Genomic DNA, 57170 nt, shown 5'->3' on the forward strand with positions numbered 1-57170 from the left:
ACCCCCCCCCCCCCCCCCCCGCCCCCCCCCTCCCCCCCCCCCCCCCCCCCCCCCCCCCCCCCCCCCCCCCCCCCCCCCCCCCCCCCCCCCCCCCCGCTGCTACGCGCTATGTGGTTATCTCATCACGACCAGCGCCGGTCAGCGCTCGTCGTTGGGGGCAACAGTTGGGGTTTCGCTGAGGCGAGCCGACTCGTCCAGGATGTCGGCGCCCTTTTCGCGCAGCGCTGCGATGTGCTGACGCCCATGATGGGCGCAGAACAGCAGCTCCCCACCCACAGGCAGGGTCGCGCGAATGTAGGCCTGGGCACCGCAGCGGTCGCAGCGGTCGAGGGCCGTCAGCGGCTTAACGGGGGCGAGAGCTCCAGTCACGTATCGCCTTTCGGGTCACCCCCGCCGAAGCGAGGATCTGGCGTCAGTCACTTGGAACAACATCTAACCGGACGTGGACGTTCCCAACCGCCCCCTCTCTACGCCCAGAGCAGAATGTGTCCGGAAGTAATGATGATCAGGCGCTTGGTAACAGGAAACGCGGCTCCATGGCAAGCTTGTACGCGCGCGTGTGGGAAGAACGGTAAGCTACGCACACGTGTTCGATGCCTAGACCCAGGGGAGCTGGAGTGACGCTAGTGGAGGCGGGTTACACGGCTCGTCACCTGTCGGTGCTTGAGGGCCTCGAGGCCGTTCGCAAGCGGCCCGGCATGTATATCGGGTCCACCGACAGCCGCGGGCTCATGCACTGCCTCTGGGAGATCGTGGACAACGGGGTCGACGAGGCGCTCGCGGGCCACTGCGACCGCATCGAGGTCGAGCTCCACGCCGACGGCTCCATCGAGGTGCGCGACAACGGCCGCGGCATCCCGGTGGACGTCGAGCCCAAGAGCGGCCTGGCCGGAGTTGAGCTGGTCTATACCAAGCTGCACGCGGGCGGCAAGTTCGGCGGCGGCGCCTACGCCGCGTCCGGCGGTCTGCACGGCGTCGGCGCCTCCGTGGTCAACGCCCTGTCCTCGCGGCTCGACGTGGAGGTCGACCTCCACGGCCGGGTGCACGAGATCAGCTTCCGCCGCGGCGTCACCGGCATCTTCGACGGTGAGGGGCCGACGGCCAAGTTCAAGAAGAAGTCCGGGCTGCGCGTCGGCGACAAGCTGCCGAAGAACGTCACCGGCACGCGCGTGCGCTTCTGGGCCGACAAGCAGATCTTCCTGCCCGACGCCGAGGTCTCGCTCGACGAGATCCACGTGCGGCTGCGCCAGACCGCGTTCCTGGTGCCGGGGCTGACCCTGGCGGTCTATGACAGCAGGCACGAGGAGCGCATCGAGGAGGAGTTCCGCTTCGACGGCGGCATCTCCGAGTTCACCGAGTTCCTGGCCCGCGACGAGGCCGTCTGCGACGTGCTGCGCCTGCAGGGCGCCGGCCACTTCCACGAGACCGTGCCGGTCCTCGACGACCAGGGCCACATGACGCCCACGCAGATGGAGCGCGAGCTCCTCGTCGACGTGGCGGTCCGCTGGGGCAAGGGCTACGAGTCGACCGTGCGCTCGTTCGTCAACGTCATCGCCACGCCCAAGGGCGGCACCCACCTGACCGGTTTCGAGCGCGGGCTGGTGCGCACCGTCAACGAGGTGCTGCGCGAGACCCGCCTGCTGAAAAACGGCGACGATCCGGTGACCAAGGACGACATCTCCGAGGGCCTGACCGGCGTGGTCACCGTGCGCGTCCCCGAGCCCCAGTTCGAGGGCCAGACCAAGGAGGTGCTCGGCACCTCCGCGGCCACCCGCATCGTCTCCCACGTGGTCTCCCGCGAGCTCAAAGAGCTGTTCGCCAACCCGCCGCGCGGCTACAAGCAGCCTCTCAGGGCCGTCCTGGAGAAGATCGTCGCGGCGGCCAAGGCCCGCATCGCGGCCCGCGAGCACCGCGACAACCAGCGGCGCAAGAGCGCGCTGGAAAGCTCCGCGCTCCCGGCGAAGCTGGTCGACTGCCGCAGCGACGACGTCGACCGCAGCGAGTTGTTCATCGTCGAGGGCGACTCGGCGCTGGGCACGGCCAAGCTGGCCCGCGACTCGGAGTTCCAGGCGCTGCTGCCGATCAGGGGCAAGATCCTCAACGTGCAGAAGGCGTCCGTGAGCGACATGCTCAAGAACGCGGAGTGCGCCGCCATCATCCAGGTGGTCGGGGCCGGCTCGGGGCGCTCGTTCGACATCGAGGCGGCCCGCTACGGCAAGGTCATCCTCATGGCCGACGCCGACGTCGACGGCGCCCACATCCGTTGCCTGCTGCTGACCCTCTTCCACCGCTACATGCGGCCCATGGTGGAGGCGGGGCGCGTGTTCGCCGCGGTGCCGCCGCTGCACCGCATCGAGCTGACCAACCCCGGCCGGGGCAAGGAGAAATACATCTACTGCTACTCCGACGGAGAGTTGCAGAAGGTGCTGCGCGATCTGGAGCGGCGCGGCAAGCGCTGGAAGGATCCGGTGCAGCGTTACAAGGGCCTGGGCGAGATGGACGCCGACCAACTGGCCGAGACGACGATGGACCCCCGCCACCGCATCCTGCGGCGGGTCCGCATCGAGGACGCCGAGGGCGCCGATGGCATCTTCAGCCTGCTGATGGGCAGCGACGTGGCGCCGCGCCGCGAGTTCATCGTCAACAGCGCCGCCGAGGTCGATCGCGACCACATCGACGCCTGACGCTCTCTGGCCCCGCCTACCGCCGGAGCACCTCCGCGGCGACGCACAGGGCTCAGCCTTCTGAGTCTTCCAGGCATGCCCGGGAGATGCCTGGCCCTGCGGTGTGCGGCGCTGGAGCGGCCCCTGAAGGGCGAAACGATCCCCCTCTGGGCCCCAAGGTCGTTTCGACGGTGGCGTGGCGACAGGGGCCGTTGGGGCTGCAGAGAGGCGTGCGCGGGCGATGAGGGCCGGCTCAAGGCTCCTGCGGGCCCGCGTACCCGAGCGCCTGGCCCAAGCAGGTGCCGATGCCGCGCTGACATTGCAGCACAACCAGCAGCGTGCCGATGAAGTGGTCGAGCAGATCAAGCTGGCGGGGACGGAGGGCGATCGCCGTGCGGGCGGACAGCGCCGACCCGGCGGCGGCGGGGCGCCGCAGGCTACGGGCGGCGTCAGGCCACGTTCGCCCTCTTCACGATCCGGTGTTGGCGAGGGTCGCCGGTGTCGCGGTCGCGCCGGGCGATGCAGCGGCGTTTCGCCTCCGCCCTCTGGCCCACCCGCTTGTCCCTGCCTGGCGGTAGGCCCTGGCGGTCCTCCAGCACGCCGACTCCTCCGCGGCATGTGTCCGCGACGCCGCTCCTCCGGGCGGCGGATCCGCCGGAGGAGGTCTCGGCGGTCGGTCGAGCGTGCGGTTCGGCGGCCGGTGCGTGCGTTCACCGCGCAGACCCGGGAGCCGGGCAGGTCGTCTCCGACGGGACGTCAGGCCGCGTCGGACACCTGTCTCGGGGCCGGGGTCAGCCGGCCGGTGTGGACATCGTAGATGGCGCCCGTCACCGGCAGGTCCTTCGGCAGGAACGGGGTGCTGCGGATCCGCATGAGGTCGTGACGCAGCGCCTCGTCCTGGTCGGGCACGGTGTGAAACTCGAGGCTGCGGGTGTCGACTCCCTGCCCGCTGGTGAGCGCGTGCACGTCGGAGTCCGTCACCTTGGACATGCCGCAGTCCGTGTGCGGCATCACCAGCACCCGATCGACGCCCAGCAGGTAGACGGCCAGCACCAGGGTCCGCAGTACGTCGTCCGTCACCCGGGCGCCCGCGTTGCGGAGGATCTTGGCGTCGCCCGGTTTGAGACCCAGCAGCCCGAGCGGGTCGATGCGGGAGTCCATGCAGGTCACCACGGCCAGCCCGCGGGCCGCCCGGCCGGTGAGGGTGGAGTTCTCGAACTCCTTGGCGAACGTCGCGTTGGCGGCGTACAGGTCGTCGAACGCTGTCATGACCACAAATATCCCTCACCCGCCGAATTTCATGCTCTCCGGGGGTCACGAATGGCCCGACTTGGCAAACCTCCCACGAATACCCATCGCTCTGCGTGATGATGTCGTAGCCGTATGTACGGGATCGAAGAAGGTTGCTCGTGAGTAGGTCCGAATCCCTTGCCGCGTTTCTCCGCGTTCAAGCCTGGCGTCGCCTCGACCGCGTGGAGTCGAACGACGGTGGCCGTAACGCCAGGAGCGCGCTGGCGCTCCTCGACACCGCCGCCTACGCGGCCGGTCTCCCCGACGACGATCCGCTGATCATCATGTTGGATGAGGCGGGTTGCTACGGGCCGCTGGGCTGCGAGGGCTTCGACCCGGGGGAGGCGGGCACCCGGCTGATCCGGCGCTGGGAGGGCGGCGAACCGCACGAACTGCTGCTCGCGATCCCGTCCGCCATCGCGGCCTCCGGTTGAGGGGACACGCGGGCGATCAGGCGGGTGCGTTGCCCGGCTTCCACTTGATGCCGCACCCGAGTGACGGGTGTTGTTCTTCCGGCACCGGGTCGCCCGCCAGCACGGCGTCGATGGCCGCCCGCAGGGACGCGCCGGTCACCGGTTCCGCGTTGCCCGGCCGCGAGCCGTCAAACTCTCCCCGGTAGGCGAGCCGCATCTGAGCGTCGTACAGGAAGAAGTCGGGCGTGCACGCCGCCCGGTAGGCCTTGGCCACCTCCTGCGTCTCGTCCAGCAGGTACGGGAACGTGAATCCGGCTCGCTCGGCCTGCTCCGCCAGGTGTGCCGGTTCGTCATCCGGGTAGTTCACGCTGTCGTTGCTGGAGATGGCGACGACCGACAGTCTCGCGCCGTAGCCGGCGGCCAGGGCTCCGATGCCGTCCTCGATATGCCGAACGTAGGGGCAGTGGTTGGACAGGAAGATCACCAGTGTGGCGGGAGAGCCTCTGAGGTCCTCCAGCGAGACGCTCCCGCCGTCGATGGCGGTCAGGTCGAAGTCCGGCGCGGGAGTGCCGAGCGGGACCATGAACGAGTTGGCAGCCATGGCAACATTCTTGTCTCCGATCGGCCAGGTAAAACAGGCCGGGAAGGTGAATCGATGAGCGGCATCGCGAGGTTCCGGAGCATCGTGTTGGACTGCCCCGACCCCGAAGGACTCGCGGAGTTCTACTCGCACCTCCTCGGGTGGCCGGTCACGTCCGTCGAGGAGGACTGGGCGGTGGTCTCCGACGGAGGGTCGTCCGGACGGCTGGCCTTCCAGCTCGCCCCCGACCACCGGCCGCCGGCCTGGCCCGACCCGCAGCACCCCCAGCAACTCCACCTCGATCTCACCGTGGACGACCTGGACGAGGCCGAGGCGCAGGCGGTCAAGATCGGGGCGCGCAAACACGAGCACCAGCCGAGCGAGGACGGCGCATTCCGGGTGTTCCTCGACCCGGCCGGGCACCCGTTCTGCCTCTGCGCCGGCTGAACGCGGGCTCCCGGTCCAGCGACCCCGGCCCGGGCCCTGGGGACTGCTCCCCGGACCGGACCGGGCCGCCGGGACCGGGTTGGGGACTGACCCCGCCCACACCGGGGCCAGTCCCCATCACCGCCGGGCGATGCGCCTGGAGACGACGTTCATGCTCACCGCGTCAGCGGATCGACCGGGCCAGCAGGTCCACCGCCTTCCTGTACGCGCCCGCCGCCAGTTCGTGGTCGGCCGCGGCGTGCAGGTCTGGCCGCTTGCCGGCGCGCTGCGCGACGTCCCTGGCGACCGAGACGAGCGTGTCCGCCGTGGCGTACGGGACGCTCCGCGAACGTTCGAGCAGCGCCGCGGCCGCTTCGAGCGTGCCCAGGACCACGCGTGTGTCACGGACGGAGCCGTCGGCGTGCCAGTGGCGGCCCGACAGGGCGGGCGCCAGCAGCAGGGCCGCCGTCTTGGACCGGCTGTCGCCGTGGGCGAGTTCGTGTCGTACGCCCTTGAGCCGCTCGCGGGCGCGGTCGGTGCGCAACCCCCACCCGTACGGGAACAGCGGATCGTAGGCGGCGTCGCCCACGTTGATCGGCAGTTGCTCCACCGAGCGGAACCAGGTGAAGGGCAGCCGCCCCGTGTACGGCACCGCACCGAACAGGGTGTCGGCCACGCCGTCGCCCTCGGTCCCCGGCAGCCACGAGGCGACCACGGATTCGACGCCCGACAGGTCGCCGAGCAGCATCGGACGCCCGGAGACCACCAGGACGGCGCACTTCATCGCCCCGCACACCCGGTCGACGGCGGCCCGGTCGGCGGGGGAGAGACCGAGCGTGCGGCCCGCGCGGCCCACGTCGCCCTGGCCCTCGGCGTACGGGGTCTCGCCCACCACCACGACGCCCACGTCGTGCCCCGCCAGGCCGGCTGAGGCGTCCCGCGAGTACGTCACGGATCCGGCACGCGACCGGACGGCCTGCAGGATCGTGGTGCCGGTGGTGATCGGACCGGACGAACCCTGCCAGCTGATCGTCCAGCCGCCCGACTGGTTGCCGATGTCGTCGGCGTTCGAGCCGGCCACGTACACCTTGACGCCGCGCCGCAGCGGCAGCAGGCCGCCCTCGTTCTTCAGCAGCACCTGCGATCTGGCCGCGGCCGTGCGGGCGACCGCGCGGTGCGCCGCCGAGCCGACGTCGCCGAGGCGGGAGCGGTCGGCGTACGGGCGTTCGAACAGCCCCAGCCGGAACTTCTGGGTCAGGATCCTGGCGACCGCGTCGTCCACTCGCGCGATCGGCACCCGACCGGCCTCGACCTCGGCCTTGAGCGCTGCGGTGAACTCGGGATAGGCGTACGGGACCATGATCATGTCGAGCCCCGCGTTGACCGACGTGCGCACGTCGCTCGGGTAGTCGCCGGGGATCTGGTCGATGGCCTGCCAGTCGCTGATCACGAAACCCTTGAACCCGAGCTCGCCCTTGAGCGTGCCGTTGATCAGCTCGTCGTGGGCGTGCATCTTGAGCGGCCCGTCGCCGAAGTCCACGCTGGAGAACGACGGCATCACGGTGGCGACGCCGCGCTTGACCGCCTCCTGGAACGGCGCCAGATGGATCGCCGCCAGTTCCTCGCGACTCGTCAGGGTGACGCCCTGGTCGATGGTGTAGTCGCCGGTGGAGGACGAGCCGTACGCGGTGCCGCCGTCGCCGGCGTAGTGCTTGGCGGTGGCCAGCACCCCGTTGTCCTGCAGCCCGTCGATGACGGTGGCCATCCGCGTCACCAGCGCGGGGTCCTCGCCGAACGACTCGTACGTCCGGCCCCACCGGTCGTCGCGCGCGACGCACAGGCACGGGGCGAAGTTCCACGGGATGCCGGTGGCCCTGACCTCCCTGGCAGTGATCTTGCTCACCTGCTCGGCGAGGTCGGCGTCGCGGGCGGCGCCCAGGCCGATGTTGTGGGGGAAGATCGTCGCGCCGACCACGTTGTTGTGCCCGTGCACCGCGTCGACGCCGTAGATCAGCGGCACCTGCAGGCGGGTCTGCCGGGCCTGGAGCTGGAAGGCGTCGATCATGTCGGCCCACCCCTCCGGCGTGTTCCTGGCGGGCGCCGACCCGCCGCCGGACAGGAGCGAGCCGAGCCGGTACGTGGCGATGTCGCTCTGCTTGGCCAGCGCGCCGCGCTCGGCCTGCGTCATCTGGCCGACCTTCTCCTCCAGCGTCATCCTGCCCAGCAGGTCGGAGACGCGGTCCTTGACGGGTTCGCGGGCGTTCAGGTACGGCAGGTCGTGCGCGTTGATGACGATGACCGGCGGCTCGGCCGGAGGCCGCGTGCCCGTGCCCGACAGCTCGATCGGGATGGTCTCCGCGACCTCGCTCTGCCGGTCCTTCCTGATCTCGACGGTGAACGTGCGCGCCGAACCGGAGGCGGTGCCCGCGGGGAACGCCAGCGTGCCCTCGGCCGGCGTGTAGTCGTCGCCGGGGGTCGCGGTGCCCGTACCTGTCCGGTAGTCCACGGCCAGGTCGGAGGGGAGCGGCTCTCCGGTGGCCGTGGTGACCGTGACGCTGACCCGTACCTTGTCCTTCTCGTCCACCGGGTAGACGGGCCGGTCCGTGGACAGCCGCACCGGGCGCGGGGGAGCGGTCCCGTACACCTGCACCTCGTCCCACCGCAGGGTGCCCTGCGCGGTGGGCAGGCGCATCCCGTAACCCCACATGGCGACCAGGTCCAGCTCGCCGTCGGTCGGGGCTCCGCCGGGCTGGTAGTCGGCGCGGCGGGTGAAGCTCTCGAACGGCACCCTCACCTGCCGCCAGCCCGCCGTGTCATCGGTGAACGACGACTCGAACAGCTCGGAGTTGCCAGGACCGCCGCCGCCGTCCTTGAGCTCGAAGAAGATCTTCTGGCCCGAGCCGGTGCCGTCCACCCAGAAGGAGAACCCCTCGTACGCTGACCAGTCCTGGGTGGCGGGCAGGTCGTGGGACCAGCCGCCCCATTGGCTCACGTCGTAGACCGAGGTGAGCGCCCGGTTCGTGGAGGGCGCCTCCGGCCGGGTGGTGTCGGGCCCGACGGTGAGCGCCGGGGTCGAGGCCGCGTCGTTGCCCCAGGCGTACACGCCGGCGGGCACGCCGTCCGACTCGAAGTCGGTGACCGTGAGCGGTTCGGCGGCGGCCGCGGCGTGTGGGGCGACGATCAGGGAGCCGGTCAGGGTCAGGGCCGCCGCCCATAAGGGTGGTCTGGATGGGAACACGGTACCTCCAGTCGAGGGGAGAGAGCGCTCTCCCAGACCATCGGAGGTAAGGCGCGTTTCATAACATCAGCCCGCCCAGCCCATGAGGACGCGGCCCACCGGGGCCGGGCGCTGCACGCGACCGGACCCGGCGACGCCGTCACACGCGCCGACCAGCCCCGCGCCACCGGCACGTGGGTGATCGCCGGGACCTCAAGGTGCGGAGTCGCCGGTGCCGGGACACTTTCCACCGCAGGCGGAGCCGGTGAACGTGCGCCCCGGTCACTCCTCCAGGGGTGTTTCGCCGTCGGCGGAGGACAGGGCGGCGGGATCGGCGGCGATGGCGCCGCCGATGGCGCCGATCGTGTGCGTGAGGCGGACGCCCGAGCCGTCGCGCCGGCCGAGCTCCTCCGGCAGCGGCACCGGCTTGCCCACCGTGGAGACCGCCTTGGCCGGAGCGGGGCCGGCCCAGGCCAGCAGGAGCTCGTCCTCGCCCTTCAGGAACCGCTGAGCCCGGACGCCGCCCGTGGCCCGGCCCTTCGCCGGGAACTCCGCGTAGTCGGACACCTTGCCGCCGCCCACCTGCGTGCCGGGCAGCGCCGTGGAGGAGCCGGCGATCGTGACCACGTGGCCGGGCCGCTCGGGGTCGACTGCGCCGAACCAGATCGCCCGCGCGTCACCGTCGAGGCGGATGCCCGCCACGCCCCCCGCGGGACGCCCCTGCGGGCGCACCAGCGTGGCGGAGTAGCGCAGGAGCTGGGCGTCGGAGGAGATGAACACCAGGTCGTGGCTCTCCGACACCAGCTCGACGGCGCCCACCACGCGGTCGCCCTCTTTCAGGGTGATGACCTCGAAGTCGTCGCGGTTGGCGGGGTAGTCGGGCACCACCCGTTTGACCACGCCCTGCGCCGTGCCCAGGGCCAGGCCGGGGCTGTCGGGGTCGAGGGAGCCGAGGCCGACGACCTTCTCGTCGGGCTCGAGCGAGACGTATTCGGAGACGGGATGGCCGCCCGACAACGACGGCGGGTTGGCCGACGGCGGCAGTGTCGGCAGGTCGACGACCTGGACGCGGATCAGCCGGCCGTGCGACGTGACCACGCCCACCTCACCGCGTACGGAGGTGCGGACGACGGAGACGAGCACGTCGTGCGCGGTGCGGTCGCCCTCGCCCGCCAGCGGCGAGGCGTCGGAGGTGCGGGCCAGCAGGCCGGTCGAGGACAGCAGCGCCAGGCACGGGTCGTCGGCCACCTGGAGCGACTGGATGGGGGTGCGGGCGACGCCCGGCGCCTCCAGCAGGACGGTCCGGCGCGGCGTGCCGTAGCGCTTGGCCACGTCGGCCAGCTCGCCCGAGACCACCTGGCGGAGCTTGGCCGGGGAGGAGAGGATCTCGGTCAGCGCGGCGATCTCGTCGCTGAGGGTCTGCTTCTCGCGGTCGAGCTCCAGCTTGTCGTATCTGGTCAGCCGGCGCAGGGGCGTGTCGAGGATGTAGGCGGCCTGGACCTCGGACAGCTCGAAGACGTCCATCAGGCGGGTGCGCGCCTGGGCGGAGTCGTCGGAGGAACGGATGACCTGGATGACCTCGTCGATGTTGAGCAGCGCGATGACGAGGCCGTCGACCAGGTGCAGGCGCTCCTCGCGCTTACGGCGCCGGAACTCCGACCTGCGGCGCACGACCTCGAGCCGGTGGTCGACATAGACCTGGAGCATCTCGCGCAGCCCGAGCGTGCGGGGCTCGCCGTCGACGAGGGCGACGTTGTTGATGCCGAAGGTCTCCTCCATCGGCGTCAGCCGGTAGAGCTCCTCCAGCACGGCCTCGGGGATGAACCCGTTTTTGATCTCGATGACCAGGCGCAGGCCCTTGTGCCGGTCGGTGAGGTCTTTGAGGTCGGCGATGCCCTGCAGCTTCTTACTGGTCACCAGCTCTTTGATCTTGGTGACCACGCGTTCGGGGCCGACGTTGTAGGGGAGCTCGGTGACGATGATGCCCTTGCGGCGCGGGGTGATCTGCTCGACCGTGCACGTGGCGCGCATGCGGAACGTGCCACGCCCCGTCTCGTACGCGTCGCGCACCCCCTGCAGCCCGATGATCGAGCCGCCGGTCGGCAGGTCGGGCCCCGGCACGAACTTCATCAGCTCGTCGAGCGTCGCCTCCGGCTTCTTGATCAGGTGGCGGGCGGCGGCCACGACCTCGGTGAGGTTGTGCGGCGCCATGTTGGTGGCCATGCCGACCGCGATGCCGCTCGTGCCGTTGACCAGCAGGTTGGGGAAAGCCGACGGCATGACCGTGGGCTCGGTCTCCTGGCCGTCGTAGTTGGGCTTGAAGTCGACGGTGTCCTCGTCGAGCGACTCGACCATGAGCATCGCCGCCGGGGCCAGCCTGGCCTCGGTGTACCGCATGGCGGCGGGTGAGTCGTCGGGGGAGCCGAAGTTGCCGTGGCCGTCGACGAGCGGCAGGCGCATGGAGAACGGCTGCGCCAGCCGGACGAGCGCGTCGTAGATGGCGCTGTCGCCGTGGGGATGCAGCTTGCCCATGACGTCGCCGACGACGCGCGAGGACTTGACGTGGCCGCGCTCGGGGCGCAGGCCCATCTCGCTCATCGAGTAGAGGATGCGCCGCTGCACCGGCTTGAGGCCGTCACGGGCGTCGGGCAGGGCGCGCTGGTAGATCACCGAGTAGGCGTATTCGAGGTAGCTCGTGCGCATCTCGGAGGAGACGTCGATGTCGACGATCCGCTCCTCGAAGTCCTCAGGTGGGGGTGCAGTCGTGCGTCGGGCCATCTTGTGCTGCGCGGCTGCCTCGGTCGTCGCGCCGAGGGGAAGCGCATCCTCCTTCTGTCCTTGTGCGGTAACCGTAACCGTCAGCCCGGCAGAGCGGCGTCAGGTCGGCGGGTGGGGCGTCGACGTAAGCTCTCCCGGTCGCGGCGCGACGGCGGCCGAAGGCGCGCGCGGGCACGAGACCGGTGCGGGTGTGACGTTTTCTCCCCTGGAGATGATGGCACGAGCCAGGCGCGCTGTGACGTATCCATGGCGTTGCTCATGCCTTCGCCGGCCGCACGCGGGGCCGCGCGGGCGAGGGCCGCTGCCGTCAAGACGCCTCCTCGGTGATGATCCGGTTGCCGGGGAGTGTGCGGTGTGCGCGTCGCCGGCGTCAAGATGATACGCGATCCCCCGCCACTTCTCGTAAACATGTTCGATGTCCTGCCATTCTTGACCAAGCAATTGCTTGGGTGTTACGTTCCGGACACGAGGGTCCCGTCGTCTCCGGAGGCGTCATGATCGAGTTTCATCCCGTGACGAAGCACATCGGCGCCGAGGTCACCGGGGTCGATCTGCGCAAGCCGCTCTCCCCGGAAGAGGTCACGACCCTGCGCGAGGGCTGGCTCAAGCATCTCGTCCTGTTCTTCCGCGACCAGAACATCGACGACGAGCAGCACCTGCAGTTCGCCCTCAACTTCGGCACGCTCAACCATCCCGCCTTCAAGAAGGACGCCGGCAGCCCCATCCACGTGCTCGACCAGACCTCGCCCAAGGGCGAAGGCGGCGACGAGTGGCACAGCGACAACACCTTCGAACCCACTCCGCCGATGGGCTCGCTGCTGCGCTGCGTCCAGTTGCCCAGCGTGGGCGGCGACACGTGCTGGGCCAACACGTACCTGGCCTACGAGACGCTCTCGCCGTCGCTGCAGCGGTTGTGCGACGAGCTGACCGCCGTGCACGACATCACGATGTCGATGAAGAAGGCCATCTCGAAGGGGCACCCGTTCGACCTGGCCGAGATCCAGGCGAAGTGGCCGCCGATCGAACGCCCGGTCGTCCGCGTGCACGCCGAGACCGGCCGCAAGGCCCTCTTCGTCAACCGCGCGTCGACGACCCGCCTGGTGGGGCTGAGCGACCGGGAGAACGAGGCGCTCCTGCCCTTCCTGATCGACCACATCCGCTCGCCCGAGTTCCAGCTCCGGCTGCGGTGGCGGCCCGGGACGCTGGCCTTCTGGGACAACCGCCCCACCCAGCACTACGCGGTCGCCGACTACACCGAACGCCGCCGGATGCACCGCGTCACCATCAACGCCTTCCCGGAGCACGCCGACGCGTAGCCCTCACGGCACCTGCCCGCGCATGCCGTAAAAGATGCTGGTTTTGCGGGCCTCGCTCACCACGGCGCCCGGGAGAGCTGGTAACAAGGGAGGCATGATTGACGCCCCCGATGTCGGGATGCTACGGGAAGAGGCCGAGACGCGGCTGCGGGCGCTGGCGGGCGAGCACGCCGTGCTCCGCGACGACCAGTGGGCCGCCATAGAGGCGCTCGTGATCGACCGCCGCAGGGTGCTCGTCGTGCAGCGCACCGGCTGGGGCAAGTCGGCCGTCTATTTCGTGGCCACCGCGCTCCTGCGCGAGCTCGGCGAGGGCCCCACCGTCATCGTCTCCCCGCTGCTGGCCCTCATGCGCAACCAGATCGCCGCCGCCGAGCGGGCCGGCATCAGGGCCGTCACGATCAACTCCGCGAACCCCGAGGCGTGGGAGGAGATCTACGGTCAGGTCGCCGACGGCATGGTCGACGTGCTGCTGGTCAGCCCCGAGCGGCTCAACAACCCCGACTTCCGCGACAACGTCCTGCCCGAGCTGGCCGAGAGCGCCGGGCTGGTCGTGGTCGACGAGGCCCACTGCATCTCCGACTGGGGCCACGACTTCAGGCCCGACTACCGCAGGCTGGCCACATTGTTCGGGGACCTGCCGCCGGGCATCCCCGTGCTCGCCACCACGGCCACCGCCAACGCCCGCGTCACCCGCGACGTGGCCGAGCAGTTGAGCCTTCCTCCCGAGCTCCGGCCCGAGGGCGGCGACGACACGCTCGTCCTGCGCGGGCCGCTCGAACGCGAGAGCCTGCACCTGAGCGTCGTCCGCCTGCCCTCCGCCGAGCAGCGGCTGGCCTGGCTGGCCCAGACGCTGCGCGAGCTGCCCGGCTCCGGCATCGTCTACACCCTCACCGTGGCCGCCGCCCACGAGATCGCCGGATACCTGCGCGAGCAGGGGCTCGAGGTGGCCGCCTACTCCGGCCAGACCGAACCGGCCGAGCGGCTGGCGGCCGAGGAGGCGCTGCTCCGCAACCAGATCAAGGCGCTGGTGGCGACGAGCGCGCTCGGGATGGGGTTCGACAAACCCGATCTCGGGTTCGTGGTGCACGTGGGGGCTCCGCAGTCGCCCGTCGCCTACTACCAGCAGGTCGGCCGGGCCGGGCGCGGCGTCGAACGAGCCGAGGTGATCCTGCTGCCCGGCACGGAAGACCGCGACATCTGGGCCTATTTCGCCTCGCTGGCCTTCCCGCCCGAGCCCGTCGTACGCACCACGCTCCAGACCCTCGAGGAGCGCGGCGTCATGTCCACCCCCGCGCTCGAAACGGCCGTCGACCTGAGCCGGGGCCGGCTGGAGATGATGCTCAAGGTCCTCGACGTCGACGGCGCCGTCCGCCGGGTCAAGGGCGGCTGGGAGGCCACCGGGCAGCCGTGGGCCTACGACACCGAGCGGTACGCCCGCATCGCCGCGGAACGCAAGGCCGAGCAGGACGCCATGCTCAGCTACCTGACCACCTCGGAGTGCCGGGAGCGGTTCCTGCGCGGGCACCTCGACGACGAGACCGCCACGCCGTGCGGCCGCTGCGACAACTGCACCGGCACGCACCGCTCGACGGAGATCGGCGCGCAGGCCGTCGAGGGCGCCCGCGAGCGCCTGAGCAGGCCCGGTGTCGAGATCGATGCCCGCAGGCAGTGGCCCACCGGGCTGCCCGACCTGTCTGGCCGGATCAAGCCCGAACTGGGCGCCGAGCCCGGCAGGGCGCTGGGGCGGCTGACCGACATCGGGTGGGGCAACCGGCTGCGCGAGATGTTCAGCGCCGGCGACGGGCCGATGGCCGACGACATGTTCGCGGCCGTGGTGAAGGTGTTGTCCGCGTGGGACTGGCGCGAGCGCCCGGTGGCCGTGGTCAGCGTGCCGTCCGCGACGCGGCCCAAGCTGGTGCGCACGTTCGCCGAACGGCTGGCCCAGGTCGGGCGGCTGTCCTACCTGGGGGAGCTGGGCTACCGCGCGGGCTCGCCCGGGCAGCAGTTCAACAGCGCCAAACGGGTGCAGGCGATCAGGGGCACGCTCGCCATGCCGAAGGACGTGGGCGCCGCGATCGCGCAGTGCGGCGGCCCGGTCCTGCTCATCGACGACCGTGTCGACACGGGGTGGACGATGACGCTGGGCGCGGCCATGGTGCGCCACGCCGGGGCGCCCGCCGTGCTCCCGCTCGCCCTGGCCACCACGTCCTGACCACCACGTCCTGACCGGCGCGTCCTGACCGGCGCGTCCTGACCGGCGCGTCCTGACCGGCGCGTCCTGACCGGCGCGTCCTGACCGGCGCGTCCTGACCGGCGCGTCCGGTCAGGTGAGACCCGCCGTGACCGGTTCGTAGTCGCCCATGGACCGGGCTGAGCGCTCAGGCCGGCGCGGCGTCAGGCAACCCTGTGATCAGCGCGTGCCAGGAGGTGCGTCCACCTCGGCGTCGAGCCGGTGGTCCGCCCAGACGTAGCTGTCGGGAAGCAGATCGGCGATGGAGACCGTACGGAGTCCGTCGCGTGCGCCGACGATGACCTTGAGGGCGGGGAAGTAGTCGAGCAGGACCTGGCGGCAACGGCCGCACGGCGGCACGACGCCCCGGTCGCGGTCGCCCACCGCGACGATGGTGTCCAGCTCGTAGACGCCCTGCGCGGCGGCCGCGCCGATGAGGACCAGCTCCGCGCAGGGGCCGCCGGTGAAGTGGTAGGCGTTCACCGCCGTGACGATCCGGCCGTCGTGGTCGCGGGCCGCGGCCGCCATGGTGTGGTTGTCGCCCCGGCAGCGGGTGGCAGCGACCTGTGCCGCGGCCCGGATCAGTTCACGGTCGACGTGGTCGAGCTCTGCGGTCGTCATCTCTGCCTTCATACGCTCGACGGGGCGAGAACGGCAGGCCGTGTCCTGTCGGCTTCGATTGCCCGATCCGCCGGCCCGCCCGTGTTCGTCCTGGGCGTCCGGCGTCGCGTGAACGTGCTGGTCGGGCACTAGAACGGGGGACGCGCACCCAGGTGCATGATGGCCTTGGCCGCCAGGCGGCACCCCGACGCCAGCGCCTCCGCAGGCGGCTTGCCCTCAAGCCACGGCGGCAGGAACCCGGCGGAGAACGCGTCACCCGCACCGGTGCCGTCGACGATCTTGTCGACCGGCTCGGCGGCGACCCTGACCGGATCGGGGCGGCCGTTGGTATACCACAGCGCGCCCTCGGCGCTCATCTTGATCACGACCTGCGGGAACCACGCGGTCAGCACCTTGGCGGCGGCCTCGGGCTCGTCGCGGCCTGTCAGGACCTTGGCCTGGTCGATGTTGGCGAACAGCAGCTTGGCGCCGTTGGTCCACTCGAGGAACGGCTCGGCGCCCGTGCGCTCCAGCGGCGCGGACGAGGCGCAGTCGACCGAGATCGACATGCCGGTGCGCCTGGCCATGTCGAGCGCCGCGAGACCGGCGTCGCGCGAACCCTCGTTGATCAACGTGTAGCCGGACAGATGCAGATGGGTGCCCTGGCCGAACAGATCGCGCGGCAGGTCTTCCGGCGACAGCGCCGCGTTGGCGCCAGGGTCGGACAACATGGTGCGCTCGCCCTTGTGCGTCACGAGCACCACGCAGGTGCCGGTGGGCCGCTCAGGGTCCATGACGAGCCGGGCGTCGACGCCGTAGCCCATCAGCTCCATGTCGCGGTTGCGCCCCGTGATGTCGGCGCCCCTGCGGCCGATGTAGGCCACCTCGGCGCCCTCGACGGCCAGCCACGAGGCGATGTTCGCCCCCGAGCCCCCGCCGTGCATCGTCACGATCGCCGGGGTGTCGCTCGCCCTGGCGAGCGCATAACGGGCGCGCGCGACCGCGTCGGTCATGAGATCGCCCACCACGACGACCCGCGTCATGATGTCACCACCTTGCTGCCTTCGGAACGAGCCTGGCCACGGCAAAACTAACAGCTTCCGGGCTGCTCGTGGGACGGACCCATCACACAGGGCAGCAGTCGATGCACAAGCGTTGCCCAACTGGGGCCCCGGGTCTTGGCATGTGGGACGCGGGTTTACGCTCAGGACTGTGGAGGAACAGTATCCGGCTCACTGGGAGGCGGATGTCGTCCTGGCCGACGGCGGCACCGCACACGTCAGGCCGATCAGGCCCGCCGACGCCGATCGTCTCCGTTCCTTCTACTCCCGTCTGTCCGACGAGTCGATCTATTTTCGCTTCTTCGGGCCCCGGCCGCGGCTGTCCGACAAGGAAGTCGCCCGCTTCACGAACGTCGACTACGTCACCAGGGTCGCGCTGATCGCCACCATCGGCGACGAGATGGTCGCCGTGATCCGCTACGACCGCACCGGTCCCGGCGAAGCCGAGGTCGCCTTCCTCGTCGAGGACGCGCACCAGGGCAGGGGAGTGGCCTCCGTGCTCCTGGAGCACCTGGCGGCCACGGCCCGCGAGCGCGGCATCGAGCGCTTCGTCGCCGACGTCCTGCCCGCCAACATGCGGATGACGGGCCTGCTGCGGCAGGCGGGCTACACGGCCCAGAGCCAGTTCGCCGACGGCGTCGTACGCATGACGCTCGACCTCACCCCCACCGACACCTCAGCCGAGGTGAGGGCCGCCCGCGAGCACCGCGCCGAGGCCAGGTCCATCGCCCGGCTGCTCACCCCCGGCTCCGTCGCGGTCATCGGAGCCTCGCGCGAGCCCGGAGGCGTCGGTCAGAGCGTCCTGCGCAACCTCCTGGCCGCCGGCTTCACCGGCCCCGTCTACCCCGTGCACCGCGAGGTGCGTGCCGTGCACGGCGTACGCGCCTATCCGAGCGTGACGGCGATCGACGACGAGGTCGACCTGGCCGTGGTGGCCGTGCCTGCCGAGAGCGTGCTCGACGTGGTCAAGGAGTGCGCGGAGAAGGGCGTGCACGGGCTGGTCGTGGTCTCGTCGGGGTTCGGCGAGACGGGCGCGCGGGGCCGGGCCAGGCAGGACGAGCTCGCCAGGATCGCCCGTTCCTACGGCCTGCGCGTCGTCGGCCCCAACTGCCTCGGCATCGCCAACACCGACCCGGCCGTCAAGCTCAACGCCACCCTCGCCCCCACCGTGCCCGGCCGGGGCAAGGTGGGGTTCTTCAGCCAGTCGGGCGCGCTCGGCACCGCGCTGCTCCAGCGGGTGGCGCAGCGTGGCATGGGCATCTCGTCGTTCGTCTCCGCGGGCAACCGGGCTGACGTGTCCGGCAACGACCTGCTGCAGTATTGGGAGGAAGACGACTCCACCGATGTGATCCTGCTCTACCTGGAGTCGCTCGGCAATCCGCGCAAGTTCACCCGGCTGGCCCGGCGCATCGCCCGCCGCAAGCCCATCGTGGTGGTCAAGAGCGGCGGCACCCCCGCGGGGCACTCGGCGGAAGAGCTCGGGCTGCCCGACTCGGCGATCAGCTCCCTGTTCGAGCAGGCGGGCCTCATCAGGGTGGACGATCTCATCCAGCTGTTCGACGTGGGGCAGGTGCTGGCGTACCAGCCGCTGCCCGCCGGGCCCAAAGTCGCGCTCGTGACCAACTCCGACGCGCTCGGCCTGCTCGCCGCCGACGCCTGCCTCGCCGCGGGCCTCGAGCCCCGCCCGCCGGTCAACCTCGGTCCCGGCGCGGGCCCCTCGGAGTTCGGCACGGCGCTGGCCGGCGAGTTGTCCTCCACCGACGTCGACGCCGCCGTCGTGATCCACATGCCGCCCATCCCCGGCGCGTCCGACGAGGTGGCCGCCGAGCTGCTGCGCGTCTCCAAGGACGTCGCCAAGCCGGTGGTGACCACGTTCCACGGTCATCTGGGCATGCATCCGGCGCTGCGTGTCGGGACCGGCTCCGCGACGCCCGGGAGGTGCTCCATCCCCTCTTACGCGGCGCCCGAGGAGGCAGTGAGGGCGCTGGCGCACGTGGTGCGGTACGCGAGGTGGCGGGCGCATCCGGCGGTGCCGCCACCGGAACTCGACGGCATCGACACCACCCGCGCCCGATCCCTGGCCCGAACCGCCCTGGCCGCCGCCCTCGCCGGAGAGGCGACCACATCGCGAGACACGGCCCCCACCGCGGCAGCGGACGAGAGGACCACTGGTGCCTCGCGGGGAGAGGCGGTCGCCGCCTCGCCCGACGGATCGCCAGGTACGGCGACCACCGGGCCGTCCGGTGGCTCGTCCGGTGAGGCCGCCGTCACGTCGCCCGGTGAGCCGCCGGGTGAGATGGCCGCCACGTCGGCCGCCACGTCGGCCGGTGCGGCGTCCGGTGCGGCGTCCGGAGCGCCGGCCGAGACACCGGCTGGGACCCCAACGGGGACACCGGCTGGAACACAGTCCGGAATGCCGTCCGGGACGCCGGGCGGAGGGCCGGACGCCGGGCGGCTCGGCTCGTCGGGTGTGTTCGCCGAGCCGGGGCCGCCGGTCGAGATCGACCCCACCGAACTTCTGTCCTGCTACGGCCTGACCGTGTGGCGGGCCGAGCTGGTGCGTTCCGCCGATGAGGCGGTGGCGGCGGCCGAGCAGCTGGGCTGGCCCGTGGTGGTCAAGGTCGCCGACCCGGGCGCCTCACGCAGAGCCGGGACGGTGCGCCTGGGGTTGACGGGGCCGGAGATGGTCCGCAACGCCTACACGGAGTTCGCCGTGCAACTGGGCGAAGGAGCGGAGCTCGCGGTCCAGCGGATGGCTCCGCAGCCAGCCGTGCCGACCGTCGTGGGCGTCATCGAGGACCCCGCCTTCGGGCCGGTCGTGTCATTCGGGCTGGGCGAGGTGACCGCCCGGCTGCTGCAGGACCAGGGTTTCCGCCTGGCGCCGCTGACCGGCGAGGACGCCGCCGCGCTGGTGCGCTCCGTACGCGCGGCTCCGCTCCTGTTCGGCGAGTACGGCTACCCGCCCGTGGCCGTCGGCGCCCTGGAGGATCTGCTCGTACGCGTCGGCCGCCTGGCCGGTGACCTGCCGGAGCTGGCCCGGCTGGACCTCGACCAGGTGCTCGTGGGGGAGTCGGATGTCATGATCCTCGGCGCCCGCGCCACCCTGCGCACACCGGCGGGCCCGCGTCTGGACGGTGGCCCGCGCCGGCTCTCCTGATGCGCCTTGAGCGAATGCAGGGAACAGAGTGCTCGGTGTTACCTGTACACAGACCGTTATAGAGCGTTATATCCGGCGGGTGAGTGCACTGCCCGGTCCTGGCAGGATGGACCCATGAGGGAAACCCGAGTCTCCGCCGCGGGCCTGCGCGAAGCGATCGAGCGCAGCGGCTATTATCCCGACCTCGTCACCGACGCGGTCGAATCCGCGCTGGGCAAGGAGGTCGTGACCGCGTTCGTGGTGCACCACGAGGCGACCTTCGATCCTGCCATGGAGGTGCGCAGGCACGTCACGGTCCTGGTGCTGACGACGACGCGGCTGCTGGTCTGCCACACCGACGAGCACCCGGCGGTGGAGGGTGTCTCCGCGTCCCACGCCTCCACCACCACGGAGGCCGTGCGCCTGAGCCGCGTCCAGTCGGTCGCCGTCACCCGGGTGGTGCCCGACCCCGCCGCCTACGCGCCCGGTGTCCCGCCCACGGAAGTGACCCTCACGATCGGCTGGGGCGCCATCTCCCACGTCGATCTGGAGCCGGCCACCTGCGGCGACGAAAACTGCGAGGCCGACCACGGCTACACCGGCGCCATCACCGCCGACGACCTCTCGCTCCGGGTCAGCGAGGCGGCCGACGGGCCCGAGGCGGTCAACCACGTCCTGGCGTTCGCGAAGTCCCTCTCCGAAGCCACGGCCCACGCCGCCGCCTGACCTCTCCCGGCCCCGCACCGGCCCACCCTCGACGCCGGCGCGCCCGCCCTTTTCGCCCCACACCCCCGGATCCCGGCTGAACACCGCCGGAAGACGCCCACCAGGCGACACCGCCCGCCAGGGAAACCCCGGCCTGCACAGCGAGAGACTGGAATCACCGGTAGACGGCTCGGCGTAGAACACGGCCCAGAAGACGCTCGTCACGGCGAGCACCGCGTGAGCCTTCACGACCGGCCATGACGGACGTGAAGCAACGTCGGCGCGTGCGGGCAGGCCGGCTTTGCCGTAACGGATGCAAGCCAGTTCCAGCGCCGGCCGGCAGACAGCGAGCGGCGGTTAGGCTGTGCGCATGGTGCCGGGGTATGGCGGAGGGGCGCTGACGGATCTGCCGGATTCGTTGCTGGCCGCATTGGGCATGCGCGCGCCCAACGCGCTCGCCATAGAGCCCGCCGAGCGCGTCTGCCTGTTCCTGGTGGACGGTCTGGGAGCCGAGTTGCTGCGCGCCCACGCCGACGCCGCCCCGTTCCTGGCCGGCCTGCGGAGCAGGACGCTCAACGCGGGTTTTCCCGCCACGACCGTGACGAGCCTGTGCTCGCTGGGCACGGGCCTGACGCCGGGCGAGCACGGCATGCTCGGGCTGATGCTGGCCGTGCCGGGCGCCGGCCACCTGTTCAACTGCCTGCGCTGGACGCTGCCCGGCGGCCACGTGATGGACCCGGACGAGTGGCAGCCCGCCGAGACCGTCTACGAGCGCGCCACTCTGGCCGGCATCGACTCCGTCTATGTCGCGCCCGCGCAGTTCGAGGGCACGGGCCTGACCAGGGCCGTCTACCGTGGCGTGCGCTACGTGGCCGCCGAGACCGCCGACGAGCGCGTCGCCCGCGTGCACGAGGCGATGCGGCGGCGCCCCGCCCACGTCACCGTCTACTACGGAGACCTCGACGCGGCCGGCCACATGACGGGCTGGGGCAGCGAGGAGTGGCTGCGGCAGCTCGGCGTGGTCGACGGCATGGCCCAGCGGATCGCCGAGGGGCTGCCGCCCGGGTCCGCCCTCTACGTCACCGCCGACCACGGCATGGTCAACGTCGGCGAGAAGGTCGATGCCGAGAGCGTCCCCGAGCTGACGCGGGGAGTGGCGCTGCTCGGTGGCGAGGCCAGGGCCAGGCACGTCTATGCCGAGCCGGGTGCGGGCGATCAGGTGCTGGAGGCGTGGCGCGAGGTCTTCGCGGGGAAGGCCTGGGTAGCCTCCAGGGAGGAGGCGGTCGAGTCGGGCTGGTTCGGGCCCCGCGTGCGTGACGCCTGGCTGGAGCGCATCGGCGACGTCGTGGCCGTCCCCTACACCGACCTGGCCATCACCGCCCCGACGAACCATCCGGTCGAGGCCGTCTTCACCGGCTACCACGGTTCGCTGACGGCGGCCGAGCAGAACGTCCCGCTCCTGGAGGTACGCACGTGACGAGCCCGCTCATCACACCCGCCGATCTCGCCGCGCTCGACGGCGTGACGGTGCTCGACGTCCGCTGGCGGCTCGGTGGCCCGCCGGGGGTGGAGCTTTACCGCGAAGGGCACATCCCGGGCGCCGTCTACTGCGACCTCGACACCGACCTCGCCGGGCCTCCCGGCGACGGCGGCCGGCACCCGTTGCCGGATCCCGGCGCGTTCCAGGACGCCATGCGCCGCCTCGGCGTGTCCGACCGTCGGCCGGTCGTGGTCTATGACGACGTGGGCGCCACGGTGGCGGCCAGGGCCTGGTGGGCGCTGCGCTACTTCGGCCACCAGGACGTCCGCGTGCTCGACGGCGGGCTCGCCGCGTGGGCCGGGGCCGGGCTGCCGGCCACGAAGGAGGCCCCGGACCCGCTCGCCCACGGCGACTTCACCGCGCGGCCGGGCGGGATGCCGATGCTGACGGCCGACGAGGCGGCCGCGCTGGCCGGTCACGGCGTGCTGCTGGACGCCCGGGCTGCCGAGCGTTACCGGGGCGAGGCAGAGCCGGTCGATCCCGTGGCGGGTCACATCCCTGGAGCTGTCAACGCGCCCACGACCGGGAACGTCGGGCCGGACGGCAGGTTCCTCGCCCCTGACACGCTGCGGGCCCGCTTCGCCGGTCTCGGGATCAGCGAAAGGGTGGAGACGGGCGCCTACTGCGGATCCGGCGTGACGGCCGCCCATGAGGTGCTGGCGCTGGAAGTGGCGGGCCTGCCCAGGGCCGCGCTCTACGTCGGTTCCTGGTCCGGGTGGGTCGCCGACCCGTCAAGACCCGTGGCGACCGGCTGACCACCCAGCGACACCTCACCACGGTGCGCCGCGCGGGCCGAGGACCGCACGACCGCGCACGCCCACCGCGGCTCGGCAACGGGCCGCATCGGTGCGTGGCCGCGCGGCCGCACCACCACGCAGCCACCCGGGGACCAGACCGGTACGAGGCCGCGGCGAAGCACGTCGCCGCGGCGGCGCCCGGCGTGCGACGCGCCGTCAGTACAGCGCCCGGTCGCCCGCGCCGAAGCAGACGAAGGCGTGCTCGCCCGTCTTGGCAGCGGCGCACGCCAGAGCCGCGTCCGGTGGCCGGCCCGCCGCCACGAGCTCGTGGAACACTCCCATGACGGCCCGCGCCGCCTCGTCCCGCACCGGTACGAGCCCCGCCACCACGCACGACGACCCCTTGGCCAGGAACGCCCCCGGCAGGCCGAGCGGCGCCCCGTCCACGGGTGCGCGCGACATTCCCGAATTGCACGCGGAGAGCACCACGAGCTCCGCCGACCGGGGCGCCTCCAGCAGGTCGTACGCCATGAGCGGCCCGTCCTCCAGCGTGATCCCGGACACCAGCGGGCTGCGCGAGTGGAACACCCCGTGCGCCGCGAGGTGCAGCACGTCCGCGACTTCGAGTGCCTTCAGGACGTCGGCCGTGCGCGCGGGCGACTCGCGTCCCCCCGGGTGGCAGGACAGGACGTGCGCCACTTCGGCGTGCGCGTGCGCCAGCGCGGGCCCGGCGGCGGCCACGACCACCGGGGGCCCGTCGCGGCGTACCCGATCGAGTGCCTGCACCCAGGCGGCCGCGCTGGCGGCCACGCTCACCGGGCGCTCCCGCAGGCACGGCAGCGCGCCCCACGGCAGCGTGTGCAGCGCGCCCACGGGCACCGCCACGAGCGGCCCGTTGCCCAGCTCGGCGAGGAGCGGCCGCAGCACCAGCCGTTCGACGTCGACGGCAGCGGCTTCGACGTCGCCGGGGCCGGCCTGGCGGCGCAGCGAGTAGCGCAGCCGGACGATCGCCTCCTTGACCTGCCGCACGTCGGCCAGCCGCCGGAGCAGCACCCGTCGCTCGGAGATCAGTACGGCCAGCAGCGACTCCTCGTGGGTGACGTACTCCACCAGGGTTCCCCCTCCCAGCTCCGCCCGCACCCGCTCGGGATCGGCGGGCGAGCCGGCGTGCGCGGGGGCGGTGACGGCCCGCCAGCGCTCGCTCCACTCGAACACCTCCTCGACGCCGCCGTTGCGCACCGCCAGCCCCAGCCCGAAGGCCGCCAGCCGCTCCCCGGCCCTGGCCGCGTGGGCGCGCAGCGACGGATCGTCGAACGTCTCGACCTGCTCGCTGACCTCCGACAACCCGTCCTGGACCGCGCGGAAGGCGCCGGTGTTGTCCTCCTGCAGCGCGGCTTCGAGCGCGAGCGCGTGCTGGCGCACCGGCCCCGGGATGTGCGAGGCGAGCTGCCTGGACTGCGGCTCCGAGCCCAGCGGGGTGAGCCGGGTGCCGGCCGGGACCCATCGTTCGCCCCGTTCGGCGTACCGGGTGAGCCGGGCGAGCTGCGCGGAGGCGGTCGGGTGGTCGTCCACGGCGAGTGCCGCCTCGGCCGCCACGAGCCGCAGCGCCGCCCCTGCCTGCGGGGCGAAGCCGTTCTCCAACTCGTCGGCGCACGCGATCAGCTCCCCGACGAGGGCTGGGGTGACGGGTTCGAGCGCGAGCCGTGACCGCAGCACGACCTCCTGCGCCAGTGGCAGCCAGCGGGTCCGTTCCTGGGCGGCCAGCTCGGCGGCGGCCTGTTCGGCCACCTGCCTGGCCTGGTGCGGGTCGCCGGTGAGCAGCTCCACCTGGGCCAGTTTCAGCCGCGCCTCGGCCAGCGCCACCTGGGCGCCCGACGCTTCGAGGTCGGGTACGGCAAGGCTCAGCATCGCCCTGGCCTCGCCGGGCAGGTGGGCGGCCAGCAGGGCGCCGGCGAAGTCCGCCCGCATCGTGGCCAGCCGCTCGGGGAAGCCGAACAGGGTGTCCTCGGCGTCCCGGTAGTGCTTGAACGCCCCGGCGATGTCGCCCCGGCGTACCGCGAGGAACGGCAGGTTCGCGGCGGACAGGCGGGACAGGTGCAGCAGCCCGGCGTGCTGGGCGATCTTCAGGCACGCGGTCAGGTCGCGCATCGCGGCGTCCCAGTCGCCGCGGTAGGAGTGGATGAGCCCGCGGTTGAGCAGGCCGCCCGCCAGGAACCTGCGGTCGTCGATGGTGCCGGGCGCGGTCACCAGGGCGCGTAGCGCACGGTCACAGGAGGCGATGGCCTCCTGGTGGCGGCCGAGGTGGGCCAGGGCGACCGCGCGCTGCGTGTCGAGTTTGGCGCGGTCGAGCGGGCGCAGATAGGCCCAGGCCAGGGCGGCCACGCGCAGTGCCTGCAGGGGGTGCCCGCGTTCGGTGCGCACGGTGACGAGGGAGAGCCTCACCTGCGCGAGCCGCTCCTGCGGCGCGCCGGGGGTGCCGAGGCCTTCGCGGAGGTGCTGCTCGGCCGCTTCCAGGTCGCCGAGCTCGCGGGCGGCCAGCGCCATCGCCCTGAGCGACATGACCGCGGCCTCGGCGGAGCCGACACGGCGGGCAGCCGCCAGCACGAGGCGGCCCGCGCGCAGGGCGTGGCCGGGATCCACCAGGGAACGCAGCATCGCGGCCTCGGCCGCCCTGACGAGCGGATCGAGGTCGCCTGATGAGTCCGGGTATGCACTCATGGCAGGCCTTGGTCTGGCGCCGGGCGGGGGCGCGGCTCCCCCTGCCGGCTGATGGTCGGGGTCAGGGCCGGATGCGCACCCATCTGGTTTGTACGGGGGCACGTCCGGGTCGGTGGCACACCACGCTGAGCCAGCCAGGAGGCAGGCCCGTCGCGGCGAAGTTGCCGTTGTGGGCGAGGTTTCTGGTCAGCGTGAGGTGCGGGGTCTTCACGTCGATGACGGCGTCTTCGCCCGGGTGGGGGCACACCTGGCCCGCGACGTCGATGAGCCCGTCGCCCACCGTCACCTCCAGGTCGAAGGTGAGGCCGTCGGCGACGAAGCGCACCAGGTGGCAGCCGTCCGGGTCGCGCACGTCGGGGCCCGCGGCGCGTGCGGCGGGCGTGGCGGTCACCGCGCGGGGGACCCGCAGCCCGTAGATGTCGCGTGCGGCGGCGGACACCTGGCTCGGGATGGGGTCGCTTCCCGCGGCCAGCCGGAGGGCCGCCAGGAAGTACTCGTCGTTGATCATTGCGCCGTCTCCTGTGATGAGATCAGGGTGCGCAGTTTCTCCAGGCAGCGGGCCTTGGTCGGGCCCACGCTGCCCACGGGCATGCCCAGCCGCGCGGCCATCTGCCGGTTGCCCAGATCGATGGCGACCAGCTGGATGAGCGTGCGGCAGGGCTCGTGCAGGGCGGAGACCTGCTTCCAGAGCAGGCGCCTGCCGTCGGCCTCCAGCACGGCGGAGGCGGGGTCGGGATCGTCGACGGCCTCGAGGGCGAGGATGTCGTGGTCGAAGGGGGTGACGTCATGACGCTTGCGGAGGAACGCGTGAGCCTCGCGGCGCACGGTGGTCATGAGCCAGCCGCCGACCTTCGCCGGATCCCTGAGCGTGTGGAGGTGCTGGAGCAGCCGCAGCCAGGATCCCTGGACCGCGTCCGCCGCGTCGGCGGGGCTGAGCCCGGACGCCCTGGCCACCGCCCACATCCGCGGCCCGTATCTGGCCTCGAGCTCGTCCCACGCCGTCCGGTCGCCGTCGGCCGCCGCTGTGACCAGCTCCGCCGGCTCACGTGGATCGGGCATGCGGCCTCCTTCCGTGCGGCACGCCGAGGCGGTCATGCCTCTTCGTGATTGCGTGAGGACTGAGCGTAAACTCTACAGACTCGCCGGTACGAGAACTCCCAGATCCGGAATTTGCCGGGCCTCCTCGGCGCCGAGGAGCCGCCTGACCACCTCCTTCGCCGGCTCGTCCCTGGCCGCGTCCGCGATGGCGCCCGCCACCAGCGCGGTGGCGAACGACGTGCCGCTCCACGACGCGAAGCCCTCGAACTCGCCGCCCCGCAGGAAGCTGCTGGTCAGCCAGTCGCCGCGGGCGCAGGCGTCCACCCAGGTGCCATGGCCCGAGTAGACGGCCCGGTGCTCCTGCGAGGCGTCCACGGCCGCCACGCCCACGGCGCACCCCAGCGCGGCGGGCCAGAACGGCCGGTCGGAGGCGGTGTTGCCGGCGCAGGCCACGGTCACCGTGTCGCTCAGCGCGGCGAGGGCGTCGGACAGCAGGGGCGGCGGCCGGTCGTCGAAGGTGTGACCGCCGAAGGACAGGTTGAGCACGTCGGGAGGGCGCTCGCGCATGCGGTGCAGCGCGCGTACGACGGTCGCCTCGTCGCCGAGGCCGTCGCCGTCCAGCACCCGGCGCACCCGCAGCGCCGCGCCCGGCGCCCGGCGTGCCAGCAGGCCCGCGATGAACGTGCCGTGCCCCGCCTGCGCGCCCTCCGCCGCGTCGGCGTCGTCGGGGCCGAGCCGCTCGTACCAGTCGCTGCCGGACCACCACGGGTGCTCGGCGACGCCGGTGTCGAGCAGGCCGATGACCACGTCCGAGCGCGTACGGCCCGGCTTGTAGCGGATGGGCGGCACGGGGAAGGGCCGTGACGCGGGTCCGCCGAAGAACAGCGGCTGGCCGCGGAACACGTGGTTCGGCGAGGCCCGCACGCCCTGGTCGCGGAGCTCGGCGGTGACCTCGCAGGGGTCCGCGCCGGGAGACAGGTGGACGACGCAGACCCCGTCCGCCTCCGAGACCGCGGAGGTCCAGCGCGACGCGGCGGACAGCGCCGACCGGTCGGTCAGCACCTGCCCTGGCCGGATGAACGCCTCGCCGGCAGGTTGCATGTCCATCAGAGTCTCCGGAGACGACCGCCGCCATCAGGCGACGGGAGGGTCGGGTACGGCAGGGCCGTCAAGGCCCGATCGTGCCCTGACCTGCCAGTTCCGCGCATCACGGATGTCCTTCCCGGTTTTGTCGGCGCCGGCCGAAATCGTGGTGTTGTCGTTACACGTGATGGGAGGTGGGTGTGCGCAGGTCGTTCTCCTCCCAGCAGGCCACCCTGCGACGGCTCGACAAGGCGTTCGCCGCGTTCTTCAAGCGGGTCCGCGCGGGTCGCGCGCCGGGGTTTCCCCGGTTCAGGGGGCGCGGCCGGTTCGACACGGTCGAGTGGCCCAAGGACGGCCACGGCTGCCGGTGGGACTCCCAGCCCGGCCACCCCACCGCGACCTGCGTCCGTGTGCAGGGCGTCGGGCACGTCCGCGTCCACCGGCACCGGCCCGTGCGCGGCCAGGTGAAGACGATCAGCGTCACGCGCGAGGGCTCCCGCCGGTTCGCGGTCCTGCCGTGCGACGTGCCCGCCGAACCGCTGCCCGCCACGGGCGTGCCGGCCGACATGGGGGTGGCCTCGCTCGTCACCACCTCCGGCGGCGGCCGGGTGGCCGGCCCCCGCCACCTCGCCGCCACCGCCGGCCGTCTGGCCGACACCTGATCGCGGTGCACCCCGCCGGCACCTCCCACCTGCGCCCTCCGTGGCCGCGGCGCGAAGGAGAACCGCGTCACCCAAGCCGGGTTCGCCTGTACGGCATGCGGTCATACCGCGCACGCCGACGTCAACGCGGCCATCGACATCCGGAGGGCAGGGCTTGCCCTTCGCGACGCTGCGGGAGCGGCTTGGCGAGAAGCCGCTCCCTTCAGGGAACGGAGGAGTCACGAGGCGGTATCTTTCCTCCGCTGCCCCGCTGTCACGTACGACTCCCGCACCAAGTTGGTATGGCCCCCCACTGGTGCCGGATGGCGACCGACGGTAGTCTCTCCCTAGTCACTTGTGATCATCCCGGGACGAGGCCGTTGGGGAAGGCGCACCTCGTACCGAACGGGAGGTCCGGTGTCTGCTCGTGGCGTCCTTTACGTCCACTCGGCTCAGCCCGCGCTGTGCCCACACATCGAATGGGCAGTCGCGGGTGTCCTCGGCGTGCCCGTAGATCTGACGTGGACTCCGCAACCCGCCGCGCCCAACGTCGTGCGCGCGCAGGCGGAATGGGAGGGCCGGCCGGGCGTCGCCGCGGCCATCGCCTCTTCGCTCATGGGCTGGCAGCGGCTCAGATTCGAGATCACCGAGGACGCTTCCCCGGGTGTCGACGGGTCCCGGCACGCCTACACGCCGACGCTCGGCGCCTTCACGGCGGTCATCGGCGCGGCCGGCGACATCATGATCCCCGAAGACCGGCTGCGCACCGCGATGATGATGGCCGCTCAGGGCCGGTGCGTGCTGGAGGACGAGCTGGACAGGATGCTCGGCAAGCCGTGGGACGAGGAGTTGGAGCCGTTCCGCTATGCCGGGGACGGCGCGCCGGTCCGCTGGCTGCACGCCGCCGTCTGACCTCGCCGTACACCCGCTCGGCACGAGCAGCCCCCGCGGCCGGGCTCCGCTGCCCGGCAACGGCAAGGCCCCGCACCGAACCGGTGCGGGGCCTTGCCGTTGAGCCTGACGGCGAGCCGTCGCCGAGGGCGAGCCGAGGCGGCCCGGCATGCCGATGGGATGCCGGACGGCTCGTCGGCTGTTACAGGGGGATGTTGCCGTGCGCGCCCCGGGCGGGGGTCGCCTGGGCGAGCAGTTTGGCGATCGCGCCGCGGGTCTCCTCCGGCTTGATCACCTCGTCGATGACGCCCAGCTCCTGCGCTCTGGTCAGGCCGCCGGCGAGCTTCGAGTGCTCCTCCGCCAGGCGCTCCTCCAGCTCGGCCCGGTCCTGCTCGGGCACGGCCGCCAGCTCGCGCCGCTTGATGACGCGCACCGCCGCGACGGCCCCCATGACGGCGACCTCGGTGGTGGGCCAGGCGAAGACCTTGGTGGCGCCCAGGGCGCGGGAGTTCATCGCGATGTACGCCCCGCCGTACGCCTTACGCGTGATCAGCGTGACCCGCGGAACCGACGCCTCGGCGAACGCGTGCAGCAGCTTGGCTCCCCGGCGCACCACGCCGTCGTGCTCCTGCCCGACGCCCGGCAGGTAACCGGGAACGTCCACGAGGACAACCAACGGCACCCCGAAAGCGTCACACATACGTACGAAGCGGGCGGCTTTCTCGGCGGACGTGGCGTCGAGGCAGCCGCCGAGCCGCATCGGGTTGTTGGCGATCACACCGACCGTCCGGCCACCGAGGCGGCCCAGCGACGTGACGATGTTCGGTGCCCACTTGGGGTGAAGCTCCAGGCCGGGCTCGTCGAGCAGGCCGTTGACCAGCGGCTTGACGTCGTAGGCACGGCGCGGGGAGTCGGGCAGCAGCGTGGAGAAGTCAACTTCCTCGATTTCTCCCGACCGCATCCGGCCCTGGTGGCCGAGGAGCGTGGCGAGCTGGCGCGCCTTGACGTAGGCGTCGGTCTCGGTCTTGGTGACGATGTGCGCCACGCCGCTGCGCTTGCTGTGCGGCTCGGTGCCGCCCAGGGCGGCGCTGTCGACGTCTTCGCCGGTGACGCTGCGGACCACGTCGGGGCCGGTCACGAAGATGCGGCCGGAGTCGGCCAGGATGACCAGGTCGGTGAGCGCGGGACCGTAGGCGGCGCCGCCGGCGGCGGGGCCGACGACCACGGAGATCTGCGGCACCACGCCGGACGCCTTGGTCATGGCGGCGAAGACCCGGCCGACGGCGTGCAGCGACTCGACACCGTCGGGGATCCGCGCGCCGCCGCAGTGCCAGATGCCGATGACCGGCACCCGCTCGCGGACGGCCACGTCGTAGGCGTGCACGATGTGCTCGCACCCCTCGCTGCCCATGGCGCCGCCCTGAAAGCGGGCGTCACTGCAGAACGCGACGACGGGAACACCCTCGACGCGCCCCATGGCGGCCAGCATGCCGCTCTTGTCTTCCGGGGTGATGAGCCGCAGCGAGCCCTCGTCGAGCAGCGCGGTCAGGCGGACGATGGGATCGCGGGGATCGGCAGGCTCCTGATCGGAGCCGGGCGTCACCACCCGGTTGTCGAGGACGGTCACTTTATGCCCCCTTAAACACGACGGTCACGTTGTGCCCGCCGAATCCGAACGAGTTGTTGACCGCGGCCACGTCGCCGTCGGGCAGCGTGCGGTTCTTGCCGTGGACGACGTCGACCTCGATGCCGTCGTCGAGATCGTCGATGTTGATGGTGGCGGGAACGATCCGCTCCTGCAGCGCCTTGATCGTGAAGACCGACTCGATGCCGCCCGCGCCGCCGAGCAGGTGCCCGGTCATGGACTTGGTCGACGTCACCAGCGGGTGGGTGCCGATGGCCTTGGCCACGGCCTGCACCTCGCCGACGTCGCCCGCGGGCGTCGAGGTGGCGTGCGCGTTGACGTGCTTGACGTCGTGGCCGGTGACGCCGGCGTCGGTGAGAGCCTGCGTCATCGCCATGATGATGCCCCGGCCGTCAGGCTCGGGCTGCGTGATGTGGTGCGCGTCGGCGGAGTAGCCGACACCGGAGCAGTAGGCGTAGATGCGCGCGCCCCGCGCCCTGGCGTGCTCCTCGGACTCCAGCACCACGATGCCGGCGCCTTCGCCGAGCACGAACCCGTCGCGGCCGCGGTCCCACGGCCTGGACGCGCCCGCCGGGTCGTCGTTGCGGGTGGACATGGCCCGCGCGGCCGCGAAGGCGGCGATGTTGAGGCCGTGGATGGCGGCCTCGGTGCCGCCGGCGACCACCACGTCGGCGCGGCCCACCCTGATCATGTCCATCGCGTGGCCGATGGCCTCGGCGCCGGACGCGCACGCCGACACCGTGGCGTGCACACCCGCCTGGGCGCCCAGGTCGAGCCCGATCCAGGCGGCCGGGCCGTTGGGCATGAGCATCGGCACGGTGAACGGCGACAGCCGGTTCCAGCCACGCTCGCGGTAGGTGTCGTAGGCGCTCAGCGTGGTGTTGATGCCGCCGATGCCGCTGGAGACCACGACGCCGAGCCGCTCCGGCGGCACCTCGGGAGAGCCGGCGTCCTGCCAGGCCTCCCTGGCGGCGACCATCGCGAACTGCTCGCTGCGGTCGAGGCGGCGGGCCTCGGGCCGCGGCAGCACCTCGGTGGGGTCGACCGCGGCCGTCCCCGCGAACTTCACGGGGACGGTGTCGATCCAGTCCGTGGTGAGAGCCTCGACACCCGACTGACCGGCGAGGAGCGCCGTCCAGGTCGAGGTGACGTCCCCACCGACGGGCGTCGTCGCGCCGAGCCCGGTGACGACGACACGTACCCGGTTCGCACTCACGTTTCGCGCTCCCTTGCTGATCAGTACTGGTCGGATCGGGTGTTGCGGCTCAGTTCTGGATGAAGGTGAGGACGTCCTTGACCGTCTTCAGGTTCTTGAGCTGGTCGTCGGGGATCTCGACGCCGAACTCGTCCTGGGCGGCCACGGCGATCTCGACCATGGACAGGGAGTCGATGTCGAGGTCGTCCACGAAGCTCTTCTCGGGGGTCACCTCGGACGCCGGAATGCCGGTGATCTCGTTGATGATCTTGCCAAGGCCCTCGAGGATGTCCTGCTCGGTGGCAGCCATGTCGCTATTTCTCCTTTGGTTTCCTGGGAATCTGTGCGGTTGCGCCGCACCAGTCTTTCTTCGGGCGGGCACGGCGCGGACCGTGCCCGATCCTACGGAATCTCGATCACTTGGCCCGCGTAGGTCAGGCCGGCGCCGAAGCCGAGCACCAGCGCGAGATCGCCCGTGCGGACCTCGCCGCGCTCCACCATGCGCGAGAGCGCGAGCGGGATGGAGGCGGCCGAGGTGTTGCCCGAGGTGACGATGTCGCGCGCGATGACGGCCTGGTCGGCGCCCAGCTTACGGGCGATGGCCTCGATGATGCGCAGGTTGGCCTGGTGGGGTACGAACGCGGCCAGCTCGGACGGGTCGACACCCGCCCGCGAGCAGGCCTCGAGCGCCACCGGATGCAGCGCGGTGGTGGCCCAGCGGAACACCGTCTGGCCCTCCTGCCGGAGGTAGTCGGCGCGGTCCTTGATGATGATCGCGTCGGACTTGTCGCCGGCGCTGCCCCACACCACGGGGCCGATGCCGGGCGTCTCCGACGGGGCCACCACCGCGGCCCCCGCGCCGTCGGCGAAGATCACCGCGGTGGACCTGTCGGTCCAGTCGATCCACTGCGACAGCTTCTCCGCCCCGATGACCAGCACGTTCCTGGCCGATCCCCCGCGCACCGCGGCGCTGGCGGTGCCGAGGGCGTAGCAGAACCCGGCGCAGGCGGCGTTGACGTCGAACGCCCCGGGCGACTCGATGCCCAGGCGGTGGGCGACGATGGCGGAGGCGTTGGGGATCTGGGTCTCGAGCGTGCACGTGGCGACGATGACGAGATCGATGTCCTCCGGCGACAGCCCGCTGGCGGCCAGTGCCTTGCCGCCGGCGATGGCGGCCATGTCCTCCAGCGACTCACCGTCGGGCGCGACCCTGCGCTCCTTGATGCCGACCCGGGACAGGATCCACTCGTCGTTGGTCTCCATGGTCTTCGCCAGGTCGTCGTTGGTGACCACGTTGGCGGGCTGGTAGTGGCCGAAGGCGAGCACCTTGGCGCCGGCGGCGATGTCGGGAATCTTCACGGGATCAGCTCCCTGGCCGCGTCGAGGTCGTCTGGGGTCTTCAGCGCGACGGTCCGCACGCCGCGCAGGGCGCGCTTGGCCAGACCGGTCAGCGTGCCGCCGGGCAGCAGCTCGATGATCCCGGTGACGCCGAGACCGGACATGGTCTCCATGCAGGCGCCCCATCGGACCGGGCTGCTGACCTGCTGGACCAGCCGCTCGACGAACTCGGCGCCGGTGGCGACCGGCCTGCCGTCGAAGTTGGACAGCAGCGTGACCCTCGGGTCGGCGGGCGTGACGTTCCTGGCCGCCTCGCGCAGGCTCTCGACCGCCGTGGCCATGTGGGCGGTGTGGAAGGCGCCTGCCACGGAGAGCGAGATGAGCCGGGCGCGGGCGGGCGGGTCGGCCTTGAACGCGGCCAGCTGCTCAAGGGTGCCGCCGGCCACGATCTGCCCGGCGCCGTTGATGTTGGCGGCGGTGAGCCCGTGCCTGTCGATCGCGGCGAGAACCTCCTCCTCGACGCCGCCGAGCACGGCCGTCATGCCGGTCTCGGTGATGGCGGCGGCCTTGGCCATGGCCTGGGCGCGGTCGCGGATCAAGGAGAGCGCCTGCTCGGGGGAGAGCACCCCGGCCAGCGCGGCTGCGGCGAACTCGCCGACGCTGTGCCCGGCCACGACGTCGGGGGCCGCGCCGAGCGCCTCGGCGGAGGCCAGCGCGCCGGCCACGAGCAGCGGCTGGGCGACGGCGGTGTCGCGGATCTCGTCGGCGCCGGCGGTCGTGCCCTGGGCGATCAGATCGACCCCGGCGACCTCGGACCACGAGCCGAGCCTGTCGGCCAGACCGGGCAACTCAAGCCATGGAGCCAGGAATCCTGGCGTTTGGGCACCTTGGCCCGGAGCGACGAGTACAAGCACAAAATCCACCATGCCCTGTAGAAGTCCGACACGCGGATGGAGATCCGTACGAACTTTGTCCAGGGTGATTTGTAGGAACCCTACAGTGGGGATTTCGGCGCGGTTACGTTAGAGCGCGCCAGCTCGCCGCACTCTCCGCGAGCCTCCCGAGGATGAGCCCCACCTGGAGGGTGAAGGCGGACCTGCCCTCGGTGGGCTGGTAGCCCGTCAGCTCGGTGATCTTCTTGAGGCGGTAGCGCACGGTGTTGGGATGGACGAACAGCAGCCGGGCCGTGGCCTCCAGCGAGGTGCCCTGCTCCAGGTAGGTGGCCAGCGTGTCGAGCAGCGGGGTGCCCGCGAGCGGCAGGTAGACGCTCTCGATGAGCTGCCCCCTGGCGTCGAGGTCGCCGTCGAGCGCCCGCTCGGCCAGCAGGTCCTCGGCGTGTACGGGCCTCGGCGCGTCGGGCCACCCCGACGACGCCTTCAGCCCGGCCAGCGCCGCCCTGGCCGAGTTGGCGGCGGCGTGCAGGTCGGCCACCTCGGGGCCGATGACGATGGGGCCGACGCCGAAACGGGCCACGACCTGCTTGGCCGCGTCGTTGACGCTGCCGGCGCCGCCCACGATCACGATCAGCCGGTCGGCCTGGACCCCCGCCAGCAGGTCCATGCCGATGCGGCGGCCCTTCTCCCGCAGGCCGTCGATGACGGCGCGCGGGTCGCCCTCGGGTGCGTGCCCGGCGATGACGACGACGGGGGAGGAGGTCCAGCCCAGGGCTGCGGCCCAGGAGTGCAGGCCGTCGTCCACCTCGCCGCGCACCAGGGCGTCCACGATCAGGGCCTCGAGCCTGGCGTCCCACGACCCCCTGGCCTCGGCCTCGCGGGCGTAGACGTGGGCGGCGGCGAAGGCGACGTCGCGGGTGTAGCGCAGCATGGCCTGCTGGAGCTCGTCCTCGCCGCCGGGCGCGGCCAGCTCGTGGGTCTGCGCCTCGACCACCTCGACCACGACCCTGACGATGTCGACGGTCTGCTGGAGCGAGATCGACCGTTTGAGCTCGCGCGGCGCCGTGCCGAAGAACTCGATGCTGGGCGTGCGCCGCCCCTCACCGGCGGTCGAGAACCACTCGACGAACGCGGCGATGCCGGCCTGCGCCACGAGCCCCACCCACGACCGGTCCTCGGCGCTGAGCGCCCGGAACCACGGCAGTTGCTCGTCCATGCGCGCCATCGCCGCCGTGCCGAGCGAGCCCATGGCCCGCTCGAGCCTGCGTGTCGTGTCCTCCCGGGTCCGCTCTGTCACGTCTCCTAGAGTGCCAGGTCTCCTCGGCTGACCGGAACGGCGGCTCGTCCGCTCCGTCAGATGACGGCGACGGCGGTGATGAGCCCGATCGCGACGTGGGTCACCGCGAGCAGCCGCGCGCCCGGCTGCAGGTCGGGCTCCTTGACGAGCTCGCGTACGGAGATGCCGACCACCCGGTCGAAGATCAGCATGGCCACCGTCTGCACCACGATGCCGACCAGCCCGAACACCGCCGTGCCCGCGAGGCCCTCGGTGAGCCGGCCGCCCGACGACCAGATCGAGGCGGCCACGATGAGCCCGATGGCGGCCATGGCCGAGCAGGCCAGCAGGGTGGCGTTGGGGTTGCGCTCGTTGCGGATGACCTCGCTCAGCTTGCCGGGCGTGGCCCAGTCGATCACGTAGAACCCGACGATCATCAGGATCACGCCGACGGCGGCGTACGCGGCGACGGCGCCTGAGCCGCGGGCGAGGATTTCGAGAAGAGTCACGTCAGTTCAGTTCCAATCACGGGGAGCGTGCCCGCCCGGAGCCGGGACGGGCAGATGTCGGTCGGGGAACACGTCAGTCAGCGATGCGGTGCGGGACGAACGATGAGGTGTCGTCGGTGATGAGGCCGGTGGTCTCCCTGATGCCCAGCCCGGCGGCCTCGTCGGCGACCACCCAGGCGCCGAGCACCGGCCGCTGTCCCTCGAAGGCGGGCAGCGCCTCGAAGCCCTGGAAGACGTACCCCTCGCGGCCGTAGACGCCGGGGGTCTCCTGGGTGCCCTCGGGGGTGACGATGCGCATGGAGGCTCCCTCCCTGCCGAGCAGCGGCTTGGCGATGTAGGAGGTGAGGTCACGAGGGCCGTCGAGGTAGGCGGGCATGAGGTTGGGATGGCCGGGATGGAGCTCCCACAGCAGCGCCAGCAGCGCCTTGTTGGACAGCAGGGTCTTCCACAGCGGCTCGATCCAGGTGGCGTGGCGTACGGCGTGCCGCCCGAACTCCTCGGCCAGCATCCACTCCCACGGGTAGAGCTTGAACGCCGAGCGGATCATCCGCTCCTCGACGTCGACGAAGCGGCGGTTGAGGGAGTCCCAGCCGATGTCCTCCATGGCCACGGAGACGGTCTGCAGGCCCGCCTGCTCGGCGGTCTCCTGCAGGTAGGCCACGGTCATGGCCTCCTCGCCCGTCTCGTCCATGTTGGTGAACGCGAAGTGCGTGGGACCGGGCGGCAGCCCCAGCCGCGTCCAGCGCTCGATGAGCCGCTCGTGCACGGAGTTCCACTGGTCGCCGCCGGGGTGCGTGTCCTGCAGCCAGAACCACTGGATCACCGACGACTCCACCAGGGAGGTGGGCGTGTCGGCGTTGTACTCCAGCAGCCTGGCCGGGCCCGTGCCGTCGTAGCGCAGGTCGAAGCGGGCGTACAGGTGGGGGTCGCGGCGCTCCCACGAGCGCGCGACGTCCTCCCACGCCCATTCGGGGATGGCGAAGTCGGCGAAGCGGCCTGCCGAGACCACGTGCTCGACAGCGCTCAGGCACATGGCGTGCAGCTCCTCGACCTGCTCCTCCAGCTCCTCGACCTCGTCCATCGAGAAGACGTAGTGGACGGACTCGTCCCAGTAGGGGCGGCTCAGCCCCGACGGGTGCGCGGCCTTGTGGTAAGCCAGGCCCTGGCTCTCGATCGTCTCTTCCCAGCCTGGCCTGGGAGTGCCGTGCTCGCGCCGCACCTGTCAGCCCCCGCCGCCCCACTTGCTGCCGAAGCCGCCTCGCTGGATGGATTTGCCGTTGCGGGTGTTGATGTCGATGTTGGACGGCCGGTAGGTGGTACCGCCGCGCACGCGGTTGCCGACCCGGGTGCCGCCGTAGTACCAGAGGTAGGCCCCTCGCGATCCGCCGTAGTAGTGCGTGCCGCCGTCGTCGTCATCGTCGCAGAAGTCGTCGTCGACGATCTGGTAGCTGCCGTCGTCGAGCCGCATGACGCAGTCGGCGGTGACCTCCTCGTCGTCCTGCACGGCCGCGCAGTAGCCGACCAGCATGACGGACAGGACGCCGAGGATCGTGAGAGGGATGGCTTTCGACGCCTTGCGCGGAGGCCGCGGAGGCGAGTGGTGGGTGGGCGGCGGTGGTGCCATCAAGCTCCTGCTTTCATGGGCCGATTACTCTAGCGGCGGCGTCCGTCCGTGTTCAATGAGTAATTAGTGCATCTCGATTTATTTCGGCTATGGAGGGTGTATGGATCCGGTCACGGCCCTGCGCGAGATCGCCTTCCTGCTGGAGCGCGCAGGCGAGCCCACCTACCGTGTACGGGCATTCCGCCGCGCCGCCGCGGTCGTCGCCGACCTCCCCGAGGACGAGCTCGTGCGGCTGGCCCGCACCGATGGGCTCGGCGACCTGCCGGGCATCGGCAAGGTCACCGCTCTTGTGGTCAACGAAAGTCTCGATGGCCAGGTTCCGACCTACCTGCGAAGGTTGCACGCCACGGAGGGCGTCGAGCTCGACGCCGAGACGGCCGCGCTGCGCACGGCGCTGAAAGGTGACCTGCACAGCCACTCCGACTGGTCGGACGGCGGGTCGCCGATCGAGGAGATGGCCGAGACCGCCGCCGGGCTCGGCCACGACTATCTGGCGCTGACCGACCACTCGCCCCGCCTGACGGTGGCCAAGGGCCTCTCGGCCGAGCGCCTGGAGCGCCAGCTGGGCGTGGTGGCCGAGCTGAACGAGCGCCTGGCCCCGTTCAGGGTCCTGACCGGCATCGAGGTGGACATCAACCCGGACGGCTCGCTCGACCAGGAGCGGGAGCTGCTCGAACGGCTCGACGTGGTGGTGGCCAGCGTGCACTCCAAGCTCCGCATGGACCGCGCGGACATGACCCGCAGGATGGTCACCGCCATCGCCGACCCTCTCGTGGACGTGCTGGGGCACTGCACCGGCCGGGTGGTTCGGGCCGGCGGGCGGCGCGGGGAGCGCAGGCCGGAGTCGGAGTTCGAGGCGGAGCTGGTGTTCGAGGCGTGCCGGCGGTTCGGGGTGGCGGTCGAGATCAACTCGCGGCCCGACCGGCTCGACCCGCCCAAGCGGCTGATGCGGCTGGCGTACGAGATGGGGTGCGTCTTCGCGATCGACTCCGACGCGCACGCCCCGGGACAGCTCGACTGGCAGCGGTACGGCTGCGAGCGGGCGGCCATGTGCGGCATCGAGGCGGAGCGCCTCGTCAACGCCTGGTCCCTGGACAGGCTCCTCGACTGGACCCGGGCCTGACGCTCCGGACACCCTCCCTCCGATCGTCAGATCTTTGTAGTCCTGCGGTGAGGCAGGGGTTGCCGGGCGCCGCGGAGCCCCGCGGTTGTCGGTGGCGCGGCGTAGCGTCGCGGATGTGAACCGTACCGACCGGCTCTACGCGCTCGTCGAAGACCTGCGCGCCATCGCGCCGCGCTGCCGCTCCGCCCGCGAGCTCGCCGGGCGGTTCGAGGTGAGCGTGCGCACGATCGAGCGCGACATCACCGCGCTGCAGGAGTCCGGCGTCCCGATCTACGCCCAGCCGGGCCGCAAGGGCGGTTACGCCATCGACAAGAAGATGTCCCTTCCCCCGCTCAACTTCAGCCCGGCCGAGGCGGTGGCGATCGCGGTGGCGCTCAGCCAGGCCGGCGACCAGCCCTTCGGCCGTCAGGCCCGCAGCGCGTTACGCAAGGTGGTGGCCGCGATGCCGGGGCCCGAGGGCGAGCTCGCCAGAGAGCTGGCCCGGCGGGTGCAGCTCGTCCAGCCGCCCGACCAGCCCGCCGCCGGCATCCAGCCCCTGGGCGCCGAGGGCATCTCCCGGGCCATCGAGGAGGCGCTGCTGCGCCGCCGCGTGCTCAGGCTCGACTACGCCGACGCCAAGGGCGCGCTGACCTCGCGCGACGTCGAGCCGGGGGTGTTCCTGGGCGGGCGTGGCGGTTTCTGGTATCTCGTGGCGTGGTGCCGGCTCCGCGACGACGTACGCGTCTTCCGCCTCGACCGCATCGCCTCCGCCACCGTCACCGGCGAGCGCTGCCCCGAGCGCCCGCTCGAGGGGTTCGCCACGGACGTGCCTGAGATGGTCGTCCACGGCACCACCCTCGACTGAACTCGTGCTCGAAAAATCAAGAGGAAACACCGACATAGGGTTGTCGCTCCGCCGTTAGATCGTTGTCCTGTTCGAAAGCTGAGGAGACGATGATGGACAACACGGTGACGTGGTTCGAGGTCGCGAGCGACGACCCGGAGAGCGCCGAGAGGTTCTACGGCGGCCTGTTCGGCTGGGCCTTCACCGGAGAGGGCGGCCCGATCGACTACCGCACGATCAGCCGGCCGGGCGGCGAGCAGCCGATGGGCGGGCTGTTCAACACCAAGGGCGAGTTCCCCAACCACGCGATCTTCCACGTGCAGGTGGCCGACGTCGAGGAGACCTGCGCCAGGAGTGAGTCGCTCGGCGGCAAGGTGCTGATGAAGGTGATCGACGACGGTGCCGGCACCGATTTCGCCTACGTGAGCGACGTGTCCGGCAGCGTCTTCGGGGTCTTCCACCGCAGGTGATCATCCGGGCGCGGGCCGGGAGAGCGCCTTCCCCGCGACCACCGGCCCCAGCCCGGGCCGCTCCGCGCGGAGCGGTTCACCATGACGCCCTGGACACGCCGCCGATCGCCGAGCGGCGGCGCGTCCAGGGCGATCGTCAGAAGTCGACGGCGGACAACCAGCGGCCGAGGAGGTCGCGGTCGCCGTGCACGGTCAGGTCGACGGGTGAGCGCCTGCCATAGAGCATGAGCAGCAGATCCGAGACCGGGCCCTGGACGGCGGTGTCGCCCTTGGCGTGGCCGCGCGCCCAGGTGATCTTCCCGGCGGGGCCCTGCGTGATGGTCCACTCGCCCTCGCCGTCGCTCGCGTGGAGGTGGATCGTGGCCCCCTCCACACCGAGCCCGGCCAGCGACCGGGTGACCCAGGCGGCGTTCGGCAGGTTGTGCAGGAATTCCTCGACGCCGTCGATGGCGGTCTCCGCCGGGACGACCGGGTCGAGGCCGAGTGCGAGCTCGGCGTCGACCCGGTGGACCACCAGCTCGAAGAGCATCCGGCGTGTCCACCACGCGGCCCGCCGGTCCGGGCCCCAGGTCCACACCTCCAGCTCCGGATCGGTGGTGCGCAGCGTGTCCAGCAGCTCGGCGGCCCCCGCCATCAGCCAGCCGGGGTCGCCGCTCCGCCCCTCGGCCAGCCCGCTCGGCACCTGCCGCGACCAGATCTTCTCTTGCACCTGGTTGCGCAGCACGTGGACCGCCCAGCGATGGGTCCGGCCGACATGAGTGATCAGCTCCGCGAGCGTCCATTCCGGACACGTCGGTACCGCCACCGACAGGTCGCCGGCCAGGGCGGCAAGGCGCGCGGCCTCGGTCTCTATCCCCGCGATGCGCGCGTTACGCGACTCGTTCTCCGTCTCCTGGCCCGTGCTCCGAGCGTTGTTCTGCGTCACCTTGCCCAGCCTAGGCCGCCGGGCAACTGGCGCCCTTCTCGGGCACCTTGCCGTCGAGCAGGTACGCGTCCACGAGCCCGCGCACGCACTTGCTGCCCGACAGGTACGCCCCGTGCCCCTCGCCCTCGTACGTCACCAGCGTGGCCGTCCTGAGCTGGGACGTCAGCTTGGGCGCCCACTGGTACGGCGTGGCCGGGTCGCCCTTGCCGCCCACCACCACGATCGGCGCGGACCCGGTGGCGTCCACGTGCCGCGCCTGGTTGCTGCCCTTGACCGGCCAGACCCGGCACAACCCGCCCGAGCCCTCGCTGCCGAACAGCGGCGAGATCTTCAGCGCCGCCGCCTCGGTGCGCCGCAGGTCGGCCTTGCTGGGGCGCTCCGCGGTGTCGGCGCAGGTGATGGCGGGGAAGCTGGTCATCTGCGTGGAGTAGGTGCCGTCGTCCCTGCGCCCGGTGTAGTTGTCGGCGAGGTAGAGCAGCGCCTCGCCGTTGCCTTTGAGCCCTTCGCTGAGCGACTGCTCCAGGAACGGCCAGGTCAGCTCGGAGTAGAGGGCGGCGGCCACGGCGGTGGAGGCCAGCCCCTGCGTCAGCGTGCGGCCGTGAACGTTGAGCGGCTTGGTGGTCAGCTGCCGCAACAGGTTCTCGACGTTGCGGTTGGCGGTGGCCTCGTCCTTGCCGAGCGCGCACGTGCTCTTGACGCACGAGCGCAGGAAGCTCTCGTACGCCCGCTGGAAGCCGCGCGTCTGGGCGAGCGTGCGCTGCTCGAACGAGACCGTCGGGTCGAGCGGCGCGTCGAGCACCATCCGGCCCACGTTGTGGGGGAACTCGGTGGCGTAGACGGCGCCGAGCTGCGTGCCGTACGACATGCCGACGTAGTTGAGCTTGGAGTCGCCCACGGCGGCGCGGATGCGGTCCATGTCGCGGCTGGCGTTCACGGTGCCGACGTGGGGCAGGATCTTGCCGGAGTCGCGCTCGCAGAGCTCGGCGAACCTCTTGTTGGCCGCCGTGGCGCGCCGGTGCGTCTCCTCGTTGGGGGGCAGCGTGTTCAGCGAGGTGTACGCCTCCAGCTCGGAGGCGTCGCCGCAGCGCACGCCCGAGCTGCGGTCGACGCCGCGCGGGTCGAAGCTGATCAGGTCGTAGCGGGCCCGCAGCGTGGTGAGCGCCTTGGCCGCCTGGTCGAGCGTGTCGACACCGGAAGCGCCCGGGCCGCCGAAGTTGAACACCACGGATCCGAGCCGCTTGTCCTTGCCGGTGGCGGGCAGCTTGATGAGCGCCAGGTCGAGCTGCTCGCCGTCGGGTTTGTCGTAGTCGAGCGGCACGGCGAGCGTGCCGCACCGCACGGAGGGGTCCTGGCGCGCGGGAGGCTCACCATCGGGACGCTCGATGTCGGTGCACGGCCCCCAGTCGATCGTGGCGGTCTCGCCGGGGGCGTCCGTGGCGGGCTCGGCTGGTGCGGTGGAGCAGCCGGCTGCGGTCACGAGCAGGGCGGCGGCTAGGACACGTCGCATATCGATGGAACTTCCCCTCGTCTCTCAAGGGGGAAGTAGTGCCCACAATACGTGACCGTGCACCAAACCCGGGTGAGGCGGCGCGTATCCACCCGGGTCGCGCCGCGACGGCGGCGCTCCCACGAGGACCTCGCGGGAGCGCCGCCGTCGGGACGGGTCAGACGCCCATCGACTGCGTGTCGTTGCTCTCGGCGCCGCCCGCCTCGGTGACGCCGTTCTTCAGGTGGTAGCGGGCGATGGCCTCGCGCAGCACCTCGCCGCCGAGCTCACCCTGCTTGACCAGGCTGGACAGCACGGCCAGCGTGATCGACGCCGCGTCCACGTGGAAGTGGCGGCGCAGCGCCGAACGGGTGTCGGACAGGCCGAACCCGTCGGTGCCCAGCGAGGACCAGTCACCCGGCACCCACTGCGCGATCTGGTCCTGTACGGCCTTCATGTAGTCGCTGACCCCCACGAACGGCCCGCGGGCCTGCGACAACACCTGCGTCACGTAGGGGACGCGCCGCTCGGCGTCGGGGTTGAGGAGGTTGTGCTCCTCGCAGGCGAGGGCCTCGCGGCGCAGCTCGGTCCACGACGTCGCCGACCACACGTCGGCCGACACGCCCCAGTCCTCGGCCAGCAGCCGCTGCGCCTCCATCGCCCACGGGCCGGCGACGCCCGAGGACAGGATGTTGGCCTTCGGCCCCTGCGTCTGAGGCCCCTCGGCGAACTTGTAGAGGCCCTTGAGCAGGCCCTGCACGTCGATGTGCGGGGGCTGCGCCGGCTGCAGGTAGGGCTCGTTGTAGACGGTCAGGTAGTAGAAGATGTCCTCCGGCTGGTCGCCGTACATCCTCCTGAGGCCGTCCTTGACGATGTGGGCCACCTCGAACGCCCAGGACGGGTCGTAGATGACCGCGGCCGGGTTGGTCGAGCCGATGAGCGGGGTGTGGCCGTCCTCGTGCTGCAGGCCCTCGCCGTTGAGCGTGGTGCGGCCCGCGGTGGCGCCGAGCAGGAAGCCGCGGCCCATCTGGTCGCCCAGGGCCCACATCTGGTCGCCGGTGCGCTGGAACCCGAACATCGAGTAGAAGATGTAGATCGGGATCATGTGCTCGCCGTGCGTGGCGTACGACGTGCCGGCGGCGATGGTCGAGGCCATCGACCCCGACTCGCTGATGCCCTCGTGCAGGATCTGCCCCTGCACCGCCTCCTTGTAGGACAGCAGCAGCTCCCTGTCGACGGCCTCGTAGGTCTGGCCGTGCGGCGAGTAGATCTTCGCCGTCGGGAACATGGCGTCGAGGCCGAACGTGCGGGCCTCGTCCGGGATGATCGGCACGAACCTGTGACCGATCTCCTTGTCGCGCATCAGGTCCTTCAGCAGCCGTACGAACGCCATCGTGGTGGCGACCTGCTGCTTGCCGGAACCCTTGCCGAAGGCGTTGTAGACGTCGTCGCCGGGCAGCTTGACCGGCTTGGCGCGGACGACCCGTTTGGGCAGCACGCCGCCGAGCGCGGCGCGGCGCTCCATCATGTACTGGATCTCGGGGTCGTTCTCGCCCGGGTGGAAGTAGGGGGGCAGCTCGCCCTCGAGCGCGGAGTCGGGGATCGGCAGGTAGAGCCGGTCGCGGAACTCCTTGAGCTCGGCCTTGGTGAGCTTCTTCATCTGGTGGGTGGCGTTGCGGGCCTCGAAGTCCTTGCCCAGCGTCCAGCCCTTGATGGTCTGGGCGAGGATCACCGTCGGCTGGCCGACGTGCTCGCGGGCCGCCTTGAACGCGGCGTAGACCTTGCGGTAGTCGTGGCCGCCGCGCGACAGCTTGCGGATGTCGTCGTCGGTCAGGTGCTCGGCCATCTTGCGCAGGCGCGGGTCGGAGCCGAAGAAGTGCTCGCGGATGTAGGCGCCCGACTCGACGGAGTAGGTCTGGAACTGGCCGTCGGGCGTCGTGTTCATCTGGTTGACCAGCACGCCGTCGACGTCGGCCGCCAGCAGCGGGTCCCAGTCGCGGCCCCACACGACCTTGATGACGTTCCAGCCGGCGCCGCGGAAGTAGGACTCCAGCTCCTGGATGATCTTGCCGTTGCCGCGCACCGGGCCGTCGAGCCGCTGCAGGTTGCAGTTGATCACGAACGTGAGGTTGTCGAGCTCCTCGCGCGCCGCCACGCCGATGGCGCCGAGCGACTCGGGCTCGTCCATCTCGCCGTCGCCCAGGAACGCCCACACGTGGCTGCGGCTGGTGTCCTTGATCTGCCGGTTGAGCAGGTAGCGGTTGAAGCGCGCCTGGTAGATCGCGCCGATCGGGCCCAGGCCCATGGAGACCGTCGGGAACTCCCAGAAGTCGGGCATCAGCCGCGGGTGGGGATAGGAGGGCAGGCCGTGGAAGCCGTGCGACAGCTCCTGGCGGAACGCGTCGAGCTGGCTCTCGTTGAGCCGGCCTTCGAGGAAGGCGCGGGCGTAGATGCCCGGCGCGGCGTGCCCCTGGAAGAAGACCTGGTCGCCCGACTCGCCGTGGTCCTTGCCGCGGAAGAAGTGGTTGAAGCCCACTTCGTAGAGCGACGCGGCCGAGGCGTAGGTGGCGATGTGGCCGCCCACGTTGGTGCGGGCGTTGGCCCTCGACACCATGATGGCCGCGTTCCAGCGGATGTAGGCGCGGATGCGGCGCTCGACGTGCTCGTCACCCGGGAACCAGGGCTCGCGCTCCGGCGGGATCGTGTTGATGTAGTCGGTGCTGCGCAAGCCCGGCACGCCGACCTGGTGCTCACGGGCCCGTTCGAGCATGCGGAGCATCAGGTAGCGGGCTCTGGTGCGGCCTTCGGTCTTGACGACGTTGTCGAGAGACTCGAGCCACTCGTTGGTCTCACTGGGATCGACATCAGGCAGCTGGCTGGGTAGGCCGTCGCTGATGATCGAGAATCGCTGGCGTCCGGAAGCCACTGGGTCTCGCCTTCCGAGGTGGACTGATGACTGGTCTGGGTCGCCTTCCATCCTGGTCGCTAGACGTAGAAAACGCATCTCTACTCGCCGGTAACCAGGGTGTCCCTGCTGGCAGGAGGGGTGCCGATGGCCTAGACCACCGATGGTAGGACGAATCTCGCCACAGGTTACATCCCGGGAGCAATTTAACAAGACCGGAAAACGGACGAAATTTCGCCCATATGGCCTGGATCGGTCCCGGGGGCTCGCCGTACGTGAACCTGCCCTGAAGAGGCGGGCGTACGCGCCTGGCGCTGTGCCGCGCGAGTCTAGCCCCCGTCCGGTGCCGCCCACGGACAGGGGGCGGGCGCCGGGCTCTCCTCTATTAGAGGCGCGCGCGTGGAGACGTCTCCCGTACCGGTGATCTTCAGATTCTGCCCTCGGGGGTCAGGTGTTCGCTCACAGGTGAATCGTCGGAGAGGGAGTGCGCCGCGGGGTCGGCGCGCCGGGCGCCCATGGTCCGAGCTGCGTAACATTTTGGTCATATTTCGGCTTGTCATCGCTCTGGGCGCAAAAAATCCCTTGTCTCCAGATCCGGTCTTTTCTTGAGGCTTTCGGAGTATCAGGCTGGAGGTATGAAGGCGACGGCAGGCGACCGGCTCCTGATGCACGGAAATATCGTTGGCGAAAGGGACCGGGTCGGAGTAATCGTGGAGGTCCAAGGCCCGGACGGCGGGCCTCCCTACATGGTGCGGTTCGACGACGGGCACACGGGGCTGGTCTTTCCCGGTCCTGATGCGGTCGTTGTCCGTAAGTAAGATTTTCTTGTGAAATCTCAAATCATCTCTGTGGCCACCGGTTCACGGGAGACGGTGCACGACATCACGGCCGAATGCGCCGACTTTGTACGCGCGCAGGGTGACGACGGGCTGCTGCACATTTTCGTGCCGCACGCCACGGCCGGGGTCGCCCTGCTCGAGCTGGGGTCACGCAGCGACGACGACCTGCTCGCCGCGCTGCGCGACCTGCTGCCGCCCGACGACCGGTGGCGTCACGCGCACGGTTCGCCCGGGCACGGAAGGTCACACGTCATGCCCGCGCTGATCCCGCCCTATGCCACGATCCCCGTGCTGGGCGGGAGAATGGCGCTGGGCACCTGGCAGTCCGTGGCCCTGGTCGACCTGAACGTCGACAACCCGCAACGCCAGGTTCGGCTGTCGTTTTTGTCTGATTGATTCTGACCGACCACGGCCGTACCCGTGGCGACCGTTGACGACTGAGGGTCACAGCGTGTGGACTGTGCCGAAGCGATAAACCGCATAAGCGGGGCCACTCAAGCAGGAGGGATAAACGTGAGCGCGACCGCGGGTCAGGCGCAGGGCGAGCGCGGCCTGGCCGAACGACTCGGCCTCAAGCCGGGTCAGGTGGTGCAGGAGATCGGTTGGGACGAGGACGTCGATGACGAGCTTCGCGACTCCATCGAAGACCTGACCGGCAACGAGCTGCTGGACGAGGAGAGTGACGACGTCGTCGACGTGGCGCTGCTGTGGTGGCGCGACGGCGACGGAGACCTCTTCGACGCACTGACCAACGCCATGCGATCACTCGCCGAGGGCGGCCAGATCTGGCTGCTGACTCCCAAGGCCGGGCGCGATGGCCACGTGGAGCCGAGCGACATCGGGGAGGATGCCACGACCGCGGGTCTCTCGCAGACCAGCAGCATCTCCGCAGCCCCCGACTGGTCAGGCACGAGGCTCGTGACGCCCAAGGGCCGACGGTAGGAGCTCGAGCGCCCGCCGTGCGGCAGGATGGTTCCCGTGAACGCACATCCTGCCGAGGTCGGCGCCCAGGCTCCTGATTTCGAGCTGCAGGACCAGCACGGCACGCCGGTGCGCCTGTCCCAGTTCCGGGGCGCCAATGTCGTGCTGGTCTTCTACCCGCTCGCCTTCAGCGGGATCTGCCACGGCGAGCTGTCCGCGCTGCGCGACACCCCGCTCGACGGGGCACACCTGCTGACCGTCTCGGTCGACTCCATGTTCACCCACCGCGCGTGGGCGGATCGTGAGGGTTACACCTTCCCGCTCCTCTCCGATTTCTGGCCACACGGACAGGTCGCGCGGGCGTACGGTGTCTTCGATGAGGCGAAGGGGCTCGCGCTACGGGGGACCTTCATCATCGACGGCGAGGGCTTGATCCGGTGGAAGGTGGTCAATCCGACCTCCACCGCACGTGACGTCGCCGACTACGTGAAGGCACTCGCCGACATCTCTTGACTTCGGAGGCAACGATGCCCTGCTACCGCTGCGGGGCCCGGCAGACCGACCCGGTGCGCGGCGCCAGCCCGTGGCAGCGCGGGGTGCGCAACGAGTCCCAGGTGCTGATCTGCCCGGACTGTCAACGGCTGCACGACCACGACCTGGACGCGTGCTCCACCTGCGGGTCCGCGGCGCTGATCTGCCGGCTGGGCGAGGTGGAGTGCCGATCGTGCGGGGCCGTGCGGATGGCCCGCTCCGATGCGCTGACGGTATCGGTGGCGCCGCCGCCGGGGCTCTCCGCGGAGGTGGAGGCGGCGCTCAACAGGGTCCTCGGGCGCGCCTGAGCCGCTTCTGGGCGGCCGGACGGTTCGATGCCGGATGGTTCTCCCCTTGTTGGTGGACAGGCCCTCAGGCGTACACCTGGGCCCTTCCGGCGCGTGTCGGGGGAGTCTGGCGTGCACGGTCGGAGGGTTCCGTCCGGGCCACTGCATGGAGCACCGGCCCGCGGGAACGACCGTCTGCGCGTGCCCGCTACGTTCAGTGCTTCAACAGCGCCTTTCCGGACATGTGATGAGCTGCGCTATCGTCTCCTCTCGTGTCCGCAAAGAGTTCGTTCGTCGTAGCGCTCGACGTCGGTGGCACGTCCATGAAGGGCGGCCTGGTCAGCGAGTCCGGCGCGGTGCTGCTGAGCGAGCGGCGCCCGACCCCGCGGGCTGAGGGCCCGGAGGCGGTCGTGGCCGCCATCTCCGGCTTCATCGGTCACCTCGCCGGCTCGGGCGACGGCGACCCGGCAGGTGTCGGTCTGGCCGTTCCCGGCCTGGTGTCCGACAACTCCGCCGTCTACGCCGCCAACCTGGGCTGGCGCGACGTTCCCGCCACGGACTTCACCGCCCTGGACATCCCGGTCATGCTCGGGCACGACGTACGCACGGGCGGCCTCGCGGAGAGCATCCTCGGCGCGGGCCAGGGCGTTGCCGACTTCCTCTTCCTGCCCATCGGCACGGGCATCGCCGGCGCCTCGATCATTCACGGCGAACCGTACGGCGGCTCCGCCGGCTGGGCCGGCGAGATCGGCCACACCCCGGTCTTCCCGGACGGCGAAGAGTGCGCGTGCGGCCAGTTCGGCTGCCTGGAGACGTACGCCTCGGCCGCCTCGGTGGGGCGCCGCTACGGCGAGCGGGCGGGCGTGGAAAACGTCAAGGCCGAGCAGGTCGTCTCCTCCGACGACCCGATCGCCATCGAGGTCTGGGACGAGGCCGTGGAAGCCCTGTCGCTGGCGCTGGCCACGTACACACTCCTGCTGGACCCCTCACTTATCGTCCTCGGCGGCGGCCTGGCGGAGGCGGGCCCCGCCCTCTTCGACCCGGTACGCACCCGTCTCGTCAAGCGCCTGGCCTTCCGCGACGCCCCACCCCTGGTCCCGGCGGCGCTCGGGGTGGACGCGGGGATGCTGGGGGCGGCCCTGCTCGGCTGGCGCGCGGCAGGCCGTCCTGAGCTGGGACCAGGGTGGACGGCGGATGTGCGATCGGCGCCGATGGTGTCGTAAGGTGTAGTGCCGATCAGGGGCGGTTAGCTCAGCGGTAGAGCACTCGCCTTACAAGCGAGGGGTCACTGGTTCGAACCCAGTACCGCCCACCTGCACCAAGAAGCCCGCAGCGATCATGCTACGGGGCTGTCGTGCCATTAGCTCACGCGGACGAGCGCGCCTGAAGAGTGAGCATTCAGAAGTGCGTGATCATGCTGACGTGAGCGGCATCCGAGGGATGGGATGATCGTCGGGTGCCGAGGACCCCGGATCGCCGCCCGTCATACGACGAGTTGGCCTCGCTCGTGGTCCGGCAGATGGAGACGATCGAGGCCCAACGGGAGACGATCGCCCGGTTGGAAGCGACGGTAGACAGCATGTTCCGGTGGAGCGCTGCGCTCAGCTGATCGCCGATGTCACCGGTGCCCGGGTCTCGCCCGGCTGGGTGTCGTCCGTCCTGTCCGAGGCCGCCGCCCTGGTCGCCGACAGCATCACCGTGATCCGCGCGCTGCGCCCGGTCAAGACCAAGATGAAGATCTCCGGCTGCCACCAATCCGAAGATGGCGCCGCGCACTGGCTGACCGTCCGCTCCTATCTCGACAGCGCCCGCAATCACGGGCTGAGCGCCTTGGAGGCGATTCTTCGTGCCTTCACCGGCAACCTGTGGATGCCGCCCGTCGCACTTGATGCCTGATCAGCACGCATCACCCAGCGTCACAGAACCGTCTGCCAGGTCGCGGCCTCACCCCGACGATCGCCGATCTCCCGCTGCAGATCCAGCGCGACCGCGGGGTGAACGAGGGCTCCGTCATGGTCGCCCAGCTGGGTGTGGAGCCAGCCGAGGTTGTCCAGCGCGCGGCCTGGCCGATCCGGTCTCCGCCCTTCTCGTGCACCAGCAGCGCTTGCCGGCGTGGTCGAGCGCTGTCTGCTGGTGACCCCGCACCCACACCACCCAGGCCGCGCCTGGTACTGGCACGTGGCCCTGGCGGCGGCGCGGGCCGGGGTCACGATGAGGGCTGATGCAGCGGACACCTGTGGGGAGCGGGTGTCCACCGCACCTTGATCGGTTGCGGGGGTCAGACGCGGTTGCGGGTCTCGGCCGATTCCGGCAGCGGCATCCCTGAGCAGGTGGTGGTGCGCTTCCCGGTCTCGAAGTAGTCGACCAGCTTCTCGATGCAGCCGGGCGCCTGGAAGGCGGAGCCGTGCACATCGTCGTCGATGGTCACCACGGTCCCGCCGATGGCCTCGCGCATGGCGGGCGTGGCCTCGTACGGCGACATGCTCTCGTGGAGGTGGCCGGAGAGCATCAGCGAGCCGCCGAAGGGCCGCAGGTCCGTCTTCTGTACCGACAACGGCCACCCCGCGCACGGCGCGACGTAGGGAGTCGCCGCCACCGTCCGCCCGGTCACCGGGTAACGCTGCACACGCTTCTGATAGGCGTTCCACCACGACTCGAACGTGCGCTCGCCCATCTCCTCGTTGCATTGGAACGCCAGGTTCGCCGTGAGCTCCCTGCCGTCCTGCTGGGGGCCGAACATCTTCTTGACCGCCGGCGGCGCGGTCGGGCCCTCGGCGTCGACCAGTTCCTTGAGCACCTGGGCGGCCTTTGGCCACTGTGTACTGGGCCGGACCGCGGCCTCGGCGATCAGCGTCCCGTCCACGGTGAGCCCGATGTCGGTGAATCTCAGCGGATCGGCGTCGTACGCCTCTTGCATGTCCTCAAGCGCCGCCACCACGTCCTTCGTGGTCGTGCCGAACCCGTAGGTGTCGTCGCGCTCCGCGATCCACGCGGCCATCCGCTGGAAGTTGCGGTGAGCGGCCTTGGCCCCGGCCTCCACCCCGGTGTCCCTCCTGTGGTCGGGTGAGGCGACGCTGTCCAGCCACATCCGGTCCACCTTGCCGGGGAAGAGGCTGCCCAGCACCGCGCCGAGCCAGGAGCCCCAGGAGCCGGCGAGGAAGCTGATCTTCGGCTCGCCAAGCGCGGCGCGGATCCTGTCGATGTCACGGGCCACGTTCGCGGCCGTGACCTGTTCGAGGAATTCGGGATTCGACTGGGCGCACTGCCGGTTTATCTTGACCGTCTCGGCGTAGGCCTTCCTGGCGTGTTCCTCGGTGACTGGGCCCGGCGGGCGTTCGCTCCCTTGACCTTCGGGGCACGCGACTTTCGTACTGGAGCCGACGCCTCGCGGGTCGATTCCGATCAGGTCGTAGCGCTCGTCCAGCTCCGCCCCATTCGTGACGATCCGGTGGGGCATCAGATAGCCGGACCCGCCGGGGCCCCCGGGGTTGAACGCCAGGCTGCCCCGACGGTGTTTCTGGTCAGCCGCCTTCAACCTGGTCAGGGCGATGCTGATCTGCTTGCCCGCCGGGTCGTCATAGTCCAGGGGAACGCTGATCGTCCCGCACTCGGTACGGCCGAGCAGTTGCCTGTACTCCTCGAATTTCTCCTCCGACACGCCCAACCGGCGCAGGTCCTCGTCGGAGTATTCCGGGCACTCCTGCCACTCGATGGCAGGCGCCCTGGCCGCGCCTTCCACCTCGCCGATGGCCGCCGAGACGGGCGTAGCGACGACGAGAGAACTCATCAGCAACGCTCCTGAAAGGAGACCGGCCGAACGGGCCGTCGCCGCACGATTCATGGGTTGATTCCTTCCACGGGGAACGAGAGCGACCTGGCCGGACCAGAGGTCCCGCGGCACACCGGTTTCGACGTTCGTACTATCCGGCCACAGCGGCCGTTTCCTCGCTGTTTCCAGAAAAGGCAGCGCGCGCCGTCGGCTCGGCTTGTCGGTCGAGGTCAAGCCATGGTTCTCCCGGTGCAACGAGGAAGGCGAACGGTTCGACATACCCCTTGGACACCAGGACAAGGCCGAGACTCGAGATCCGGGATAGGCGCGGGATGAATCGCGAACTGTCGGTGCCGCGGTCGATCAGAAGCGCAGGTCGTACGTAGACGTGCTCGGCGACTTCAGTCCGGTCAATGTCCGGTCGATGGCCTGGCCCTGGGAGGCATCCAACGCAAACTATGGATCATGTGTTCGCATGCACCTCAAGACCGGAGGGCAAGACCATGCCACGAACGCTCCAGAAGATCACACTCACCGCCATCGGCTACTCGCTGGTGCTGGATTCAGCGTGGCTGCCACGGCGCCCGCACAGGCTGACCGGTACGACTGTGAGTCGTATCTGTTCGTGAAGGGCTACATCGTCAGGCAGGCCCACAAGGACGTCTGCCGGCGGACCGAGCTGAACGAGGGCCAGATCGGAAACCACGTCAGCTGCATCATCGACCTCGAGCGCTTGACCCCGGGCGGCATGCGCGAGGGGGAAGCTGCGGAGGCGTGCCGTCGGGCAGTGTTGTAGACGAGGCAAACAGCAAGGGCTCGAACCCCGGCATCAGGGAGGTTCGGGCCCTTCGTCGTTCCAGGGGTTTGGACCCAACCAGCTGAGCAGCCCTCACAAGACAGCGCCGCCAGCACCGAGCATTCGTGAGGAGCGCAGCGGGCCACGTTGATCCGTCCGCAAGCATGAGTGCGGCGACGACCGTGATGGCGCTGGAGGCTGCGAGAACGATTCCCGCCTCGTGGATCACCGCGCCTCTCGTCTCACCCTGCGATCACACGTACTTGGCTCCCCGGCCACCGTGGCTTTTGACCAGGACAAGCCAAGCGGACCAGGGCCAGGGCGCCCACGCCGCGGTACGTCAAGACCCCACCTGCTTGAGGAAGCCCTCCAGGACCACCAAGCCCTGCCCGTACTTCGCATCGACCTCGCGCTGCAGCTCCGGCGTGACCACCCAGACCGCGATCTTGACGTGTCCTTCCCACTCGTCCACCGAGGCCGAGTACGTGTCCTTTATTTCCTTCTGCGCTCTCTCTTGGAGCGCCCGCAACTCCGTCTCTGTGCGCTGAGCACGGCTCAGGCACAGCGCACCGCCCCAGACCTCACGGATCGCGGGCTCCCGGGTGCTCGGGTCACCGGTGAAGCGCAGGTTCAGCACCAGTCGCTTGGGGTCGTTGGCGTGTCGCTCCACAGATCTACGGTCACGGGAGTCATAGCCCTCGATCTCCTCGAGGTAGCTCTGGTCCAGCCAACTGCCCGCGTACCCGGGAAGCTTCTGAGCCTTGGCGATCGCGTCCGCCATCGCCTCCTGAGTCGCCTTCGCGGGGGCGACGGGGCGCCAGCCGCCTGTTGGCTTGGGGCAGGGTGTGGTGAGGTCGGATCGGCTACGCGGGGCATCGTGGTGCTCGGCGGGGCGCGGCGGCTCGGTGAGCCTCAACCTCTTACCGTCCCAGGTGCCGACTACGTGGTAACTGCCCCAGCGCACGCCGTTCCGGGCAGAGTGCTCAACCGCGTTCCAGTCCCATCCGATGATGTCGGGCCCGCCGCATTGAGGCGGCAGGGACTGAGCAACGATGGCGCAGAGTTGGGGGCCGTGCTGTTGGTCGGCGAGCACGGTACCGTCGGCCTGGTACTGGATTGTGGGAACGGTGGCCGCAGGTGCCGGCCCACAGGCGGCGAGCGTCACGAGCACGGCTAAGAGCCAGATGCCTTTCATGCATCTAGGACGGGCGGAAACGATCAGTGGTTCACGGTTTCACGCTCTCCGGAGAAGGCTTTCCATGGATGCCTCGTGGGAGCCACCCGAACGGATGGTCCTCGGTTCTCGGCGGCGATCAGCCCGACACCAGGTGGGAAGACATGTGTCCGTATGGGTGTGCCATTCGCGTGCCATTAGCTTCGGCTGACTGCTTCCGCGTTGATGGGGACGACCTTGGGAAGGTGCAGGTTGGCTCCTCGACTGGCCGATCTTGGGCTTCGTGCCATCAGGTGGTGCGGGGATCTCGCTCTCAGCCGCCTTTGTGATCTTGGTGTTCCTCGCGTCGGCGCTTCCGGTCGGCTTCCGCCGTCCTGTGCTCAGGGGTCGCGCGGGATGATCTGATCGTCCGCCGCCGTCATGAGCACTGCCCTGCGCGGAGCCATCGCCGCCGCCAGCACCGGCAACCGCCACACCATCGCCGGACGCTCCGGCGCCGAACGCATCGACAGCTACTCATGAGGGCCGGCGATGGAATGCCTCCGCATAATGGTGTGATCGCCTCAACCCAGGGTGGCCTATTCTTGCCGTGGCAAGACCGATCCATGCTGAGCCGGCAGGTCCCGCGGAAAGCGCAACTCACTAGGAGTTGGTGGGGCGTTCAGTCGATGCTGTCGTCTGGTTCGAGGGCAGAGTGGGATTCCTTCCCAGCGTGATGAACCAGCGTTCACCTTCTCTGGACAGGTGCAGCGTCTCGCTGTAGGCGCCATTCGCACCTACTCCCACCACCTGAGCCTTGGCCGCCTTCGGCGTGATCTCACTCCGGATGTCGATTGACGTGATCCGGATGTTCCGGCCGCCGTAGGTGTGGACGCGTTGCCGTATATCGGTGGATGCGTCGTTGCCTGGAGGTGCAAGCCGCGCGATGGCCTGATCGTCGGAGCGATTCAGCGCGTGGATGTATTGATCAACGGCGATTCGAGGGCTGGAGGCGCCACTCTCGGACTGGGGGGCACAGCCGATCAAGGCCAAGCATCCGTTGAGGACCGAGGCGATCCTCAACCGGATGCCCTTGTTGCGCTTGTCCATATCTCGGACTCTACGTCCGATGGGCGTAGTAGGTCGTGCCGTCTCCGTAAGCAGCGATAATGCTGCTAAGCGGCTTGTCCTTGGTGTCCGCGCCGTGACAAGTCATATACAGCTCGTCCACGCCATCGCCGCCTATGCCGATGTCGGTAACGTTCATTGAGTGGCTGATACTGCCATTGCTGTCGCTGTCGATCTGAAGAACGTCCGCTATGCCCACGTGCCAGGCATTCGTTAATCCAGTGACGCGTCCGGACCACTCCCTGGCGAACTGAAACCAGTTATGTGCGGCTGCCCACGTATAAGTTGTGGTCGCCACTAGGTCCCCGCAGAACCATTCCTTGGGGCTTGTGCGATCTTCTCCTGGCCATGCACCGGGTTCTTGCCAGTCGCCGGTTTTGAGGATTTGTGACAGGAAGTTGGTGCAGTCGCCGACTTCTCCGCCGTAAGTACGGTGATTGGGGTTGTAGTTGTAGACGTGACGGTACGCGTAGTCGATTATGGCGGTATAGTCATAGGCCAAATGCTTCGCATCTGACGAACTGTATCCCGGCGCGAGTTTGTCGGGCCGCGCGATGGACTTGTGCCGGCTCGGTGCTGCTTGCAGGTCGTGTCAACGAACCCATTTCATCCTCAGGCGGCCTGGGCGACGCGGTGATTCTTAAGGACGGCGATGGCCTTGCAGAGGTGACCGGCCTTGGAAGGGCTGCAGCGTAGCTTGCGGAGGATCTTCCAGCTCTTCAGCTGGGCGTTCGCGCGTTCACCAGGTCCGCGAAGGCGGGCGTGGGAGCGGTTGGCCTGCTTGTGCGACTCGGGCTTGCCCTTGCCCTTGTACGGGATGACGACCGGGCCTTCCGCGCCCTGATAGGCCTTGTCGGCCAGGGTGATGATGCCCGCCTTCTCCAGCGCGCGCAGGATGCCCCACATCCGGGCGGCGCTCAGATCATGTTCCTTGCCCGGCAGCGCTCCCGAGGTCCACAGGATCGTCCCGTCCGGCGAGGCGATGACCTGCACGTTCATGCCGTGCACGCGATGCTTGCCGGAGAAATACGGCCGATCGGCGGCGATCCGGTCGGTGTGGATCAGCGTGCCGTCCAGGACGAGGTAGTGCAGCCCGTCCCGCTGGGCCTTCCGCAAGGCCTGCTCAAGCTCCGGCGAGCGCGCCGACAGCAGCGTCACGGTCTCCTCCACATAACGCCAGGCTGTCGCCGTGGACACCCCCGAAACCGGCCCCGAGTTCGTTGAACGTCTCGCCTTTGCGCAGGTAGACCAGCACCAGCAACGCCTGCTGGCCGGGGTTCAGCCGCCGCCGGAGCGACCCGATCGCCTTACGGTGGCGCCGGATCATCCCGGCGACGTAGTTCAGGGTCTGAGGCGACAAATCGACGGCAGCACGATAGAAAAGCACCGGAAGCTCCTGGTTGCGACGGTGTGGGTTGTGGTGATCAACCCGTCTACCAGGAGCTTCTGTACGTCACCGGCCGAACACCGGCATCGCGATCATGCTGTGACCAGGGGCGCTCGCTAAGTGGCCCCGCCCGTAAGCCGTTCGGGGGTCAGCGGCTGAGGTGGAGATAGCCATTGTCATCCCGGACGCTGACCTACGCGGGCAGGGCCGCCGCCTCCCGTATGGCGGTGACGGCCGCCGTTGGGATGTAGTTCTCGGGCACGCCGTCGACCATGATGATGTCGCCCTCGATGCGCCGCGAGCGCAGCGGCGCGATCTCCCGGTACGCGGGAGAATCCCACCACGCCCGTGCCTCGGCGATCCCCGGGAACCCGATCATCACGACATGTCCGGGCCAGTTGCCTTCCTTCACCTCGTGCTGGGTGGCGTGGACGAGGTAACGGCCGCCGTACGGCTCGAAGGTGGTGGGGAGCCGTTCGATGTACTCGGCAATCTCCGGGTGCGGGGCTGCCTCCTGCAGGTGGGCGATGACGTAAGCCGGCATGGTGTCCTCCCGGTGAAGTGGTGTTCGGTGCGCTGCCGATCCTGACACGCCCTTCGTAGGCAGGGCGATTACCTGGCAGGTAGGCGATCTGGCATCGCAGGCCGACTTGTGGCATTCGTTTGAGCCGGTTCTCGATGATCGCCTGAAGGTGGTCGATGCCGTGGGCGGCGAGGTTGCCCAGGATGGCGACATCGCCGGCCTCTCGCGTCCGCACAGCACTCAGCTCTACGTCAACCCCCGAAGGATTCACGGAGCCAACACTAAGGAGCCTGAAAAAGGTTCAATGTGCGAGCTTTATGGGGTTGTCCGCGGACTCTGCGGTGGTAAGGAGCGGGTGACCTGGCGAAATGCTCTCTTTTGACTCAAGGGGCGGCGCCCCGCGCCGCGCTGCGGCCGGGGGCCGGTCACGGCGCGGGGTTCCGCGTAACCGTCGGCGGCGCCGAGTTCCCATGTCGTGGGAGCTGCGAAGTGAACCGCTCAAAGCCGAGCCCCGTGCCTTTCGGGGCGGTGGCAGGATCAAGATTTCGTGGTCGGGACCCA

The 57170-nt window shown here is 70.5% G+C and carries 52 protein-coding genes, 1 tRNA gene and 2 pseudogenes (1 of these 55 running past the window's edge); 24 read left to right on the forward strand and 31 right to left on the reverse strand.

The features are described 5' to 3' along the window. Nucleotides 1-138: 138 nt before the first annotated feature. Nucleotides 139-369, reverse strand: a complete 231-nt coding sequence (locus ACZ6SA_RS28730; protein ID WP_132342023.1) for a DUF7455 domain-containing protein — start codon at nt 367-369, stop codon at nt 139-141. 224 nt (nt 370-593) lie between these two features. Between ACZ6SA_RS28730 and ACZ6SA_RS28735 the strand changes: the two genes are divergently transcribed. Further along, nucleotides 594-2684, forward strand: coding sequence for a DNA gyrase/topoisomerase IV subunit B (locus tag ACZ6SA_RS28735; protein ID WP_465831580.1), 2091 nt, complete (start codon nt 594-596; stop codon nt 2682-2684). A 735-nt stretch (nt 2685-3419) separates the two neighbouring features. On the opposite strand, the gene ACZ6SA_RS28740 is transcribed toward ACZ6SA_RS28735, so the two are convergent. Next, nucleotides 3420-3932 (reverse strand): beta-class carbonic anhydrase, encoded by a 513-nt coding sequence (locus tag ACZ6SA_RS28740; protein WP_347646979.1) that lies wholly within the window; start codon nt 3930-3932, stop codon nt 3420-3422. 203 nt (nt 3933-4135) lie between these two features. Here ACZ6SA_RS28740 and ACZ6SA_RS28745 point away from each other — a divergent pair, with 203 nt between their 5' ends. Beyond that, nucleotides 4136-4387 (forward strand): hypothetical protein, encoded by a 252-nt coding sequence (locus tag ACZ6SA_RS28745; protein ID WP_347646978.1) that lies wholly within the window; start codon nt 4136-4138, stop codon nt 4385-4387. A 16-nt stretch (nt 4388-4403) separates the two neighbouring features. Here ACZ6SA_RS28745 and ACZ6SA_RS28750 read toward each other — a convergent pair whose 3' ends face one another. Further along, nucleotides 4404-4967 carry a thioredoxin family protein gene (locus ACZ6SA_RS28750; protein ID WP_347646977.1) on the reverse strand — a complete coding sequence of 188 codons (564 nt, stop codon included), beginning with the start codon at nt 4965-4967 and terminating at the stop codon, nt 4404-4406. A 54-nt stretch (nt 4968-5021) separates the two neighbouring features. Here ACZ6SA_RS28750 and ACZ6SA_RS28755 point away from each other — a divergent pair, with 54 nt between their 5' ends. Beyond that, a complete protein-coding gene (locus ACZ6SA_RS28755; protein WP_465831583.1) occupies nt 5022-5393 on the forward strand; it encodes a VOC family protein in 372 nt (123 codons plus the stop codon). A 163-nt stretch (nt 5394-5556) separates the two neighbouring features. Here the strand turns inward: ACZ6SA_RS28755 and ACZ6SA_RS28760 are convergent, their stop codons facing one another. Both ACZ6SA_RS28760 and ACZ6SA_RS28765 read right to left on the reverse strand, forming a co-directional pair. After that, nucleotides 5557-8610 (reverse strand): glycoside hydrolase family 3 N-terminal domain-containing protein, encoded by a 3054-nt coding sequence (locus tag ACZ6SA_RS28760; protein ID WP_465831585.1) that lies wholly within the window; start codon nt 8608-8610, stop codon nt 5557-5559. A gap of 261 nt (nt 8611-8871) precedes the next feature. Then, the gene (locus ACZ6SA_RS28765; RefSeq protein WP_465831587.1) at nt 8872-11367 is read right to left on the reverse strand and encodes a DNA gyrase/topoisomerase IV subunit A; all 2496 of its coding nucleotides are present in this window, start codon (nt 11365-11367) and stop codon (nt 8872-8874) included. A 494-nt stretch (nt 11368-11861) separates the two neighbouring features. Here ACZ6SA_RS28765 and ACZ6SA_RS28770 point away from each other — a divergent pair, with 494 nt between their 5' ends. Beyond that, entirely contained in the window at nt 11862-12683 is an 822-nt protein-coding gene (locus ACZ6SA_RS28770) for a TauD/TfdA dioxygenase family protein (RefSeq protein WP_347646973.1), read from the forward strand. 94 nt (nt 12684-12777) lie between these two features. Further along, nucleotides 12778-14895, forward strand: a complete 2118-nt coding sequence (locus ACZ6SA_RS28775) for a RecQ family ATP-dependent DNA helicase (protein WP_465831589.1) — start codon at nt 12778-12780, stop codon at nt 14893-14895. A gap of 198 nt (nt 14896-15093) precedes the next feature. Here ACZ6SA_RS28775 and ACZ6SA_RS28780 read toward each other — a convergent pair whose 3' ends face one another. Both ACZ6SA_RS28780 and ACZ6SA_RS28785 read right to left on the reverse strand, forming a co-directional pair. Beyond that, nucleotides 15094-15534, reverse strand: coding sequence for a cytidine deaminase family protein (locus ACZ6SA_RS28780; protein ID WP_465831591.1), 441 nt, complete (start codon nt 15532-15534; stop codon nt 15094-15096). Between the two features lie 128 nt (nt 15535-15662). Then, nucleotides 15663-16556 carry a carbohydrate kinase family protein gene (locus tag ACZ6SA_RS28785; RefSeq protein WP_132603920.1) on the reverse strand — a complete coding sequence of 298 codons (894 nt, stop codon included), beginning with the start codon at nt 16554-16556 and terminating at the stop codon, nt 15663-15665. 169 nt (nt 16557-16725) lie between these two features. On the opposite strand from ACZ6SA_RS28785, the gene ACZ6SA_RS28790 reads away from it, so the two are divergent. From ACZ6SA_RS28790 to ACZ6SA_RS28805, 4 genes are all read left to right on the forward strand, one after another. After that, on the forward strand, nt 16726-19731 hold the full coding sequence (locus ACZ6SA_RS28790) for a bifunctional acetate--CoA ligase family protein/GNAT family N-acetyltransferase (protein ID WP_465831594.1): 3006 nt from the start codon (nt 16726-16728) through the stop codon (nt 19729-19731). A gap of 114 nt (nt 19732-19845) precedes the next feature. Continuing rightward, entirely contained in the window at nt 19846-20436 is a 591-nt protein-coding gene (locus ACZ6SA_RS28795; protein WP_465831596.1) for a DUF5998 family protein, read from the forward strand. 349 nt (nt 20437-20785) lie between these two features. Further along, nucleotides 20786-21892, forward strand: coding sequence for an alkaline phosphatase family protein (locus ACZ6SA_RS28800; RefSeq protein ID WP_465831598.1), 1107 nt, complete (start codon nt 20786-20788; stop codon nt 21890-21892). Beyond that, entirely contained in the window at nt 21889-22710 is an 822-nt protein-coding gene (locus ACZ6SA_RS28805) for a sulfurtransferase (protein WP_465831600.1), read from the forward strand. The genes ACZ6SA_RS28800 and ACZ6SA_RS28805 overlap by 4 nt, the downstream gene beginning before the upstream one ends. Nucleotides 22711-22908: 198 nt before the next feature. On the opposite strand, the gene ACZ6SA_RS28810 is transcribed toward ACZ6SA_RS28805, so the two are convergent. The 4 genes from ACZ6SA_RS28810 to ACZ6SA_RS28825 all read right to left on the reverse strand — a co-directional run bounded on the left by ACZ6SA_RS28810 (nt 22909) and on the right by ACZ6SA_RS28825 (nt 27555). Further along, nucleotides 22909-25410, reverse strand: a complete 2502-nt coding sequence (locus tag ACZ6SA_RS28810; RefSeq protein ID WP_465831602.1) for a CHAT domain-containing protein — start codon at nt 25408-25410, stop codon at nt 22909-22911. A gap of 61 nt (nt 25411-25471) precedes the next feature. After that, nucleotides 25472-25918, reverse strand: a complete 447-nt coding sequence (locus tag ACZ6SA_RS28815) for a hypothetical protein (protein WP_465831604.1) — start codon at nt 25916-25918, stop codon at nt 25472-25474. After that, nucleotides 25915-26469, reverse strand: coding sequence for an RNA polymerase sigma factor (locus ACZ6SA_RS28820; RefSeq protein WP_465831605.1), 555 nt, complete (start codon nt 26467-26469; stop codon nt 25915-25917). The genes ACZ6SA_RS28815 and ACZ6SA_RS28820 overlap by 4 nt, the downstream gene beginning before the upstream one ends. Before the next feature lie 72 nt (nt 26470-26541). Continuing rightward, complete coding sequence (locus ACZ6SA_RS28825; protein ID WP_465831607.1) at nt 26542-27555, reverse strand: S8 family peptidase; 1014 nt, start codon at nt 27553-27555, stop codon at nt 26542-26544. A 176-nt stretch (nt 27556-27731) separates the two neighbouring features. Between ACZ6SA_RS28825 and ACZ6SA_RS28830 the strand changes: the two genes are divergently transcribed. From ACZ6SA_RS28830 to ACZ6SA_RS28840, 3 genes and pseudogenes are all read left to right on the forward strand, one after another. After that, complete coding sequence (locus ACZ6SA_RS28830; RefSeq protein ID WP_465831609.1) at nt 27732-28193, forward strand: nuclease/transposase family protein; 462 nt, start codon at nt 27732-27734, stop codon at nt 28191-28193. A 42-nt stretch (nt 28194-28235) separates the two neighbouring features. Beyond that, nucleotides 28236-28523 (forward strand): annotated as a pseudogene (locus tag ACZ6SA_RS28835) (hypothetical protein); the annotation flags it as partial. A 66-nt stretch (nt 28524-28589) separates the two neighbouring features. Then, on the forward strand, nt 28590-29084 hold the full coding sequence (locus ACZ6SA_RS28840) for a DUF3145 domain-containing protein (RefSeq protein ID WP_347646961.1): 495 nt from the start codon (nt 28590-28592) through the stop codon (nt 29082-29084). A gap of 181 nt (nt 29085-29265) precedes the next feature. On the opposite strand, the gene ACZ6SA_RS28845 is transcribed toward ACZ6SA_RS28840, so the two are convergent. The 9 genes from ACZ6SA_RS28845 to ACZ6SA_RS28885 form a co-directional block, all read right to left on the reverse strand. After that, nucleotides 29266-30690 (reverse strand): carboxyl transferase domain-containing protein, encoded by a 1425-nt coding sequence (locus tag ACZ6SA_RS28845; protein ID WP_347646960.1) that lies wholly within the window; start codon nt 30688-30690, stop codon nt 29266-29268. A gap of 1 nt (nt 30691) precedes the next feature. Then, entirely contained in the window at nt 30692-31924 is a 1233-nt protein-coding gene (fabF, locus tag ACZ6SA_RS28850; protein ID WP_347617907.1) for a beta-ketoacyl-ACP synthase II, read from the reverse strand. A 49-nt stretch (nt 31925-31973) separates the two neighbouring features. Further along, nucleotides 31974-32213, reverse strand: a complete 240-nt coding sequence (locus ACZ6SA_RS28855; protein ID WP_043614464.1) for an acyl carrier protein — start codon at nt 32211-32213, stop codon at nt 31974-31976. Nucleotides 32214-32305: 92 nt separating this feature from the next. After that, on the reverse strand, nt 32306-33262 hold the full coding sequence (locus ACZ6SA_RS28860) for a beta-ketoacyl-ACP synthase III (RefSeq protein ID WP_347646959.1): 957 nt from the start codon (nt 33260-33262) through the stop codon (nt 32306-32308). Further along, nucleotides 33259-34155, reverse strand: coding sequence for an ACP S-malonyltransferase (locus ACZ6SA_RS28865; RefSeq protein WP_465831613.1), 897 nt, complete (start codon nt 34153-34155; stop codon nt 33259-33261). The genes ACZ6SA_RS28860 and ACZ6SA_RS28865 overlap by 4 nt, the downstream gene beginning before the upstream one ends. 103 nt (nt 34156-34258) lie before the next feature. Continuing rightward, nucleotides 34259-35383 (reverse strand): PucR family transcriptional regulator, encoded by a 1125-nt coding sequence (locus tag ACZ6SA_RS28870; protein WP_347646998.1) that lies wholly within the window; start codon nt 35381-35383, stop codon nt 34259-34261. Nucleotides 35384-35487: 104 nt separating this feature from the next. Then, on the reverse strand, nt 35488-35919 hold the full coding sequence (locus ACZ6SA_RS28875; RefSeq protein WP_347646957.1) for a DUF350 domain-containing protein: 432 nt from the start codon (nt 35917-35919) through the stop codon (nt 35488-35490). A 73-nt stretch (nt 35920-35992) separates the two neighbouring features. Next, the gene (locus tag ACZ6SA_RS28880) at nt 35993-37138 is read right to left on the reverse strand and encodes a glutathionylspermidine synthase family protein (protein ID WP_465831615.1); all 1146 of its coding nucleotides are present in this window, start codon (nt 37136-37138) and stop codon (nt 35993-35995) included. Between the two features lie 3 nt (nt 37139-37141). Next, complete coding sequence (locus ACZ6SA_RS28885; protein ID WP_347646954.1) at nt 37142-37543, reverse strand: hypothetical protein; 402 nt, start codon at nt 37541-37543, stop codon at nt 37142-37144. 100 nt (nt 37544-37643) lie between these two features. Between ACZ6SA_RS28885 and ACZ6SA_RS28890 the strand changes: the two genes are divergently transcribed. The 3 genes from ACZ6SA_RS28890 (at nt 37644) to ACZ6SA_RS28900 (ending at nt 39959) form a co-directional block, all read left to right on the forward strand. Then, nucleotides 37644-38666: a PHP domain-containing protein gene (locus ACZ6SA_RS28890; RefSeq protein WP_347646953.1), complete on the forward strand. Its 1023-nt coding sequence runs from the start codon at nt 37644-37646 to the stop codon at nt 38664-38666. 115 nt (nt 38667-38781) lie between these two features. After that, nucleotides 38782-39510, forward strand: coding sequence for a helix-turn-helix transcriptional regulator (locus ACZ6SA_RS28895; protein WP_347646952.1), 729 nt, complete (start codon nt 38782-38784; stop codon nt 39508-39510). Between the two features lie 92 nt (nt 39511-39602). Beyond that, nucleotides 39603-39959: a VOC family protein gene (locus ACZ6SA_RS28900; protein ID WP_347646951.1), complete on the forward strand. Its 357-nt coding sequence runs from the start codon at nt 39603-39605 to the stop codon at nt 39957-39959. A 136-nt stretch (nt 39960-40095) separates the two neighbouring features. On the opposite strand, the gene ACZ6SA_RS28905 is transcribed toward ACZ6SA_RS28900, so the two are convergent. From ACZ6SA_RS28905 to aceE, 3 genes are all read right to left on the reverse strand, one after another. Beyond that, on the reverse strand, nt 40096-40884 hold the full coding sequence (locus tag ACZ6SA_RS28905) for a maleylpyruvate isomerase family mycothiol-dependent enzyme (protein WP_465831619.1): 789 nt from the start codon (nt 40882-40884) through the stop codon (nt 40096-40098). Between the two features lie 10 nt (nt 40885-40894). Next, entirely contained in the window at nt 40895-42391 is a 1497-nt protein-coding gene (locus ACZ6SA_RS28910; RefSeq protein ID WP_465831621.1) for an alpha/beta hydrolase, read from the reverse strand. A gap of 157 nt (nt 42392-42548) precedes the next feature. Beyond that, entirely contained in the window at nt 42549-45296 is a 2748-nt protein-coding gene (gene aceE, locus ACZ6SA_RS28915) for a pyruvate dehydrogenase (acetyl-transferring), homodimeric type (RefSeq protein ID WP_347646948.1), read from the reverse strand. 614 nt (nt 45297-45910) lie between these two features. Between aceE and ACZ6SA_RS28920 the strand changes: the two genes are divergently transcribed. The 8 genes from ACZ6SA_RS28920 (at nt 45911) to ACZ6SA_RS28955 (ending at nt 49749) form a co-directional block, all read left to right on the forward strand. Further along, nucleotides 45911-46093: a DUF1918 domain-containing protein gene (locus tag ACZ6SA_RS28920; RefSeq protein ID WP_347646947.1), complete on the forward strand. Its 183-nt coding sequence runs from the start codon at nt 45911-45913 to the stop codon at nt 46091-46093. A gap of 21 nt (nt 46094-46114) precedes the next feature. Beyond that, nucleotides 46115-46510: a secondary thiamine-phosphate synthase enzyme YjbQ gene (locus tag ACZ6SA_RS28925; protein ID WP_465831893.1), complete on the forward strand. Its 396-nt coding sequence runs from the start codon at nt 46115-46117 to the stop codon at nt 46508-46510. 117 nt (nt 46511-46627) lie between these two features. Beyond that, a complete protein-coding gene (locus ACZ6SA_RS28930) occupies nt 46628-47056 on the forward strand; it encodes a DUF3052 domain-containing protein (protein WP_347646945.1) in 429 nt (142 codons plus the stop codon). 36 nt (nt 47057-47092) lie between these two features. Beyond that, on the forward strand, nt 47093-47548 hold the full coding sequence (locus tag ACZ6SA_RS28935; RefSeq protein WP_465831624.1) for a peroxiredoxin: 456 nt from the start codon (nt 47093-47095) through the stop codon (nt 47546-47548). Between the two features lie 14 nt (nt 47549-47562). Continuing rightward, nucleotides 47563-47874 carry a hypothetical protein gene (locus ACZ6SA_RS28940; RefSeq protein WP_347646943.1) on the forward strand — a complete coding sequence of 104 codons (312 nt, stop codon included), beginning with the start codon at nt 47563-47565 and terminating at the stop codon, nt 47872-47874. 251 nt (nt 47875-48125) lie between these two features. After that, on the forward strand, nt 48126-49076 hold the full coding sequence (locus tag ACZ6SA_RS28945) for an ROK family protein (protein ID WP_347646942.1): 951 nt from the start codon (nt 48126-48128) through the stop codon (nt 49074-49076). A gap of 17 nt (nt 49077-49093) precedes the next feature. Continuing rightward, nucleotides 49094-49165 (forward strand) — tRNA-Val (locus ACZ6SA_RS28950). Between the two features lie 275 nt (nt 49166-49440). Continuing rightward, the gene (locus ACZ6SA_RS28955; protein WP_347646941.1) at nt 49441-49749 is read left to right on the forward strand and encodes a hypothetical protein; all 309 of its coding nucleotides are present in this window, start codon (nt 49441-49443) and stop codon (nt 49747-49749) included. Between the two features lie 382 nt (nt 49750-50131). Here the strand turns inward: ACZ6SA_RS28955 and ACZ6SA_RS28960 are convergent, their stop codons facing one another. Continuing rightward, nucleotides 50132-51640: an alpha/beta fold hydrolase gene (locus ACZ6SA_RS28960; RefSeq protein WP_347646940.1), complete on the reverse strand. Its 1509-nt coding sequence runs from the start codon at nt 51638-51640 to the stop codon at nt 50132-50134. A gap of 550 nt (nt 51641-52190) precedes the next feature. On the opposite strand from ACZ6SA_RS28960, the gene ACZ6SA_RS28965 reads away from it, so the two are divergent. Then, entirely contained in the window at nt 52191-52418 is a 228-nt protein-coding gene (locus tag ACZ6SA_RS28965; protein WP_465831627.1) for a hypothetical protein, read from the forward strand. A gap of 340 nt (nt 52419-52758) precedes the next feature. Here ACZ6SA_RS28965 and ACZ6SA_RS28970 read toward each other — a convergent pair whose 3' ends face one another. The 7 genes and pseudogenes from ACZ6SA_RS28970 to ACZ6SA_RS29000 form a co-directional block, all read right to left on the reverse strand. Beyond that, complete coding sequence (locus ACZ6SA_RS28970; protein ID WP_347646938.1) at nt 52759-53613, reverse strand: hypothetical protein; 855 nt, start codon at nt 53611-53613, stop codon at nt 52759-52761. Nucleotides 53614-53972: 359 nt separating this feature from the next. After that, nucleotides 53973-54098 (reverse strand): hypothetical protein, encoded by a 126-nt coding sequence (locus ACZ6SA_RS28975; protein ID WP_347646937.1) that lies wholly within the window; start codon nt 54096-54098, stop codon nt 53973-53975. A 136-nt stretch (nt 54099-54234) separates the two neighbouring features. Further along, the gene (locus tag ACZ6SA_RS28980; RefSeq protein ID WP_347646936.1) at nt 54235-54681 is read right to left on the reverse strand and encodes a hypothetical protein; all 447 of its coding nucleotides are present in this window, start codon (nt 54679-54681) and stop codon (nt 54235-54237) included. 10 nt (nt 54682-54691) lie between these two features. Continuing rightward, on the reverse strand, nt 54692-55201 hold the full coding sequence (locus tag ACZ6SA_RS28985; RefSeq protein WP_347646935.1) for an amidase domain-containing protein: 510 nt from the start codon (nt 55199-55201) through the stop codon (nt 54692-54694). Between the two features lie 110 nt (nt 55202-55311). Then, nucleotides 55312-56086, reverse strand: a pseudogene (locus ACZ6SA_RS28990) (transposase family protein). 193 nt (nt 56087-56279) lie between these two features. Further along, nucleotides 56280-56630, reverse strand: a complete 351-nt coding sequence (locus tag ACZ6SA_RS28995; protein WP_347646934.1) for a DUF1330 domain-containing protein — start codon at nt 56628-56630, stop codon at nt 56280-56282. Between the two features lie 516 nt (nt 56631-57146). After that, on the reverse strand, nt 57147-57170 hold the final stretch of the coding sequence (locus ACZ6SA_RS29000) for a GNAT family N-acetyltransferase (protein WP_347646933.1). 504 nt of this gene lie beyond the right edge of the window; only the last 24 of its 528 coding nucleotides appear in the window; the start codon falls outside the window, past its right edge; the stop codon is at nt 57147-57149.

The organism is Nonomuraea sp. NPDC049378, from assembly GCF_055586745.1.

Excerpts from the sequence above, each read along its gene's own strand:
- ACZ6SA_RS28735 (WP_465831580.1), top strand. The coding sequence starts at position 594 with ATGCCTAGACCCAGGGGAGCTGGAGTGACGCTAGTGGAGGCGGGTTAC.
- ACZ6SA_RS28740 (WP_347646979.1), bottom strand. The coding sequence starts at position 3,932 with ATGACAGCGTTCGACGACCTGTACGCCGCCAACGCGACGTTCGCCAAG.
- ACZ6SA_RS28750 (WP_347646977.1), bottom strand. The coding sequence starts at position 4,967 with ATGGCTGCCAACTCGTTCATGGTCCCGCTCGGCACTCCCGCGCCGGAC.
- ACZ6SA_RS28755 (WP_465831583.1), top strand. The coding sequence starts at position 5,022 with ATGAGCGGCATCGCGAGGTTCCGGAGCATCGTGTTGGACTGCCCCGAC.
- ACZ6SA_RS28765 (WP_465831587.1), bottom strand. The coding sequence starts at position 11,367 with ATGGCCCGACGCACGACTGCACCCCCACCTGAGGACTTCGAGGAGCGG.
- ACZ6SA_RS28770 (WP_347646973.1), top strand. The coding sequence starts at position 11,862 with ATGATCGAGTTTCATCCCGTGACGAAGCACATCGGCGCCGAGGTCACC.
- ACZ6SA_RS28775 (WP_465831589.1), top strand. The coding sequence starts at position 12,778 with ATGATTGACGCCCCCGATGTCGGGATGCTACGGGAAGAGGCCGAGACG.
- ACZ6SA_RS28780 (WP_465831591.1), bottom strand. The coding sequence starts at position 15,534 with ATGACGACCGCAGAGCTCGACCACGTCGACCGTGAACTGATCCGGGCC.
- ACZ6SA_RS28785 (WP_132603920.1), bottom strand. The coding sequence starts at position 16,556 with ATGACGCGGGTCGTCGTGGTGGGCGATCTCATGACCGACGCGGTCGCG.
- ACZ6SA_RS28795 (WP_465831596.1), top strand. The coding sequence starts at position 19,846 with ATGAGGGAAACCCGAGTCTCCGCCGCGGGCCTGCGCGAAGCGATCGAG.
- ACZ6SA_RS28800 (WP_465831598.1), top strand. The coding sequence starts at position 20,786 with ATGGTGCCGGGGTATGGCGGAGGGGCGCTGACGGATCTGCCGGATTCG.
- ACZ6SA_RS28810 (WP_465831602.1), bottom strand. The coding sequence starts at position 25,410 with ATGAGTGCATACCCGGACTCATCAGGCGACCTCGATCCGCTCGTCAGG.
- ACZ6SA_RS28815 (WP_465831604.1), bottom strand. The coding sequence starts at position 25,918 with ATGATCAACGACGAGTACTTCCTGGCGGCCCTCCGGCTGGCCGCGGGA.
- ACZ6SA_RS28820 (WP_465831605.1), bottom strand. The coding sequence starts at position 26,469 with ATGCCCGATCCACGTGAGCCGGCGGAGCTGGTCACAGCGGCGGCCGAC.
- ACZ6SA_RS28825 (WP_465831607.1), bottom strand. The coding sequence starts at position 27,555 with ATGGACATGCAACCTGCCGGCGAGGCGTTCATCCGGCCAGGGCAGGTG.
- ACZ6SA_RS28855 (WP_043614464.1), bottom strand. The coding sequence starts at position 32,213 with ATGGCTGCCACCGAGCAGGACATCCTCGAGGGCCTTGGCAAGATCATC.
- ACZ6SA_RS28870 (WP_347646998.1), bottom strand. The coding sequence starts at position 35,383 with ATGGGCTCGCTCGGCACGGCGGCGATGGCGCGCATGGACGAGCAACTG.
- ACZ6SA_RS28885 (WP_347646954.1), bottom strand. The coding sequence starts at position 37,543 with ATGGCACCACCGCCGCCCACCCACCACTCGCCTCCGCGGCCTCCGCGC.
- ACZ6SA_RS28890 (WP_347646953.1), top strand. The coding sequence starts at position 37,644 with ATGGATCCGGTCACGGCCCTGCGCGAGATCGCCTTCCTGCTGGAGCGC.
- ACZ6SA_RS28900 (WP_347646951.1), top strand. The coding sequence starts at position 39,603 with ATGGACAACACGGTGACGTGGTTCGAGGTCGCGAGCGACGACCCGGAG.
- ACZ6SA_RS28910 (WP_465831621.1), bottom strand. The coding sequence starts at position 42,391 with ATGCGACGTGTCCTAGCCGCCGCCCTGCTCGTGACCGCAGCCGGCTGC.
- ACZ6SA_RS28920 (WP_347646947.1), top strand. The coding sequence starts at position 45,911 with ATGAAGGCGACGGCAGGCGACCGGCTCCTGATGCACGGAAATATCGTT.
- ACZ6SA_RS28940 (WP_347646943.1), top strand. The coding sequence starts at position 47,563 with ATGCCCTGCTACCGCTGCGGGGCCCGGCAGACCGACCCGGTGCGCGGC.
- ACZ6SA_RS28960 (WP_347646940.1), bottom strand. The coding sequence starts at position 51,640 with ATGAGTTCTCTCGTCGTCGCTACGCCCGTCTCGGCGGCCATCGGCGAG.
- ACZ6SA_RS28970 (WP_347646938.1), bottom strand. The coding sequence starts at position 53,613 with ATGAAAGGCATCTGGCTCTTAGCCGTGCTCGTGACGCTCGCCGCCTGT.
- ACZ6SA_RS28975 (WP_347646937.1), bottom strand. The coding sequence starts at position 54,098 with ATGCGTTCGGCGCCGGAGCGTCCGGCGATGGTGTGGCGGTTGCCGGTG.
- ACZ6SA_RS28980 (WP_347646936.1), bottom strand. The coding sequence starts at position 54,681 with ATGGACAAGCGCAACAAGGGCATCCGGTTGAGGATCGCCTCGGTCCTC.
- ACZ6SA_RS28995 (WP_347646934.1), bottom strand. The coding sequence starts at position 56,630 with ATGCCGGCTTACGTCATCGCCCACCTGCAGGAGGCAGCCCCGCACCCG.